Source organism: Streptomyces sp. NPDC107454, assembly GCF_055582885.1.
In genome coordinates this window covers 114,596-171,884 of the sequence record NZ_JBVJPA010000022.1, presented here as the reverse complement: position 1 = coordinate 171,884, position 57,289 = coordinate 114,596, and the positions used below count along the sequence as shown (strand labels likewise).

At 70.6% G+C, this 57,289-nt stretch carries 47 protein-coding genes and 1 tRNA gene (1 of these 48 only partly in view); 22 read left to right on the top strand and 26 right to left on the bottom strand.

Annotated elements, in window-relative coordinates:
- Window positions 1-225 precede the first annotated feature (225 nt).
- Window positions 226-951 (bottom strand): HNH endonuclease family protein, encoded by a 726-nt coding sequence (locus ACZ69M_RS42830; protein ID WP_470058682.1) that lies wholly within the window; start codon window positions 949-951, stop codon window positions 226-228.
- A 163-nt stretch (window positions 952-1,114) separates the two neighbouring features.
- Between ACZ69M_RS42830 and ACZ69M_RS42825 the strand changes: the two genes are divergently transcribed.
- Window positions 1,115-1,303 (top strand): Rv0909 family putative TA system antitoxin, encoded by a 189-nt coding sequence (locus ACZ69M_RS42825; protein WP_470058680.1) that lies wholly within the window; start codon window positions 1,115-1,117, stop codon window positions 1,301-1,303.
- 183 nt (window positions 1,304-1,486) lie between these two features.
- Here the strand turns inward: ACZ69M_RS42825 and ACZ69M_RS42820 are convergent, their stop codons facing one another.
- Window positions 1,487-2,371 (bottom strand): SCO6745 family protein, encoded by an 885-nt coding sequence (locus ACZ69M_RS42820; protein WP_470058702.1) that lies wholly within the window; start codon window positions 2,369-2,371, stop codon window positions 1,487-1,489.
- A 137-nt stretch (window positions 2,372-2,508) separates the two neighbouring features.
- On the opposite strand from ACZ69M_RS42820, the gene ACZ69M_RS42815 reads away from it, so the two are divergent.
- Window positions 2,509-3,093, top strand: a complete 585-nt coding sequence (locus ACZ69M_RS42815; RefSeq protein WP_470058678.1) for a TetR/AcrR family transcriptional regulator — start codon at window positions 2,509-2,511, stop codon at window positions 3,091-3,093.
- Window positions 3,094-3,189: 96 nt separating this feature from the next.
- Here ACZ69M_RS42815 and mfd read toward each other — a convergent pair whose 3' ends face one another.
- Entirely contained in the window at window positions 3,190-6,720 is a 3,531-nt protein-coding gene (gene mfd, locus ACZ69M_RS42810; RefSeq protein WP_470058676.1) for a transcription-repair coupling factor, read from the bottom strand.
- Between the two features lie 325 nt (window positions 6,721-7,045).
- Between mfd and ACZ69M_RS42805 the strand changes: the two genes are divergently transcribed.
- The gene (locus tag ACZ69M_RS42805; RefSeq protein WP_470058674.1) at window positions 7,046-8,509 is read left to right on the top strand and encodes a DUF2079 domain-containing protein; all 1,464 of its coding nucleotides are present in this window, start codon (window positions 7,046-7,048) and stop codon (window positions 8,507-8,509) included.
- 109 nt (window positions 8,510-8,618) lie between these two features.
- Here ACZ69M_RS42805 and ACZ69M_RS42800 read toward each other — a convergent pair whose 3' ends face one another.
- Complete coding sequence (locus tag ACZ69M_RS42800) at window positions 8,619-11,186, bottom strand: ABC transporter permease (protein ID WP_470058672.1); 2,568 nt, start codon at window positions 11,184-11,186, stop codon at window positions 8,619-8,621.
- Window positions 11,183-11,971: an ABC transporter ATP-binding protein gene (locus ACZ69M_RS42795; protein WP_470058670.1), complete on the bottom strand. Its 789-nt coding sequence runs from the start codon at window positions 11,969-11,971 to the stop codon at window positions 11,183-11,185. The genes ACZ69M_RS42800 and ACZ69M_RS42795 overlap by 4 nt, the downstream gene beginning before the upstream one ends.
- A gap of 387 nt (window positions 11,972-12,358) precedes the next feature.
- On the opposite strand from ACZ69M_RS42795, the gene ACZ69M_RS42790 reads away from it, so the two are divergent.
- The 3 genes from ACZ69M_RS42790 to ACZ69M_RS42780 all read left to right on the top strand — a co-directional run bounded on the left by ACZ69M_RS42790 (window position 12,359) and on the right by ACZ69M_RS42780 (window position 16,211).
- Entirely contained in the window at window positions 12,359-13,873 is a 1,515-nt protein-coding gene (locus tag ACZ69M_RS42790) for an MFS transporter (protein ID WP_470058668.1), read from the top strand.
- A gap of 197 nt (window positions 13,874-14,070) precedes the next feature.
- Window positions 14,071-14,568, top strand: coding sequence for a DUF485 domain-containing protein (locus ACZ69M_RS42785; protein WP_470058667.1), 498 nt, complete (start codon window positions 14,071-14,073; stop codon window positions 14,566-14,568).
- A 32-nt stretch (window positions 14,569-14,600) separates the two neighbouring features.
- Window positions 14,601-16,211 carry a sodium/solute symporter gene (locus ACZ69M_RS42780; protein WP_470058700.1) on the top strand — a complete coding sequence of 537 codons (1,611 nt, stop codon included), beginning with the start codon at window positions 14,601-14,603 and terminating at the stop codon, window positions 16,209-16,211.
- Between the two features lie 41 nt (window positions 16,212-16,252).
- Here the strand turns inward: ACZ69M_RS42780 and ACZ69M_RS42775 are convergent, their stop codons facing one another.
- The 3 genes from ACZ69M_RS42775 to ACZ69M_RS42765 all read right to left on the bottom strand — a co-directional run bounded on the left by ACZ69M_RS42775 (window position 16,253) and on the right by ACZ69M_RS42765 (window position 21,207).
- A complete protein-coding gene (locus ACZ69M_RS42775; protein WP_470058665.1) occupies window positions 16,253-17,140 on the bottom strand; it encodes a cellulose-binding protein in 888 nt (295 codons plus the stop codon).
- A 187-nt stretch (window positions 17,141-17,327) separates the two neighbouring features.
- The gene (locus ACZ69M_RS42770) at window positions 17,328-20,213 is read right to left on the bottom strand and encodes an SUKH-4 family immunity protein (protein ID WP_470058663.1); all 2,886 of its coding nucleotides are present in this window, start codon (window positions 20,211-20,213) and stop codon (window positions 17,328-17,330) included.
- 7 nt (window positions 20,214-20,220) lie between these two features.
- Window positions 20,221-21,207 carry an SMI1/KNR4 family protein gene (locus ACZ69M_RS42765; RefSeq protein ID WP_470058661.1) on the bottom strand — a complete coding sequence of 329 codons (987 nt, stop codon included), beginning with the start codon at window positions 21,205-21,207 and terminating at the stop codon, window positions 20,221-20,223.
- Between the two features lie 228 nt (window positions 21,208-21,435).
- Here ACZ69M_RS42765 and ACZ69M_RS42760 point away from each other — a divergent pair, with 228 nt between their 5' ends.
- Both ACZ69M_RS42760 and ACZ69M_RS42755 read left to right on the top strand, forming a co-directional pair.
- Entirely contained in the window at window positions 21,436-21,945 is a 510-nt protein-coding gene (locus ACZ69M_RS42760) for a YwqJ-related putative deaminase (RefSeq protein ID WP_470058659.1), read from the top strand.
- Window positions 21,946-22,025: 80 nt separating this feature from the next.
- Entirely contained in the window at window positions 22,026-22,559 is a 534-nt protein-coding gene (locus tag ACZ69M_RS42755; RefSeq protein WP_470058657.1) for an SUKH-3 domain-containing protein, read from the top strand.
- Window positions 22,560-22,773: 214 nt separating this feature from the next.
- Here the strand turns inward: ACZ69M_RS42755 and ACZ69M_RS42750 are convergent, their stop codons facing one another.
- Entirely contained in the window at window positions 22,774-24,081 is a 1,308-nt protein-coding gene (locus ACZ69M_RS42750; RefSeq protein WP_403688910.1) for a sensor histidine kinase, read from the bottom strand.
- A 167-nt stretch (window positions 24,082-24,248) separates the two neighbouring features.
- Between ACZ69M_RS42750 and ACZ69M_RS42745 the strand changes: the two genes are divergently transcribed.
- The 7 genes from ACZ69M_RS42745 to ACZ69M_RS42715 all read left to right on the top strand — a co-directional run bounded on the left by ACZ69M_RS42745 (window position 24,249) and on the right by ACZ69M_RS42715 (window position 29,952).
- Complete coding sequence (locus ACZ69M_RS42745; RefSeq protein WP_470058655.1) at window positions 24,249-25,124, top strand: hypothetical protein; 876 nt, start codon at window positions 24,249-24,251, stop codon at window positions 25,122-25,124.
- An 11-nt stretch (window positions 25,125-25,135) separates the two neighbouring features.
- Window positions 25,136-25,206, top strand: a tRNA-Gln gene (locus ACZ69M_RS42740).
- A 114-nt stretch (window positions 25,207-25,320) separates the two neighbouring features.
- A complete protein-coding gene (gene glmU / locus ACZ69M_RS42735; RefSeq protein WP_470058653.1) occupies window positions 25,321-26,769 on the top strand; it encodes a bifunctional UDP-N-acetylglucosamine diphosphorylase/glucosamine-1-phosphate N-acetyltransferase GlmU in 1,449 nt (482 codons plus the stop codon).
- Window positions 26,770-26,918: 149 nt separating this feature from the next.
- Entirely contained in the window at window positions 26,919-27,893 is a 975-nt protein-coding gene (locus ACZ69M_RS42730) for a ribose-phosphate diphosphokinase (protein WP_095854208.1), read from the top strand.
- A 172-nt stretch (window positions 27,894-28,065) separates the two neighbouring features.
- Complete coding sequence (locus ACZ69M_RS42725; RefSeq protein ID WP_470058651.1) at window positions 28,066-28,656, top strand: 50S ribosomal protein L25/general stress protein Ctc; 591 nt, start codon at window positions 28,066-28,068, stop codon at window positions 28,654-28,656.
- 96 nt (window positions 28,657-28,752) lie between these two features.
- A complete protein-coding gene (gene pth / locus ACZ69M_RS42720; protein WP_470058698.1) occupies window positions 28,753-29,349 on the top strand; it encodes an aminoacyl-tRNA hydrolase in 597 nt (198 codons plus the stop codon).
- Window positions 29,350-29,454: 105 nt separating this feature from the next.
- Window positions 29,455-29,952, top strand: a complete 498-nt coding sequence (locus tag ACZ69M_RS42715; protein WP_470058649.1) for a hypothetical protein — start codon at window positions 29,455-29,457, stop codon at window positions 29,950-29,952.
- 115 nt (window positions 29,953-30,067) lie between these two features.
- On the opposite strand, the gene ppc is transcribed toward ACZ69M_RS42715, so the two are convergent.
- The gene (gene ppc / locus ACZ69M_RS42710) at window positions 30,068-32,800 is read right to left on the bottom strand and encodes a phosphoenolpyruvate carboxylase (protein ID WP_470058647.1); all 2,733 of its coding nucleotides are present in this window, start codon (window positions 32,798-32,800) and stop codon (window positions 30,068-30,070) included.
- Between the two features lie 340 nt (window positions 32,801-33,140).
- Here ppc and ACZ69M_RS42705 point away from each other — a divergent pair, with 340 nt between their 5' ends.
- Window positions 33,141-34,151: an acyl-CoA desaturase gene (locus tag ACZ69M_RS42705; protein WP_470058645.1), complete on the top strand. Its 1,011-nt coding sequence runs from the start codon at window positions 33,141-33,143 to the stop codon at window positions 34,149-34,151.
- Window positions 34,148-34,828, top strand: coding sequence for a TetR/AcrR family transcriptional regulator (locus tag ACZ69M_RS42700; RefSeq protein WP_054233024.1), 681 nt, complete (start codon window positions 34,148-34,150; stop codon window positions 34,826-34,828). The genes ACZ69M_RS42705 and ACZ69M_RS42700 overlap by 4 nt, the downstream gene beginning before the upstream one ends.
- On the opposite strand, the gene ACZ69M_RS42695 is transcribed toward ACZ69M_RS42700, so the two are convergent.
- Both ACZ69M_RS42695 and ACZ69M_RS42690 read right to left on the bottom strand, forming a co-directional pair.
- Window positions 34,825-35,226 carry a VOC family protein gene (locus ACZ69M_RS42695; protein ID WP_470058642.1) on the bottom strand — a complete coding sequence of 134 codons (402 nt, stop codon included), beginning with the start codon at window positions 35,224-35,226 and terminating at the stop codon, window positions 34,825-34,827. The two genes, ACZ69M_RS42700 and ACZ69M_RS42695, sit on opposite strands and share 4 nt — an antisense overlap.
- 4 nt (window positions 35,227-35,230) lie before the next feature.
- Window positions 35,231-36,040 carry a trans-aconitate 2-methyltransferase gene (locus ACZ69M_RS42690; protein ID WP_470058640.1) on the bottom strand — a complete coding sequence of 270 codons (810 nt, stop codon included), beginning with the start codon at window positions 36,038-36,040 and terminating at the stop codon, window positions 35,231-35,233.
- An 89-nt stretch (window positions 36,041-36,129) separates the two neighbouring features.
- Between ACZ69M_RS42690 and tamR the strand changes: the two genes are divergently transcribed.
- Window positions 36,130-36,627, top strand: a complete 498-nt coding sequence (tamR, locus tag ACZ69M_RS42685) for a MarR family transcriptional regulator TamR (RefSeq protein ID WP_060901813.1) — start codon at window positions 36,130-36,132, stop codon at window positions 36,625-36,627.
- Here the strand turns inward: tamR and ACZ69M_RS42680 are convergent.
- Window positions 36,586-37,353, bottom strand: a complete 768-nt coding sequence (locus ACZ69M_RS42680) for a LuxR C-terminal-related transcriptional regulator (RefSeq protein WP_470058638.1) — start codon at window positions 37,351-37,353, stop codon at window positions 36,586-36,588. The two genes, tamR and ACZ69M_RS42680, sit on opposite strands and share 42 nt — an antisense overlap.
- Window positions 37,354-37,609: 256 nt before the next feature.
- On the opposite strand from ACZ69M_RS42680, the gene ACZ69M_RS42675 reads away from it, so the two are divergent.
- The gene (locus ACZ69M_RS42675) at window positions 37,610-38,065 is read left to right on the top strand and encodes a GNAT family N-acetyltransferase (RefSeq protein ID WP_470058636.1); all 456 of its coding nucleotides are present in this window, start codon (window positions 37,610-37,612) and stop codon (window positions 38,063-38,065) included.
- A gap of 19 nt (window positions 38,066-38,084) precedes the next feature.
- Here ACZ69M_RS42675 and galK read toward each other — a convergent pair whose 3' ends face one another.
- From galK to galT, 3 genes are read right to left on the bottom strand one after another with little or no spacing between them, the layout of a single operon-like run.
- Window positions 38,085-39,227, bottom strand: a complete 1,143-nt coding sequence (galK, locus tag ACZ69M_RS42670) for a galactokinase (RefSeq protein WP_470058634.1) — start codon at window positions 39,225-39,227, stop codon at window positions 38,085-38,087.
- An 8-nt stretch (window positions 39,228-39,235) separates the two neighbouring features.
- Window positions 39,236-40,198, bottom strand: a complete 963-nt coding sequence (galE, locus tag ACZ69M_RS42665; protein WP_470058632.1) for a UDP-glucose 4-epimerase GalE — start codon at window positions 40,196-40,198, stop codon at window positions 39,236-39,238.
- On the bottom strand, window positions 40,195-41,259 hold the full coding sequence (gene galT, locus ACZ69M_RS42660; RefSeq protein ID WP_470058630.1) for a galactose-1-phosphate uridylyltransferase: 1,065 nt from the start codon (window positions 41,257-41,259) through the stop codon (window positions 40,195-40,197). Before galT ends, galE begins: the two co-directional genes overlap by 4 nt.
- 153 nt (window positions 41,260-41,412) lie before the next feature.
- Here galT and ACZ69M_RS42655 point away from each other — a divergent pair, with 153 nt between their 5' ends.
- The 3 genes from ACZ69M_RS42655 (at window position 41,413) to ACZ69M_RS42645 (ending at window position 44,114) form a co-directional block, all read left to right on the top strand.
- Entirely contained in the window at window positions 41,413-43,092 is a 1,680-nt protein-coding gene (locus ACZ69M_RS42655) for a sodium:solute symporter family protein (RefSeq protein WP_470058628.1), read from the top strand.
- A gap of 20 nt (window positions 43,093-43,112) precedes the next feature.
- A complete protein-coding gene (locus ACZ69M_RS42650) occupies window positions 43,113-43,412 on the top strand; it encodes a hypothetical protein (RefSeq protein WP_470058626.1) in 300 nt (99 codons plus the stop codon).
- A gap of 222 nt (window positions 43,413-43,634) precedes the next feature.
- Window positions 43,635-44,114: a hypothetical protein gene (locus ACZ69M_RS42645; protein ID WP_470058624.1), complete on the top strand. Its 480-nt coding sequence runs from the start codon at window positions 43,635-43,637 to the stop codon at window positions 44,112-44,114.
- Between the two features lie 133 nt (window positions 44,115-44,247).
- Here the strand turns inward: ACZ69M_RS42645 and ACZ69M_RS42640 are convergent, their stop codons facing one another.
- The 10 genes from ACZ69M_RS42640 to ACZ69M_RS42595 all read right to left on the bottom strand — a co-directional run.
- On the bottom strand, window positions 44,248-44,955 hold the full coding sequence (locus ACZ69M_RS42640; protein ID WP_470058622.1) for a helix-turn-helix transcriptional regulator: 708 nt from the start codon (window positions 44,953-44,955) through the stop codon (window positions 44,248-44,250).
- A gap of 225 nt (window positions 44,956-45,180) precedes the next feature.
- Window positions 45,181-46,983 (bottom strand): outer membrane protein assembly factor BamB family protein, encoded by a 1,803-nt coding sequence (locus ACZ69M_RS42635; RefSeq protein WP_470058620.1) that lies wholly within the window; start codon window positions 46,981-46,983, stop codon window positions 45,181-45,183.
- A gap of 91 nt (window positions 46,984-47,074) precedes the next feature.
- Complete coding sequence (locus tag ACZ69M_RS42630) at window positions 47,075-49,006, bottom strand: outer membrane protein assembly factor BamB family protein (protein ID WP_470058618.1); 1,932 nt, start codon at window positions 49,004-49,006, stop codon at window positions 47,075-47,077.
- Window positions 49,007-49,244: 238 nt separating this feature from the next.
- Window positions 49,245-51,053, bottom strand: coding sequence for an ABC-F family ATP-binding cassette domain-containing protein (locus ACZ69M_RS42625; RefSeq protein WP_470058616.1), 1,809 nt, complete (start codon window positions 51,051-51,053; stop codon window positions 49,245-49,247).
- A gap of 164 nt (window positions 51,054-51,217) precedes the next feature.
- Window positions 51,218-52,573 carry an acyltransferase family protein gene (locus ACZ69M_RS42620; RefSeq protein WP_470058614.1) on the bottom strand — a complete coding sequence of 452 codons (1,356 nt, stop codon included), beginning with the start codon at window positions 52,571-52,573 and terminating at the stop codon, window positions 51,218-51,220.
- Between the two features lie 92 nt (window positions 52,574-52,665).
- On the bottom strand, window positions 52,666-53,553 hold the full coding sequence (locus ACZ69M_RS42615; protein WP_470058696.1) for a 4-(cytidine 5'-diphospho)-2-C-methyl-D-erythritol kinase: 888 nt from the start codon (window positions 53,551-53,553) through the stop codon (window positions 52,666-52,668).
- 68 nt (window positions 53,554-53,621) lie between these two features.
- Complete coding sequence (rsmA, locus tag ACZ69M_RS42610) at window positions 53,622-54,551, bottom strand: 16S rRNA (adenine(1518)-N(6)/adenine(1519)-N(6))-dimethyltransferase RsmA (protein WP_470058612.1); 930 nt, start codon at window positions 54,549-54,551, stop codon at window positions 53,622-53,624.
- 123 nt (window positions 54,552-54,674) lie between these two features.
- Entirely contained in the window at window positions 54,675-56,081 is a 1,407-nt protein-coding gene (locus ACZ69M_RS42605; protein WP_470058610.1) for a ubiquitin-like domain-containing protein, read from the bottom strand.
- Between the two features lie 140 nt (window positions 56,082-56,221).
- Window positions 56,222-57,094 carry a TatD family hydrolase gene (locus ACZ69M_RS42600; RefSeq protein WP_352044326.1) on the bottom strand — a complete coding sequence of 291 codons (873 nt, stop codon included), beginning with the start codon at window positions 57,092-57,094 and terminating at the stop codon, window positions 56,222-56,224.
- A 68-nt stretch (window positions 57,095-57,162) separates the two neighbouring features.
- Window positions 57,163-57,289, bottom strand: partial view of a hypothetical protein gene (locus tag ACZ69M_RS42595; protein ID WP_382181972.1) — the final stretch only. Its footprint extends 308 nt past the window's final position; the window shows 127 of its 435 coding nt (coding positions 309-435); the start codon falls outside the window, past its right edge — the gene reads right to left on this strand; the stop codon is at window positions 57,163-57,165.

Here is a 57,289-nt window from a genome sequence, read left to right as displayed (position 1 = left end):
GGAACGCGCAGGAGAAGCACAGAAAACCCGCTGATCTTGACTGTTGTGAACATGCCGCGGACAGGCTCGAGGAACGTTTTTGGCCTTAGCTTGACCGGATCTTGCTGAACCAAGTCGACTTGTTTCGACTCGCCCCTTTGCTGCTTGTGAACTTTTTTGCGGGCTCCTCACCTTCTTGACAGATTCTCGTCATCTCGCTCTTGCGCCGAGCAGTATGAAACAGCGTCAGTTGGCGGTGAACCGCTTCGGCGCCTGGGTCGGATTGCCGCCCGAGGGAAGCTTCTGGCCGGGGCACTCGGAGAGCACCTTCTTCATCGCGGCCTTCTCCCCGTCGGTGACCCACAACCCGTACTTCTTCTTCACGGCCACCTGCGCGGCCACATACGTGCAGCGGTACCCCTTGTTGGGCGGGAGCCAGGTCGCGGTGTCGCCGTCGCCCTTGCTGCGGTTGGTGCTCGCGTCGACGGACAGCAGGTTGAGCGGGTCGTTGGCCAGCGCTATCCGCTTGCTCGCGTCCCAGTACTTGGCGCCCTTCTGCCAGGCGTCCGAGAGTGCGACGAGGTGGTCTATGTCCACCAGGCTGCGGCCACGCTTGTATGTCACTTCCTTGCCGGAGTACGGGTCCGGGTCGAGCGCCCCGGAGACAACCTTGCAGGTGCCACCGGTGAACTTCACGTTCTTCAGGTCCCGCTTGAGGATGTCGTCGCGGGTGTCGCACTTGTTGGAGTCCGTGTCGGCCCAGGCCGTGCCGAACCTCTCCCTGCTGTAGCCCGTCTTGGGCGCGCGCCCCTTGACGGTCAGCGAGTCCACGGCGCTGAGCGCGGCGCCGCCGGCCGCCGTGCCCTGCGGGCCGGCCGAGCCCGTGGTGTCCTTCTTGCAGCCGCTGACCCCCGCGCCGACGACGAACAGCACCAGTGCGGCAGCCGCCGCCCCACCCCTCAGACGCACCACGACGCCCCTCCCCTTTGTTCCCCGGGCCCGCCCTGCACAGGGCGCGTTTCCCTGGTGCCCACGGTAGCGGCGGGCATGCCCAGCCCATACCCTCCTTCAACGGGCAATAGGTGCACGCCGGGCGTATCGTCGGTGGTGACACACCTCCGGAAGGAGCTCCCGCATGGGCATCTTCGACAGATTCAAGGATCAGGCGAAGTCCAAGGGCAAGGACATGTCCGACGCCGGGGAACGGGAGATCAACGAGAAGACGGGCAACAAGTACACGGACCAGGTCGACGACGCCCAGCAGAAGGCCGAGGGCGCGATGGGCATGGACCGCGAACCGACCGACCGGCCCGATCAGCCGTAGACCCCGATCAGCCGTAGCCGCGCAGACGCGCGAGGCACGACACACCCACCGATCGACCGTGACACCGAGGCCGTCCGCGAAGCCCCACTCCCGCGGGCGGCTTCACCTGCGTCGCCCCGGCGACACCCGCTCTCACGCCCGCACCCTCACACCCCCACACCCTCGCGCCCTCACACCCTCCCGTTACACCTTCCCGATCCCCAACGTGGACTCCGAAGGCAGCAGCCCCGAACCCAGCACAGCGACCCAGAACTCGCCGAGCAGCTCGGTCAGTCGGCCCCGGTCGGCAGGGGTGAGGGCGAGCCAGGGGGCGGCGGCCAGTTCGTCCGTGTGGCGTTCGACCTCGGCGCGGAGCTCGCGGCCCGCGGGTGTGACGGCGCCGGATTCGGTCACGAGGCCGCGCGCGGCGAGGCGTTCGCGGGCGGCGCTCCACTCCCGTGGGCTCCAGCCGCGGCTCTCGAAGCGCTCGACGGAGGCCGCACCGATCGCCGCGAAGGACACGAGCGCTTCGACGGGGTCGAGCCCGGCGACGAGCAGCGCCGCGAGGTGTCCGTCGCCCCGGTGCTCACGCAGGATCGTCGCCGCATGCCACACCTGGAGGTGCGGGGCGACCGGCCACGCCGGCTCCGCGTTGGCCGCGGCCATGGGCCGGCCCGCGGTGTTCGCGGCCTCGGCGGCGCGGCGCAACAGCCCTGCGGCCTCGATGAGTTCGGGGCTCGCCGCGCGGTCGCCGAATATCGCGCGGCACGCCCGGTCCATGCCCCGCTCCCTCGCCTTCAGCACGTCCGCGGGGCTCGCGGTGTCCCACGCCGAGTCCATGTGCGCGGCGACCATCCGCGGGCTGAAGCTGTAGAAGGCGGAGGACACGCGCTCGCTCCCGACCGCCCCCAACGGCGCGGCGCGGAAGGGGAAGTACGTCGGCCAGCGCTCCTGCGCCGACCCGGCGTACCCGAGCGCGGCCGACTCCTCGAAGATCTCCGGCGCGAAGTAGAGCACCGCGTGCAGGGGCTCCAGCAGGTGCCACAGCCGACGCACCTCACCGAGCTCGATCCCGCCCCCGGTCTCCATCCCGGCCACCTCACTACCGCGCTCCGACATGACGAACCCCCTCGTCCCGTTCCCACCCACGCGATAACTTGACACTGACAAGATTGCCCGACCCCGCCGAACTTGTCAATGCCTAGATTCCGCGTACGCTGATGACCATGGAGACCGCGAAGACCACTCCCGAACGCCCCTATCACCACGGCGATCTGCGTCGCGCGATCCTGAGCGCCGCGCTCGACGTCATCGCCGCCGAAGGCCCGTCCGCGCTGAGTCTGCGCGACCTGGCCCGCCGGGCCGGCGTCTCGCACGCGGCTCCGGCCCACCACTTCAAGGACCGCACCGGCCTGCTCACGGCGATCGCGGCCGAGGGCCACGCGCTGCTGTCGGCCACGCTCACCGAGGCCACGGACCTACGGGACGCGGGCGTCCACTACGTACGTTTCGCGCGTGAGCACCCCGCGCACTTCCAGGTGATGTTCACGCCGGAGCTGCTGCGCGAGAACGACCTGGAGCTGACCACGGCCCGCGCCCTGACCGCGGACCGCCTGCGCCAGGCCGTCTCCGACCGGGTGCAGGAACCCGGCACCGACCCCCGCCTCGCCGGAGTCGCCGCCTGGTCCCTGGCCCACGGCTTCGCCACGCTGCTCCTCGGCCACAACCTGGACGGCGCGGTCGGCGACCAGGACCCCGAGGAGGTCTTCCGCACCCTGACGGGGATGCTGTTCCAGCCACCGTCGGCGTGAGCCCGGCCTCCACCACCGGCCGCTACGACTCCCTACGGCCTCTACGCCTCCGCACGACCTCTACCACCTCTACGACCTCTACGACCTCTACGACCTCTACGACCCGAGAATCGTCGCCAGGAACTCCCCGGTCCACCCCAGCAACTCCCGCCCGACCAACGGCTTCCCGCCCACCTTCGCCGTCTTCGGGCGGGGTACGAGGAGCTGGTGGGCGGCCGGCTTGATGACCGTGCCCGGGTAGAGCCGCTTGAGGCGCAGTTCCTGGGACTCGCGCAACTCCGCCGGTGCGAAGCGGATGTTGTTGCCCTGAAGCACGACCTCGCCGACGCCGCACGCCCGCGCGAGCATCCGCAGGCCCGCGACGAGCAGCAGGTTCTCCACCGGCTCGGGCAGCTTGCCGTAGCGGTCGGTGAGTTCCTCGCGTACGGCCTTGACGTCCTCCTCCGTGTTGGCGGAGGCGATGGCGCGGTAGGCCTGCAGACGCAGCCGCTCACCCGGCGCGTAGTCGTGCGGGACGTGCGCGTCGACCGGCAGCTCGATCTTGACCTCCAGGGGCGGCTCCTCCTCGACCCCGCCTTCCAGGGAGGCCCGGTAGTCCGCGACCGCCTCGCCGACCATACGGACGTACAGGTCGAAGCCGACGCCCGCGATGTGGCCCGACTGCTCGCCGCCGAGCAGATTGCCCGCGCCACGGATCTCCAGGTCCTTCATCGCCACGTACATGCCCGCGCCCATCTCCGTGTGCTGGGCGATGGTCGCGAGCCGCTCGTGCGCGGTCTCCGTCAGGGGCTTCTCCGGCGGGTACAGGAAGTAGGCGTAGCCGCGCTCACGGCCTCGGCCCACCCGGCCGCGCAGCTGGTGCAGCTGCGAGAGGCCGAAGTTGTCGCCGCGCTCCACGATCAGCGTGTTGGCGTTGGAGATGTCGATGCCGGATTCGACGATCGTGGTCGACACGAGCACGTCGAACCGCTTCTCCCAGAAGTCGACGACCACCTGCTCCAGAGCCTGCTCGCCCATCTGGCCGTGCGCCGTCGCGATACGCGCCTCGGGGACGATCTCACGCAGCCGCGCCGCCGCCCGGTCGATCGACTCGACCCGGTTGTGGATGTAGAAGACCTGGCCCTCGCGCAGCAGTTCACGGCGGACGGCCGCGCCGATCTGCTTCTCCTCGTACGGGCCGACGAAGGTCAGCACCGGGTGCCGCTCCTCCGGCGGGGTGGTGATCGTGGACATCTCCCGGATGCCCGTCACCGCCATTTCGAGCGTACGGGGAATGGGGGTGGCGGACATCGTCAGGACGTCCACGTTGGCGCGCAGCTTCTTCAGCTGCTCCTTGTGCTCGACGCCGAAGCGCTGCTCCTCGTCGACGATGACCAGGCCCAGGTCCTTGAACTTGGTCTCGGCGGAGAACAGCCGGTGGGTGCCGATGACGACGTCCACCGCGCCGTCCCGCAGGCCCTCCAGGACGGCCTTCGCCTCCGTGTCGGTCTGGAAGCGGGACAGGGCGCGGACGTTCACCGGGAACTGCGAGTAGCGCTCGGAGAAGGTGCCGAAGTGCTGCTGCACCAGCAGCGTCGTCGGCACCAGGACCGCGACCTGCTTGCCGTCCTGCACCGCCTTGAAGGCCGCGCGGACCGCGATCTCCGTCTTGCCGTAGCCGACGTCGCCGCAGATCAGGCGGTCCATCGGGACCGTCTTCTCCATGTCCTCCTTGACCTCGGCGATGGTCGTGAGCTGGTCGGGGGTCTCCGCGTACGGGAAGGCGTCCTCCAGTTCGCGCTGCCAAGGAGTGTCGGAACCGAAGGCGTGACCGGGCGCCGCCATGCGCGCGCTGTACAGCTTGATCAGGTCCGCCGCGATCTCCTTGACCGCCTTCTTGGCGCGCGCCTTGGTCTTCGTCCAGTCGGCGCCGCCCAGGCGGTGCAGGGTGGGGGCCTCGCCGCCGACGTACTTCGTGATCTGTTCCAGCTGGTCGGTGGGGATGTAGAGGCGGTCGCCGGGCTGGCCGCGCTTGGCCGGGGCGTACTCCACGACCAGGTATTCGCGCGTCGCGCCCTGGACGGTCCGCTGCACCATCTCGATGTAGCGGCCGACACCGTGCTGCTCGTGCACGATGTAGTCGCCGGCTTCGAGCGTGAGGGGGTCGATGGTCTTGCGGCGGCGGGCCGGCATGCGCGCGCCGTCCTTGCCGGCCGCCTTCTGGCCGGAGAGGTCGGTCTCCGTGAGGACGGCGAGCTTGAGTGCCGGGTCCACGAAGCCGTAGTCGATCGAACCGCACGCGACCTGCACCACGGCGGGCGTCAGCTCGGTCAGCTCCGCGTCGAGGCGGGCCGCGATGCCCTCGCCGCCGAGGACCTCGACGGTACGGGCGGCGGGGCCGTGCGCCTCGGTGACGTACACCGTGCGCCAGCCGTCCGCGAGCCAGCCCTTGGTGTCGGCGAGCGCCCTGGCCGTGTCGCCGCGGTAGGTCTCGGGAGCGTGCATGCCGAGCTTGAGGGTGTCCGCGTCCAGCTCCTCGTCGGCCGCGAACGGCGACACCGACCACCACATCATGTCCAGCTCGCGGGCCCGGTCGCGGACGTCCGCGATGGCCCACAGGGAGGCCGCGCCGACGTCGATGGGGGCCTCGCCGCCCCCGGCCGTCGCCGCCCAGGAGGCTTGCAGGAACTCCTGCGAGGTCGCCACCAGGTCCGCGGCCCGCGTCCGCACCCGCTCCGGGTCGCAGACGACGGCCATCGAGCCCTTGGGCAGGACGTCGAGCAGCAGTTCCATGTCGTCGACGAGGACCGGAGCCAGTGACTCCATGCCTTCCACGGCGATGCCCTCGGCGATCTTGCCGAGCAGTTCGCCCAGCTCGGGGTGTTCCTCGGCGAGCCGGGCCGCCCGCTCCCGCACCTCGTCCGTCAGGAGCAGCTCGCGGCAGGGTGGCGCCCACAGTCCGTGCTCGGCGACTTCGAGGGAGCGCTGGTCGGCGACCTTGAAGTAACGGATCTCCTCGACGTCGTCACCCCAGAACTCCACCCGGAGGGGGTGCTCCTCGGTGGGCGGGAAGACGTCCAGGATGCCGCCGCGTACGGCGAACTCGCCGCGCTTCTCGACGAGCTCGACCCGGGAGTACGCGGCTGCCGCGAGCGCCTCGACGATCCTGCCCAGGTCTGCGCTCTGGCCCGTCCGCAGCGCGACAGGCTCCAGGTCTCCCAGGCCCTTGACCTGCGGTTGCAGCACCGAGCGCACCGGGGCGACGACGACCGACACGGGGCCGGTCTCGGGGTCGTCGGGGCGCGGGTGCGCCAGGCGGCGCAGCACGGCGAGACGGCGGCCGACGGTGTCCGAGCGGGGGGAGAGCCGCTCGTGCGGGAGCGTCTCCCACGACGGGTACTCCGCGACCGTGTCGGCCGGGAGGAGGGACCTGAGCGCCGCGGCCAGGTCCTCGGCCTCGCGTCCCGTCGCCGTCACGGCCAGTACGGGGCGGCCGGCGTCGCGGGCCAGGGCCGCCACCGCGAAGGGGCGGGCGGCGGGCGGGCCGACCAGGTCGATGTGCATCCGGTTGCCGTCGGTGGCGGCCTTCACCGCTTCCGCGAGGGCGGCGTCCTTGACGACGGCGTCTAGCAGACCGTGCAGGCTCATGAAGGGCTTCCATCCCGGAGAGAGGGCAACGCGAACCGCCCGACACGTCTCGACGGGCCGGGGTTGTCCAGCCTACGACGGCGCCGCGCTCCCTGTGAGACGCACGAGGTGGACGGCTCCGGGCCCGGTTCGCAGGCCCGTCTCCAGGAGCGTCTCTTCAAAGACGCACGGAACCGCGCGCCCAGCCCCCGCCGGCCCGCAGACCGGCGATCTCCCGCGCCCACCCCACGCACGGGAAGTGAGCCGCACCACACCCCGAACCGTCAACCACACCCCACGTCCCCGGCGTATACCCCGTGACATGTGATCACGTACCGGGAGCCGCATGAGCTCGAACCCGACCCCCGCCGACACCGCCACCGCCACCGCCACCGCCGGCCTCCCAAGAACCGACAGCGCCCCCATACCCCCGCCGGTCACGGCAGTCCTCGTCCGTGACCGGCGCCTGCGCGACCCCCAGCTCCTGGCGGTCCTGCTCTTCACCGCGTACGCGACCCTGTCGGTCTGCCGCTGGCGGCATCTGGCGACCCGTTCCTGGGACCTCGGCATCTTCGAGCAGGCCGTCCGCGCGTACGCCCACCTGCGCGCCCCCGTCGCCGATCTCAGGGGCCCGGGCAGCAACCTCCTCGGCGACCACTTCAGCCCGGTCACCGCCCTCCTCGCGCCCGCCTACCGTCTCTTCCCCACCCCGGTCACCCTCCTCGTCGCCCAGGCCGCGCTGCTGGCCCTGTCCGCGGTCCCGGTCACCCGCGCCGCCGCCCGGCTCCTCGGCCGCTCCCGGGGTTTCGCACTGGGTCTCGCGTACGGGCTGTCGTGGGGGATCCAGCGCGCCGTCGACTTCGACTTCCACGAGATCTGCTTCGCCGTCCCGCTGATCGCCTTCTCCCTGGAGGCGGTCCTGGAGCGACGGTGGCGCGCGGCCCTGCTGTGGGCGTTCCCGTTGGTCCTCGTCAAGGAGGACCTCGGGCTCACCCTGGCCGCGATCGCCCTGGTCGTGGCCGTGCGGGCCCGGAAGCCCGCTCCGCGTACGGCCCTGTACGCGCTCGGGGCCGCCGTCCTCGGAGTACTGGCCGCAGTGCTCACCTTCACGGTGGTGATCCCTGCCTTCAGCACCGCGGACACCTACACCTACTGGAACAAGGCCGGCGGTGATCCCCTCGACGGCCTGGCCACCAAACTCCGCACCCTCGCCTGGCTGCTGATCCCCACCACCGGTCTGCTGGCCCTGCGCTCCCCGCTCCTCCTGGTCGCCCTGCCGACCCTGGGCTGGCGTTTCCTCTCCTGCGACCCGCACTACTGGGGCACGGACTGGCACTACAGCGCCGTCCTGATGCCGGTCCTGTCCCTCGCCCTCGCCGACGCGCTCTCCCGGGCCCGCTGGAGCCCGCGTCCGTGGCTGCGCTCGTACGCGCTGCACCTGCCCACGGCCGTCGTCGCGGCCGCGCTCGCGCTGACGCCCTCGCTCCCGCTGTCCGTGCTGGGCGAGCCCGCCGCGTATCGCAAGCCCGCGCGCGTGAGTGCCGTCGAACGGCTGCTGGCGCGCATCCCGGACGGGGCGAGCGTCGAGGCGAACGTCGGCCCGAGCAGTCGGCTCGTCGCGCGCTGCCGGGTCTTCTGGACGGGCGGCACCGGTGGCCTCACCCCGGACTTCATCGCCCTCGACGACTCCGACCACTCGGTCCAGGACGTCCAGGCGTACGCCGGCCGTCTGCACCCCCACGCCGCGTACGACGTCGTGGGCGCCGCCTACGGCTACGTACTCCTGGAGCGGCGCACCGGACACACCTGACGCACCGCGTACGGCCGCGGGCCCGGCCCAGGAGGTGATGTCCTCCTGGGCCGGGCCCGTCCCCCGTAACCCCCGTATACGGTGGCTTCGCGGCGGCTGCTGCCGTCGGCTAGTCGGTGGCGATGGCGTTCAGTACGTTCATCCGGCCCGCCCGGAACGCCGGGATCAGGGCGGCGAACAGGCCCACGAACGCCGAGCCGATGAAGACCCCGATGATGGTCGGCCAGGGGATCTCCAGGACCTTCAGGCCTTCCAGGGCGAGGAGCTTCTGGGCGGTGGCGCCCCAGCCCATGCCCAGGCCGAGGCCGAGCAGCGCGCCGAAGAGGGCGATGACGACCGACTCCAGGCGGATCATGCGGCGCAGCTGGCGGCGGGACATCCCGATGGCGCGCATCAGGCCGATCTCGCGGGTCCGCTCCACCACCGACAGGGCGAGGGTGTTGATGACGCCGAGGACGGCGACGACGATCGCGAGGGCGAGCAGGCCGTAGACCATGTTCAGGAGCTGGCCGATCTGGTCCTTGAGTTCCTGCTTGTAGTCGGTCTGGTCGCGGACCTGGTACTGCGGGTAGGGCTCCATGGACTTCTTCAGGGCCGCGTACGCCTGCTTCTCCTGGCCCTTCTTGGCGCTGGCGAACATGATCTGGTCCGGCGGGATCCGGTTGGCCGGGAGGTATGTGCGCATGGTCTCGGTGCTGGTGTAGCGCGCGCCCTGGTCGATGACCCCGTCGTCGGATGTGATCGCGGCGACCTTGAGCTTCGCCGTGCTGCCGCCCTTGAAGGCGACGGTCAGCGTGTCGCCGACCTTGACGTGGTGCTGGGTGGCGAACTTCGAGCCGACGGACATGGAGTCCTTGCCGTAGGCGGCGTTCAGGTCACCGGCCGTGGTCTTGCGGCGCAGGTCCTGCGGGTAGGTGGGGTCGGCGGCCGTAACACCCTGCGTGTCCGACGCGCCGTCAGGGGTGGTCAGTTTGGCTTCCAGGTCCCGGTAGTGGGTGACGCGCGTCAGGCCGGGTGTCGTCTCGATGGCCTTGGCCGCCTGCGGGACGATCCGCTGGTTGCCCTGGATGATGAAGTCGGTGCCGACCGTCTTGTCGAGCTCGTCGGTCGCGGAGGCGACCATGGACGAGCCGACGACCGACAGGCAGGCGACCAGCGCGAGGCCGATCATCAGGGCCGCGCCGGTGGCTCCGGTGCGGCGCGGGTTGCGCAGCGCGTTGCGCTCCGCCATCCGTCCGACGGGGCCGAAGAAGCGCAGCAGCACCGCGCTGATGACCCGGACGACACCGCCCGCGAGCAGCGGGCCGATGATGACGAACCCGATCAGGGTCAGGACGACTCCCGCGCCCAGCACCAGCGAACCGTCGCTCGCCTTGTCGGCATGGGCCGCCGTGAAGAGCGCGAAGGTTCCGGCGCCGGTGAGGACCAGGCCGATGATGCCGCGGACGAGACCGGCCTTGCCGTCCGCCGGTGTACCGGCGTCGCGCAGCGCGGCCATCGGGGAGACCTTGCCGGCCCGGCGGGCGGGCAGATAGGCGGCGAGGACGGTGACCACGACACCGAGCACGAGTCCGATGACCGGGGTGGTCGCCTTGACCGTCAGATCGCGGGTGGACAGGTCCATGCCCGCCGCCGACATGAGCTTCATCAGGCCGACCGCGAGGCCGACGCCCGCGCCGACGCCGAGGATCGAGCCGAAGACGCCGAGCAGGGTCGCCTCGACCAGGACGGACCGGTTGACCTGCTTGCGGGACGAGCCGATCGCCCGCATCAGGCCGATCTCGCGGGTGCGCTGGGCGACCAGCATGGAGAAGGTGTTGATGATCAGGAAGATGCCGACCAGGAAGGCGATCCCGGCGAAGCCGAGCATGGCGTACTTGATGACGTCCATGAAGGAGCCGACGCCGGAGCGGTTCTCGTCGGCGTACTCCTTCTGCGTCTGCACCTTGTACGCGCCGGCGCCGATCGAGGAGATGACGTTCTGCTTGAGCGTGTCGTTGGTGACACCGGTGGCGGCGGAGAGGTTGATGTTGGTGAACCGGCCGGTGGCGCCGAGCAGTTCGCGCTGGGCGGTGGCGGTGTCGAAGTAGACGACGGCGGCACCGGGGTTGGTCACCTTGAAGGTGGCGATGCCGACGATCCGGGCCTTGAAGTCACCGGTGACGGCGATGGTGCGCAGTTCGTCGCCGAGCTTGAGGTGGTGCTTGTCGGCGGTGTCGGCGTCGACCATCGTCTCGGTCGGCCCGCGCGGGACGTGACCGGAGGTGATCTCCATCGAACGCAGATCGTTGCGCGTCCAGTTGCCGGCGATCGTCGGGGCCCCGGTGCTCGACCCCATGTTCTTGTTGGCGCTGTTGACGACGGTCACGTTCATCGAACTGACCGCGCCCTCGGCGTACTTGACGCCCTCCGCCTTCTTGGCCCGCTCCAGGACCGAGGCGGGCAGCGAGTCGGGCCTGCCGTTCTGCGGGGTGCTGTCGCTCTTGACCGCCTTCGGCGAGACGGTCACGTCGGAGGAGGTGGCGGCGAACAGCTTGTCGAACGTCGTGTTCATGGTGTCGGTGAACACCAGCGTGCCGCAGACGAAGGCCACGGACAGCAGCACCGCGACCGCCGACAGCGCCATCCGCCCCTTGTGCGCGAAGAAGTTGCGCATCGACGTCTTCAGGACGGTCATGACGTACGCCCCCGCGCGTCGAAGTCCTTCATGCGGTCGAGGACCTGATCGGCCGTCGGCTGGTACATCTCGTCGACGATCCGGCCGTCGGCGAGGTACAGCACGCGGTCCGAGTACGAGGCCGCCACCGGGTCGTGCGTCACGATCACGATGGTCTGGCCGAGCTCGTCCACCGAGCGGCGCAGGAAGCCCAGCACCTCGGCGCCCGCCCGGGAGTCGAGGTTTCCGGTCGGCTCGTCCCCGAAGATGATCTCGGGCCGCGCGGCGAGTGCCCGCGCCACCGCGACGCGCTGCTGCTGGCCGCCGGAGAGCTGACTGGGCCGGTGCTTGAGGCGGTCGGCGAGCCCGACGGTCTCCACGACCTGGTTGAGCCAGCCCTTGTCCGGCTTGCGGCCCGCGATGTCCATCGGCAGCGTGATGTTCTCTATCGCGTTCAGCGTCGGCAGCAGGTTGAACGCCTGGAAGATGAACCCGATCCGGTCCCGGCGCAGCTGCGTGAGCTTCTTGTCCTTGAGCCTGGTGATCTCGGTCTCGTCGAGGTGGATCTGGCCGGAGGTGACGGTGTCGAGTCCGGCGAGGCAGTGCATCAGCGTGGACTTGCCGGACCCCGAGGGGCCCATGATCGCGGTGAACTGCCCCCGCGCGATGTCCACGTCGACCTGGTCCAGGGCGACGACCCGCGTCTCCCCGGACCCGTACGCCTTGACGACCTGCCGCGCCCGCGCGGCAACGGCCGTACGCCCTCCAGTGCCCCCGTGCCTGGGAATGGTCACAGCCGATGTCACGGTGTATCTCCTATGTCGGTCAGCGGATGAAGTGCTCTTCGCTACGTCGGTAAGTCTGGTGGCGAGGGGTGGTCCGGCGCGCTGGTGCCCAGCGCAGTCTTCTACGGGGGAAAACCCCACCCCCGTGGGTCCGGTCCACCGCCCTCAGCGGCATAAAGCCAGGTTAAGGACGGCCCCGGCCCGTCTCGTCCTCCGCCGGTACGACCACCCCCCGAGCCCTAGTGGGGAGAGACCCCTAGGGGCAGTCCACCCTTCGGTGGAGTCCCTCTCGGGGTTGCCTCCACCCTCGGACCCGGTCAGCGTCCACCCTCCCGCTACGTGAAGGTCAAGTGAGATGGTGGGGGACGGCGGATGGTTGCAGGGGGAACCGATCAGGGGGGCGCTCCAGTGGGCCAGGGGGACACCGGAATACGGGCCGCGGCGACGCAGCACCCGGCGGCCTCGCGCAGCCGCAGGGGTGCCGTCGTCGCCGCCCTGATGCTCTCCATGGCGCTGGCCGCGCTCGACTCCACCATCGTCTCCACGGCGGTACCGCAGATCGTCGGCGACCTCGGCGGCTTCTCCGTCTTCTCCTGGCTGTTCTCGGGCTATCTGCTCGCGGTGACGGTCACCCTGCCGGTGTACGGGAAGCTCTCCGACACCTTCGGCCGCAAGCCGGTCCTCGTCGCGGGCGCCGCCGTCTTCCTCCTCGGCTCACTGCTGTGCGCCACCGCCTGGAACATGGCCGCGCTCATCGCCTTCCGGATCGTGCAGGGCCTGGGCGGCGGCGCGCTGCAGGGCACGGTGCAGACGCTCGCCGCGGACCTGTACCCGCTCAAGGAGCGCCCCAAGATCCAGGCCAAGCTGTCCACGGTGTGGGCGACCTCGGCGATCGCGGGCCCCTCCCTCGGCGGGGTTCTCGCCGCGTACGCCGACTGGCGCTGGATCTTCCTCATCAACCTGCCGATCGGCGCGCTGGCGCTGTGGCTGATCGTCCGCCATCTGCACGAGCCGGTACGGGAGTCCTCCGGCCGCCGCCCCCGGATCGACTGGGCGGGCGCGCTGGCCGTCTTCGCCTGCGGCGGTGTGCTGCTCACCGCGCTGGTGCAGGGCGGGGTCGCCTGGGACTGGCTGTCGGCCCCTTCGCTCGCCCTGTTCGGTACGGGACTCGCGCTGATCGGTGCCGTGGTCGTGATCGAGCGCCGGGCGGCCGAGCCGATCATCCCCGGGTGGGTGTGGCGGCGCCGCACGATCGCGGCCGTCAACCTGGCGCTCGGCGCACTGGGACTGCTCATGGTCGCCCCCACGGTGTTCCTGCCCACGTACGCGCAGGCGGTCCTCGGCCTGGCGCCCGTCGCCGCCGGATTCGTGCTCTCCGTGTGGACGTTGAGCTGGCCGGTGTCGGCGGCGTTCAGCCAGCACGTCTACGGGCGGATCGGCTTCCGCAACACCGCGATGCTCGGCATCGGCACCGCGACCCTGATCCTGCTGGCCTTCCCCTTCCTGCCCTACCCCGGTGAGCCCTGGCAGCCGGCCCTGCTGATGCTCCTGCTGGGCGGCGCCCTGGGCCTCTTCCAACTCCCGCTGATCATCGGCGTGCAGTCGACGGTCGGCTGGGAGGAACGCGGCACGACGACGGCGTCGGTCCTCTTCTGCCGCCAGACCGGCCAGACCATCGGCGCGACCCTGTTCGGCGCGATCGCCAACGGGGTGCTGGCCGCGCGGCTCGGCGGCGCCGGGGACCTGGACGCGGTGACGCGGGCGCTGGACTCGGGCGCGCCGGCCGAACATGTGCGCCACGCGGTCGCCGACGCGGTCCACGCCGTCTACCTGGGCGCGGCGGGCGCCGCCGCACTCGCCTTCCTGGTCCTGCTGTTCGTGGCACCGCGGCGCTTCCCGGTCATCAAGAATCCCGGGGACTGAAGACAGGGCGAACTGTCGATGAACCCCCGGTGTAAACGCGGGTAACACCCCGGGTCGCCGAAGTAAGCGCATACCGACCGCTCAGTTTGGTGAAAGCCTCACGTAGACCGGCTACTTGCGAGTAGCGTGCGTGCCTCGCCCACCCCCCAACTCCCTGCGGTCCGCACCGGGCCCGAGCCACGCAAGGAGATCACGGGATGCAAGACGCGTTCTCGTCCCCCGAGCACCAGAGGCGGCACCAGCCGTCGTACGACCCGCATGACCCGCCGCAGCACCCGTCCCCGTACCCGTCCCCCCACCACACGCCCCCCTCGCACCTCACCTATCCCTGGCAACCGCAGCCCCAGCCACCCGAACCCGAGAGACGGCGACAACCGCGTCACCAGGCACTCGGCAGGCACAGCGACCTCCGCGTCCTGCGCGGCGCCTACCGCCGGCAACGGCGGGTCGCGACGCTCACCGCGCTCGGCTACTTCACCCTCTTCCTCCTCCTGTCGGCGTTCGCGCCGGGGCTGATGACGAGCGAAGTGTCCGGCGGGCTGCCGATCGGACTGCTGCTCGGACTGCTCCAGGTGCCGGTGACCTGCCTGGCGATCGGGCTGTACGAGTACACCGCGCGCCGGCGCGTCGACCCCATCGCGGACCGGATCCGCCGGCAGACCCAGCTGGACGCGAAGCGGGAGGCGACCCGATGAGCCGGATGTCCGAGGTGACCGCCCTGACGAGCATGGTCGGGTTCAGCAGTTCCGCACGGGCCATGTCACTGGTGGCGTTCACGGCCGTCGCCACGATCACGCTGCTGCTGTGCGTGATGACCGGACCCGACCGCGACGACCTCGACGAGTTCTACACGGGCTACGGCTCCCTGTCGCCGATGCGCAACGGCCTCGCCATCGCCGGGGACTACATCTCCGCCGCGACCGTCCTCGGCACCGGCGGCGTCATCGCCCTCGCCGGGTACGACGGTGTCGTCCTCGCCCTCAGCACCGCCCTGTCGCTGATGCTGCTGATGTTCCTGCTGGCCGAACCGCTGCGCAACGCGGGCCGGTTCACCATGGGCGACGCGCTCGCACGACGGATGCCGGGGCGCGCGGTACGCATCACGGCGTGCGCCGCGACCCTCGTCGCCCTGCTGCCGCTGATGCTGGTCCAACTCGCCGGCGCGGGCGATCTGCTGGCGTTCATCCTCGGTTTCTCCAGCGACTCCCTCAAGACCGGCTGCATCATCGGCCTCGGCACACTGATGATCAGCTACGCGGCGATCGGCGGCATGAAGGGCACCGCCCTCATCCAGATCCTGAAGATCGTGATGCTGCTCGGCTCCGGCACCGTGGTCTCCGCCCTCATCCTGCAGCGCTTCGGCTGGGACCCCGGGGCCCTGTTCGACACCGCCGCCCGCAACAGCGGCGTCGGGACCGCCTTCCTGCACTCCGGCCTGCAGTTCGCGGGCGGGCCCAGCCCCCGTATCGACATGATCAGTTCGGAGCTGACCGTGGTCCTCGGCGGCGCCTGCCTGCCGCACATCACCATGCGCATGTACACCGCGGGCAGCGCCCGTCAGGTCCGCCGCTCGATGTCCTGGGCGGTACCCTGCGTGGCCGTCTTCGTGCTGGTCATCACGGTCGTCGGATTCGGGGCCACGGCACTGATCGGACGGTCCGTGATCGCGAGCGCCGACCCGCAGGGCAACACGGCCTACCTGCTGGGATCCAGGGCCGCGTTCGGACCGGACGTGTCGACGGCCGAGACCCTCCTCTTCACGACCGTGACGACGGCGATCTTCCTCACGCTCCTCGCCTCGGTCGCCGGGATGATCCTCGCCTGCGCCAACTCCCTCGCCCACGACGTGTTCGCCGGGCGGATCCGGGAGCTGTCCCCGCGCCGCGAGATGACCCTCGCCCGGGTCTCCGCGCTCGCGGTCGGCGCACCGGCGATCCTGCTCGCCACCCTCGTCCAGCACCGCAGCCTGCAACCCCTGGTCACGCTGTCGTTCTGCCTGGGCGCCTCGGCCATAGCGCCCGCGCTGGTCTACGGCCTCTTCTGGCGCCGCTACACCCGCACGGGCCTCCTGTGCACCCTCATCGGCGGAACGCTGACCGTCCTCATCCTCATGACCGGCACCAACCTGGTCTCCGGCTCCCCCACTTCGGCCTTCCCCGAGGCCGACTTCAACTGGTTCCCGTTCACCACCACCGGCCTCGTGTCCATTCCCCTGGGCTTCGCCTACGGGTGGCTGGGGACGGCGATCTCCGGGCGCCGCAAGGCGGAGGAACAGCGCAGGCAGTACGAGGCGGTGGAGGGGTGGATCCTGGCGGGGGCGGTACGGAGAACGCCGTAAGGGCCGGCCCGCGGCGCAGGAACGGCCCCCACCCCGCCCCCCTACTCCACCGGTGTTCGCCCGGTCAGCGTCATGAGGCTCATCCGCACCTGCTCCATCTGCGCCCGTACGCCGTCCCACCGCTCCCCGTGCTCGCGCAGCACCCGCTCCGTCTCACGGGCGATCCGCTCCTCATGAACACGAGCCTCGGCCAGCACCTCGGCGGCCTGCGCCCCCGCATCCTCCTGCCCGTGCCGGGCGAATTCCTCCGCCTCGGCCAGGGCACGCTCGGCCTCGGCCAACGCGGCCTCGGCGCGCACCCCCCGCTCCACCTGGTGCGCGTCGAGCGCGGCCGCCCGCTCCACCGCCGCCCGCTCCGCCTCTTCCCGGCGCTCGGCGTGCTCCTTCTCCTGCTCTTCGAGGAGGCCTTCGGTGCGCTGCCGCACCTCGCGCAGCACCGCCAGCGCCTCCCCCCGGCCCTCCTTGACCGCGCGACGGGCGGCGATCCGCATCTCGTCGGCCTCGGCGCGGGCGGCGAGCAGACGGTGCCGGGCGCGCTCCTCGGCCTCGCCGCGCAGCTCGTCGGCGTACGCCTGCGCCGCCTCACGCAGCCGCCGCCCCTCCGCCTCGGCCTCCTCGACGGCCAGCCGGGCCGCGCTCCGCGCGTTCTCGCGCACCGCCGTGGCCTCCTCCTCACCGAGCTCGCGAATCCGGCAGGCGCGCTCGCCGAGCGTTTCGTACGTCTGCGGGGCCAGCCGCGCCACGACCTCCCGCAGCCGCCCGGCCTCCGCGTCCATCTCCTTGGCCAGAACGGTCAGCCGGGCGGCCCGCTCCCAGGCGGTGTCGCGGACCTGCGAGAGCGCGGCGAAGTACGCGTCGACCTGCTCGGGACGGTAACCGCGCCCCCATACGGCCACGAAGCCGTGCGGCGACACCGATGCGCTGCTCATCCCTGAGCCCCTCTCCACTGTGCGACGTACAACACGATGTGGCGCACATCCTGGTGGATCAGGCGTAAGTGTTCATAACGCGACACTCCGCGCATTCGTAGCGGTCAGCCACGTAAAAAAAGGGTTGAACCCGGCCATACGACCGGGTCCAACCCTTTCGGCTCCCTGACGGACGCTCAGCGGCGCATCACAGCAAGCCGTCCCACATCTGCTCCAGCAGCACCGACCACCAGCTCTCCGGCGAGCCGAGCGCCGCCGGGTCGAGCGAGGCGAGCTGCGCCTGGAAGTCGACGGTCCAGCGGCCCGCCTGCTCCTGGTTGAGCCCGAACCGCAGCCGCCACATCCGGCCGAGCAGAGCCAGACAGCGCGCGAACTCGGGCAGCCCCGTGTTCACGAACTGCGGCGGCACCGAGGCACCGCCCGGGCCCGCCTCCACCGGCACGGCCACGATGTTCGCCGTGCCGTACTGGACACAGATCGCCTTGCCGAAGTCACTGCCCATGACCAGGTACGAGCCCGCGTCCGTGGCCGGCTGCACCCCACGCTCCTGCGCCAGCTCGGCGAGCGTCGGCACCGGACGGCCGGGCTGCGCCTGCGCCCAGAAGAACGGGCCCATGTCGACGGGCAGTCCGGCCACCACCAGCGTGTGCGCCACGATGTTCGGCACACCCTGCCGCGACACCGCGGCCTGGTCGAACCGGAACAGACCAGGCCCGAACGCCGCCGCCAGCTCCTGCCCGATCGCCTCCGGCGGAACCGGCGGTGCGGGCTGCACCGGCGGAATCGGCGCCCGCACCGGCGCCGGGCGCGCGGGACCGTCCGCCACCTGGTGCAACTCGCCCTGATGCGCGAGGAGCTGGTGCATCCCCTGCTGACGGCTCGCGTGGTCCGTGCCGTACGGCGCGATGCTGGTGATCCGCGCCTGCGGCCAGCTCTCCCGGATCATCCGCGCGCAGTACGCGCCCGGCAGCTCGCACGACTCCAACTCCGTGTGCAGCTCCAGGACTTGCTGCGGCGGCACGTTCATCGCGCGCAACTCGTGCAGGATCTGCCACTCCGGGTGCGGGGTCCCCGGCGCCGAGCGCCGGATCAACTGCTGCTCGGAACCGTCCTGCGCACGGTAGCGCAGCACGGCCTGATACCCCGGCCCGACGGTCGGCTGACCGGCCTGCGGGTAGCCGTACGCCGGAGGCTGCTGCCCCGGGGGCGTCGGCTGACCGGGCATGGGCTGACCGGGCATCTGCTGTCCCGGCATCGGCTGACCGGGCACGGGCTGACCGGGCATGGGTTGTCCCGGCATCGGATGCGGCGCGCCCGGAGGCATGCCGGGGGCCTGCGGGGGCGGCGGTACGCCGGGACCGGCGACCGGAGGACCCGCCGGAGGGCCCGCCGGAGGGCCCGCCGGAGGGCCCGCCGGAGGGCCCGCCGGAGGACCGGCCAGCATGGTGGCGGCGTGGTGGACACCGCCGGGCGGAGTGCCCGGAGTCTGCGGAGCACCAGGCGCACCAGGTGCACCCGGCGCACCCGGAGGCTGGGGTGCGCCCGCGGGCGGACCCGCCAGCATGGTCGCGGCGTGATGGACACCCCCGGGAGGCGTACCACCCGGAGGCTGCGGAGCACCGGGGGCGGCAGGTGCACCAGGAACCCCGGGCCCGTTCGGGCCGAGCTGCGAGACGAGCTGCGTCGGTACGTACCCGCCCGCCGGGGTGCCCGGAGCACCGGGCCCGGACGACGGCGGCGGGGGCGGAGGCGGCGGGGCGCTCCCCGGCCGCGCACCCGGTACGCCCGGAGCGCTCGGCGGAGGCGGCGCGCTCACGCCACCACCCCGCGCGCCCCTCGGCGGCGCCTGCGCCTTGCTGGTCGCGGCGTCGGCGATGTCACCGGCGTTCGGCGGCAGCGGCCGCGGCGGCGCCACGGGGGGCTGCCCCTGCGGGTACCCGTACCCGGGCGCACCGGGCGGGGGCGTGCCCTGCGGGCCGCCGGTAGGCGGAGGAGGAGGCGTCCCGGGAGCACCACCGGGCCCCTGCGGGTAGCCGTACGTGGCCGGCGGTCCGGACGGAGGCACGCCCTGCGGAACACCAGGAGCCGGAACACCGGGAACCGGACCACCAGGAACCGGAACACCCGGAGGCGGCGTGCCCGGCATGCCCGGCGCACCCGGGCCCGCCTGTGGATAGCCGTACGCCGGCGGGGCCGTGCGGTCGTCGACCGCGGGCGCCTGCGCCGTACGCGGGAGTTGACTGCCGCCGGACATCAGAGCCGTCTTGGCGTCCGGGGTCACACCGGGCGACGCACCCGGACCCGCCTTGTCGTCGGCGTCGGTCAGCTGCGGCGCGAACACGGTCGCCGGCAGCGGCACGGAACGGTCCTCGCCCCCGTCCCCGGCGGTGTCCGTCCCCGCCCACGGAGTCGCCGAAGCGGGCACGCCCGGCACCCCCACGGCATCCCGCGGACCCGCGTCCCGCTCGTCACCGGCCGCGGCGGCGGGCCACGGCGGCGGCGCGTCCGAAGGGGAAGTGGGCGAAGGAGAAGAGGGAGAAGGGTGAGAAGAAGGAGAAGGCGGCGCCGAACCACCGGCCGCGGAAGCCCCGTTGGCATGGGAACCCGCGTGAGAACCCGCACCGGAACCCGCACCGAGGCCGGCCCCGCCACCCGCGCCATGGGCACCGCCGGCCGTCGCACCCGACCGCCGATCCGGAATGCCCAGCTTGTCCGCCGCCTCCTGCAACCACTCCGGAGGGCTCAGCAAGAACGACGTCTGGTTCAGATCGACCCGGGCCGGAGGCGCCGGAGCCGCTTCCGGGGACACCTGCGGCACCCCGTACTCCTCCTCGTACCGGCGGATCACCTCACCGACCGGCAGCCCGGGCCAGAGCGTCGCCTCCCCGCTGTCCCGCGCGATGACGAGCCGCTGCGCGCCCCCGTCGGAACGCGGACCGTCGACACGGTCCTCGGCCCACACCACGAATCCGAGTTCGAACTCCCGCACCCGCACCTCACGATGCTGGTACCCGGGCATCTCGCCGTTGATCCACTCTTCCGCGCGCTCCTGCGCCTGCGCGAAGGTCACCATCGGACGTTCACTCCCCCAGGGAAGAGACGGGAACGGCACGCGCGAAGCCACCGTCCACCATCAGGTTCGCCACCGTCTCCAACTCCGGCGGATTGCCCGCGAGTCGGGACAGGAACTGGTCGAAGTCGGCGCCACAGGGCAGCAACAGCCGCTGCACACGCTCGGCCGGCGGCCAGGCGTCCTGGTCGCGGGCATCGTCGTACGCGCAGAACCAGACCGACCCGATCGCGTCACCCTTCACCTTGACGGCGAGCAGGCCACCCTGCACGAATCCGACGCACAGATAGTCCTTGGTCAGATGGTCGCGCAGGCACTTGTTGATGTAGACGAGGTCGTTCACGGCGGCTTCCTCGCGCACCGTGAAGAACGGCTGGTCCACCAGCAGACCCAGCTCCGCGTCGAGCGCGGCACCGACCGGCGCGCACCCGCCCGCGGCCTTCAGGAAGGACCGGTAGGCACCCGGCAGCCGATAGCCGAGGTCCTCCTCGACCCCGAGCACCTGCTGCTCGCTCACCGCGACCGCCGACTTAGGCAGCCCGAAGTGCGCGGGCCGCGTGTCCTGCAACGGACGCGTCCCCCGCTTGCCGTGATCCACGGCCGCCGTCGCGATACCGCCGTGATGCCGCAACAGCGCCTTGACCTCCACGGGGACGAGCTCCAGGCGCCGCGTGCCCCGCACGTGATGCCAGGTCCAGCCGTGCGGAGTGGCCACGGGCGGAATCGTGTCCCACAGATCGTGCCCCGCGGTGGCGAGCGCCGCGTTCGCCGACACGTAGTCCGTCAACCGCAGTTCGTCCACGCCGAAACCCTCCGGAGGTTCGGCGATCTCCGCGGCGCCGCGCGCGTACGGCGAGAAGTCGGGGTAGCCGTGCGCATCGACCCGCACACCCCTGGGGTGGCGAGCGGCCCGGACCGGATCCGGGAAATGCACGACCTGCCCGGCATAGGCCGCGTTCGGCGGCGCGGCTTGCTGCCCGAGCCGACCTGTCGTCATGGCGGTTGCCCCCTGCGGCGTTCTCAATAGCTGTTCGGATCGCGGATATCGACAGCCTATGCGGTTGGAAGACACCGGTCACCGGGCCTCCGGTTCCGTGACCTGCCGTCACCCCGCCGTGACGGTATGACGAAGCCCGGGCGTGTCGCGCGCCCCAGCTACCGCACCCGCCACGCCATTTGGCAGTCTGTAGCCGCATCGGGGGATGCAAGGGAGGGAAGAACGATCATGAACGCGACACATACGGGCACGTCCGGGGACCCACGCGTCGGCTGGAGCAGCACCGAAGCAGCCCACGCACCCACCCTCCTGCACCGCCGCGACGGCATACTCCCCACCGTCGCCGCCGCCCTCTCCGTACGCGGCGCCACCCTCACGGGCACCGCCGCCCGCGGCGACCAGCCGCCCGCCCTTCACCCCCTCGTCCAGGACTTCCTCGACACCCTCACCAGCGCACAACGCGACCGCTTCACCGGCCGCTGCGCCGAAGCGATCCTCATCTCCCGCCACATCGCCACCGTCGACGCCACCCGCAGCAAACGCGCCGCCCGCAAGCCGATGACCAACGGCGAGGCACGCAAAGCCCTCAAACAGGCCAAACTCACCGCACGACGGATCCGCGAGGACGGCGACCCACTGCACGGCAGCTTCGCCGCGCCCTGCCGCGCCTGCACGGCGCTCAGCGACCACTTCGGCGTCCACGTCGTCGACCCGACGGCAACGACCGGCGGCTCCTGAACTCCCCCCCCCGCACACACACGTACGACGGCGCCCCCGCCAGCGCGCCGATGTCCCGACCCTCGACGAACGAAGGGCAGATGCACCCCGACCGCTCCCCCTCCCCCAAGCTCTCGGCCCCACTCGAGCAGGGCGGACCCTCAACACGCTTCTCCGCACCCGTGGACGCCGCGCTGCGCTCCGCGGGATGGCAACCCGGGCGCTGGGACATAAAGCAGGCCGAGTACTGGGCCGACACGCTGCGCGGCCACGAGTCCCCCGCGGGACACCGGCACGCCGTGTTCCCCGCGGCGGTGGAGGCCTGGGCGGAATTCGGCGGACTGCACGTGAAACCCACCGGGCCCGGCCGCCAGCTGGCGCCGACCGCGCTCCACTTCGACCCCCTGCACGGCCTCCACATGGCCCGCACCCTCGGCGACCTCGGCCGCGCCCTGGACGCCGAGGTCTGCCCCCTCGGCGAAGAGTCCGACTCCCGCGCCCTGCTCGCCATCGACTCCGAGGGCCGCGTCTACGCACTCGACCACACCGGCGACTGGTACCTCGGCCCCGAGATCGACACCGCCCTCACCACCCTCCTGTCCGGCATCGCCCCCGTCCGCCTGACAGCGGGCTGACGGCCCCCGGGAGGTTTCTTCCGCTGCGGACCGGTGGGGGCTGGTCGCGCAGTTCCCCGCGCCCCTGAAAGCCCTCCAGCCCGTCCGGCGTTCGAGGGCGCGGCCGTTCAGCCCGACGCAGGGGGCCGGGGCGCAGCCCCGCCCCCAGGGGTGCGGGGAACTGCGCGCTCAGCCCCCACCGGCCCGCAGACAATGACCGCGCACCCCGAAGGGCCTACGCCGGGATCACCGCCGACACCCGGAACCCACCCGAATCCGTCGGCCCGGACACGAAAACTCCCCCCAGCGCGGCAACCCGCTCCTTCATACCCACCAGGCCATTACCACCACTGGGCAGATGCATGGCCGACGCCGACCCCGGCTCCGGCGGACACTCGTTCTCCACCTGCATCGCGATCTCCGCGTCCCGATGAGCGAGCCGCACATGCGTCTTCGCCCCCGCCGCATGCTTGTGCACGTTGGTCAGAGCCTCCTGAACCACCCGGTACGCCGTCTGCTCGATCTCCGCCGCGTACCCCCGGGTGTCACCCTCCACCGAGAGATCCACCACCATCCCCGCAGCCGCCGACTGCCCGACCAACTCGTCCAGCTCGGCAAGACTCGGCCCCTCGGCCCCGTCATCGACCGCCCGCGAAGCCGCCGCCGCGGCCGCCACCCCCACAGCCGCCAACGGCACCGCCCGCACCCGCACCGACGACAACCCGTCCCCCGTACGCAGCACACCCAACATCTCGCGCAACTCCGTCAACGCCTGCCGCCCCATGTCCCCCACCAGCGCGGCGTTCTTCACGGCCTTCTCGGGATCCTTCCGCGCCACGGCCTGCAGCGCCGCCGCGTGCACCACCATCAACGACACCCGGTGCGCCACCACGTCGTGCATCTCCCGCGCGATCCGCGTCCGCTCCTCGTTACGCGCCCACTCCGCCCGCTCCTCCGCCCGCTCGGCGAGCAGCTGCAACTCCCGCTCCAACGAGTCCGCCCGCTCCCGCAAGCTCTCCATCAGCCGCCGCCGCGCCCCCACGTATAGCCCGAGCAGGACGGGCGGCGCGGTCATCCCTATCGCGGTCGTGATGGAGACGAACGGAACGAACCAGTCCCCCATCGTCACGTCCCCACGCACCATGCCCTGGTGCGCCCGCACGAACGTGACGATCAGCATCCCCGCGAAGGACATCCCCGCGAGCGCCCCGATGATCCGGCGCGGCAGCTCGGACGCGGCGAGCGTGTACAGCCCGACGAGTCCCATCAGGAACCCCATCTGGGCCGGCGTGATGGCGATCGACACCAGCACGACCGCGATCGGCCAGCGCCGGCGCAACAGCAGCACGGAGCCGGCGACCAGCCCGAAGCCCACGCCCACCGCGACCGGCAGGCCCGCGTCACGCGCGAACGGAATCCCCTCGATCGCGCACTCCACCGCCGACGCCGACGCGAGGCTCGCGTCCAACACGGCACTACGCCATCTGACCCACCACCACGGCCCGGTACCGGCCGCGGTGTGCTCTTCCCCCGTCGTGGTCATGGCTCCAGCCTACGTTCGCACCCCGCCCCATTTCCGGTGACTTTCGCCTCCTGGCCTACACCACTCTCCGCAATCGAACAGAAGCGAAACCCACCGGTATCCCTCGAACTGCTGATTCGCTCACCGTTCGCCCCCGGAAGATCCCATTCCGCCCGGACGGTATGCCCATGGCACATCCACAGAACAAGTACGCGGATTTCGAGAGTCTGCGCGAACGAGCGATCGCGCTGCGCAGGGCAGGGCTGAGCCGTCGCCAGATCCGCGACCGCCTCCACGTCGACAACAACGACATCCTCAACCGCCTCCTGGAGGGCGAGCCGCCCCCGGAGTGGACCAAGCGCCCGAACGCGAAGGACGACCTCCGCGACAAGGCCCGCGAGCTACGACTCCAGGGCTGGACGTACGACCAGATCCAGGTCGAGCTGGGCTGCTCGAAGAGCTCGATCTCGCTATGGGTACGGGATCTGCCGAAGCCGGAGAGGAAGAAGCGGACACGGGAGGAGGCGTCAGCCATCGCCAAGCGCGGCTGGGAAGCCACGATGCGATTGCGTGAAGAGGAACGTCAGCAAACAAAGCAAGCAGCCACGACCAGCATCGGCGCGATGTCCGACCGCGAGCTCTTCCTGCTCGGCGTCGGCCTGTACTGGGCGGAGGGCTCCAAGAGCAAACCGCACCTTCCTCAAGAGCGGGTCACCTTCATCAACAGCGATCCCCACATGATCGAGGTCTACCTGGCCTGGCTGCGATTGATGGGCGTGAGCGCCGATCGCCTGCGGTTCCACGTCCACATCCACGAGTCGGGAGACGTAGAAGGCGCCGAGCGCTTCTGGACGGAGCTTGTTGGCGGCAACACCGCAGCATTCGGCAAGACCAGCCTCAAGAAGCACAGCCCGAAAACCAACCGGCGGAACGTTGGCCAGGACTACCGCGGTTGCCTCGTAGTTCGCGTCCTCCAAAGCGCCGACCTATACCGTCGCATCGAGGGCTGGTGGTACGGCATAGTGTTGTCCGCACGCGAAGCCGATGAACCGAATCGGACATAGCGCGCGAACCATCCCGGGTCGTCTAATGGCAGGACAAAGAGTTTTGGTCTCTTGAATGAGGGTTCGATTCCTTCCCCGGGAGCCCCTATCGAGCGGGCCCTGACAGCTCTGTCAGGGCCCGCTCTCATGTCCCCCCTGAAACACCCCGGTATCCTGCGGATGTCCACCCCACCCCATGAAGCCGAAGGGCATCCCCGTGAGCGCCAATCGCCCGGCAGCCGTCGTCGTTCTCGCAGCGGGTGAGGGCACCCGTATGAAGTCGGCCACACCCAAGGTCCTGCACGAACTGTGCGGCCGCTCCCTGGTGGGCCATGTGCTCGCGGCCGCGCGCGCGTTGGATCCCGAGAACCTGGTCGTCGTGGTGGGTCACGCCCGCGAGAAGGTCACCGCGCACCTCGCCGAGATCGACCCCGGCGTGCGGACGGCCGTGCAGGCCGAGCAGAACGGCACCGGTCACGCCGTACGGATGGGCCTGGAGGAGCTGGGCGGCGTCGTGGACGGCACGGTCGTCGTGGTCTGCGGCGACACCCCGCTGCTCAGCGGCGAGACCCTGCGGCAGCTCGCCGCCACCCACACCTCCGACGGCAACGCCGTCACCGTGCTCACCGCCGAGGTCCCCGACGCCACCGGCTACGGCCGCATCGTGCGGGACGGCGCCAGCGGCGCGGTCACCGCGATCGTCGAGCACAAGGACGCGAACGAGTCGCAGCGCGCGATCCGTGAGATCAACTCCGGGGTCTTCGCCTTCGACGGGCAGCTCCTTGCGGACGCGCTCGGGAAGGTGCGGACGGACAACAGCCAGGGCGAGGAGTACCTGACCGACGTCCTCGGGATCCTGCGCGAGGCCGGGCACCGGGTCGGGGCGGCCGTCGCCGGCGACCACCGCGAGATCGCCGGTATCAACAACCGCGTCCAGCTCGCCGAGGCCCGCCGCATCCTCAACGACCGGCTGCTCACCGGGGCCATGCTCGCCGGAGTGACCGTCGTCGACCCCGCCTCGACCTGGATCGACGTGACCGTCACCTTCGGGCAGGACGCGATCGTCCACCCGGGCACCCAGCTCCAGGGCGCCACGCACCTCGCCGAGGGCGCCGAGGTCGGCCCCAACACCCGCCTGAAGGACACCACGGTGGGTGCGGGGGCCCGCGTCGACAACACCGTCGCCGACAGCGCCGAGGTCGGGCCGCAGGCGAGCGTGGGCCCGTTCGCGTACCTCCGTCCTGGCACGCGCCTCGGTCTGAAGGCCAAGATCGGCACGTATGTGGAGACGAAGAACGCCACGGTCGGCGAGGGCACCAAGATCCCGCACCTGTCCTACGTGGGCGACGCGACGATCGGCGAGTACTCGAACATCGGTGCGGCGAGCGTCTTCGTGAACTACGACGGGCAGGAGAAGCACCACACCACCGTGGGCTCCCACTGCCGTACCGGTTCGGACAACATGTTTGTGGCTCCTGTCACGGTCGGGGACGGCGCGTACACCGCGGCGGGCTCCGTGATCACCAAGGACGTACCGCCCGGTTCGCTGGCCGTGGCCCGTGGCCAGCAGCGGAATATCGAGGGTTGGGTGGCCCGCAAGCGTCCCGGAAGCGCGGCCGCGAAGGCGGCGGAGGTGGCCTCCCGGGAGCCGGAGGGCGAAGCCTGACCGGAAACAGGTGCGTCTGACACGGCGTACCGTGATAAGTGCGCACCCGCATAAATGCGCACCCGTACCCCCAGCTGAGAAGACTTCTCGCGCTCCGGATGAGAAGACTCCTCACGCCCCAGCTGAGACACCTCTGAGGAGACAGTGCTGTGACCGGGTTCAAGACGACCGGCGAGAAGAAGATGATGTTCTTCTCCGGCCGCGCCCACCCCGAGCTTGCCGAGGAGGTCGCCCATAAGCTGGGTGTCGGGGTTGTCCCGACGAAGGCCTTCGACTTCGCCAACGGTGAGATCTACGTCCGCTACCAGGAGTCCGCGCGCGGCGCCGACTGCTTCCTGATGCAGAGCCACACGGCTCCCATCAACAAGTGGATCATGGAGCAGTTGATCATGATCGACGCTCTGAAGCGGGCCTCCGCGCGGAGCATCACGGTGATCGTGCCCTTCTACGGTTACGCGCGGCAGGACAAGAAGCACCGTGGACGTGAACCGATCTCGGCGCGTCTGATCGCCGATCTGATGAAGACGGCGGGCGCCGACCGGATCCTCACGGTCGACCTGCACACCGACCAGATCCAGGGCTTCTTCGACGGCCCGGTCGACCACCTCTTCGCGCTGCCGATCCTGGCGGACTACGTGGGGGCGAAGGTCGACAAGTCGAAGCTCACCGTCGTCTCCCCGGACGCCGGCCGCGTGCGCGTCGCCGACCGCTGGTGCGACCGCCTGGACGCCCCGCTGGCGATCGTGCACAAGCGCCGCGACAAGGACGTCGCCAACCAGGTCACCGTCCACGAGGTCGTCGGTGACGTGAAGGGCCGCGTCTGTGTCCTCGTCGACGACATGATCGACACTGGTGGCACGATCTGCGCCGCCGCCGACGCCCTCTTCGCGCACGGCGCGGAGGACGTCATCGTCACGGCCACGCACGGCGTGCTCTCCGGCCCGGCGGCCGACCGTCTGAAGAACTCCAAGGTCAGCGAGTTCGTCTTCACGGACACCCTGCCGACCCCTGGCGAGCTGGAGCTCGACAAGATCACGGTCCTGTCGATCGCGCCGACGATCGCCAACGCGGTCCGTGAGGTCTTCGAGGACGGCTCGGTGACGAGCCTGTTCGAGGAGCAGTAAAGATCCTTTTGGGTGTGGCCTCCCTGCCGAGTAGACTGCTCAAGTTGCTCGGCGAGGGAGGCCGCACTTTTTTGTGCGGCGGTCCGTTATCGACGCGCTCTTCGTAGCAGGCCGATTGTTTGGCCGGGTGACCGCCTTCCCTGGTTTCCCCAGATTTCTACGAGGAGTGAACATGTCCGAGGTCAAGCTCGCCGCCGAGACCCGTACCGAGTTCGGCAAGGGCGCCGCCCGCCGCATCCGCCGTGACAGCAAGGTTCCCGCGGTCGTCTACGGCCACGGCACCGAGCCGGTCCACATCACGCTCCCGGGCCACGAGCTGCTTCTCGCCCTGCGTACCCCGAACGTCCTGCTCACCCTGGACATCGAGGGCAAGACCGAGCTGGCGATCCCGAAGGCCGTCCAGCGCGACGCCATCAAGGGCTACCTCGAGCACGTCGACCTGCTCCTCGTGAAGCGTGGCGAGAAGGTCACCGTCGAGGTTCCCGTGCAGACCGAGGGCGAGCTGGCCCCGGGCAGCTTCATCCTCGAGCACGTGCTGAACACCCTCACGGTCGAGGCCGAGGCCACCCACATCCCGGAGTCGGTCACCGTCTCCATCGCGGGCCTGGAGGCCGGTGCCTCCATCCACGCCAAGGACATCCCGCTGCCCAAGGGCACCACGCTGGCGATCGACGAGGACGCGGTCGTCCTTCAGGTCCTGTCCGCCCAGGCCGAGGAGCCGACCGAGGGCGAGGCCGCGGGCACCGAGGCCGCCGAAGCCTGATCGGCCCGATTCCCCCGGAATCTTCATCTGTGTCAGCCGCCGCTCCCCTCAGGAGCGGCGGCTGCCGCGTATCAAGGACACATGGGAGACACCGACATGACGACCGATGCGGGCGCCCCCTGGCTGATCGTGGGCCTCGGCAACCCGGGCCCCGAGTACGCCATGAACCGGCACAACGTGGGCTTCATGGTCGCCGACCTGCTGGCGGAGCGGATCGGCGGCAGGTTCAAGCGGGCCGGCAAGGCACAGGCGCAGGTGATCGAGGGGCGCATCGGCCCGCCGGGCCCGGCGAACCGCCGGGTGATCCTGGCCAAGCCGATGTCGTACATGAACCTGTCCGGTGGCCCGGTGACCGCGTTGCGGGACTTCTACAAGGTGCCGACGGCGAACATCGTCGCGATCCATGACGAGCTGGACATCGACTACGGCGTCCTGCGCCTGAAGCTCGGCGGTGGCGACAACGGCCACAACGGGCTGAAGTCGATGACGAAGGCGATGGGCTCCGACTACCACCGGGTGCGGTTCGGCATCGGGCGTCCTCCGGGGCGGATGCAGGTCGCCGACTTCGTCCTGAAGGACTTCTCCTCGGCGGAGCGCAAGGAACTCGACTACTTCGTGGACCGGGCCTCGGACGCCGTGGAGTGTCTCGTCATCGAGGGGCTGGAGCGGGCGCAGGGCACGTACAACTCCTGATCGTTTCTCCGGGGCGGTCGATGTACGCGTACAACTGCCGACTTGTCGCCCACCCGAACGGGCCGGAGTTGACCGGGCGCGCAGCCATGGCCAAGGATCGCCGCCATGCCTGCCGTCGCCGCACATCGAGGCTCCCGTCGGAGCACACATCCGGCGCTGCGGTTCGGGCGGCTCGCGGCGATGGGTACGGTCGCGGCGCTGATCCTGATCGCGGGCGTCTGGGGTTCCTGGGGCACGGCTCAGCACGTGATGCTGAGCAAGGGCCGGGAGCAGGGGACGATGACCGTGACCGGGTGCTCCGGCGATGTCTGTACGGGGACGTACGCGCCGACCTCGACGGGGTCGCGGGCGCGGGCGCACGTCACCATCGACGAGGCGGTCGCGGTGCGCAAGGGCCGGACGTACACGGTGACCGTGAAACCCGGCAGCAGTGATGTCGTCCGTAGTGGTCCGGCGGGCGTTCTGTACGCCTGGGTCCCGTTGGGCGGCGCTCTGTTGCTCGCCTCGGTGGTGGTGGCGGGTGGTCTGCGACTGCGGCGGGCGGCGTGGGTGCTGGCGGGGGCGGGGGTCGCGCAGCTGACGGCGACGTTCCTGGTTCTGTGACCTGGTCTTGAAGTGGCGGGTGCTCGAAATGAGGGGTGCCCCGCGTTCGTACGAACGCGGGGCACCCCTTTTGCGTGAGTCCGTCAGGCCTCAGCTTGCATGAGTCCGTCAGGCCTCAGCCGGTGTTGCGCAGTCCGGCCGCCACTCCGTTCACCGTCAGGAGCAGCGCGCGGGAGAGCAGCGGGTCCGGCTCGGCGCCGGCCGCGGCCTCGTCGCGCTGGCGCTTGAGGAGCGCGACCTGGAGGTAGGAGATCGGGTCCAGGTAGGCGTCGCGGATGGAGAAGGTCTGCTGGAGGACCGGGTTGGTGTCCAGGAGCTCCTTGCCGCCGGTGACGCGCAGTACCTCGCGGACGGTCAGTTCGTGTTCGGCCTCGATGGTGGCGAAGACGTGCTTGAGGTCGTCGGGGACGAGGGTGTCGACGTAGTGGCGGGCGATCCGCAGGTCGGTCTTCGCGAGGGTCATCTCGACGTTGGAGAGGAAGTTCTGGAAGAAGTGCCACTGCTCGTGCATCTCGTCGAGCACGGTGTCCAGACCTGCCTCGCGCAGGGCCTTGAGGCCTGAGCCGACGCCGAACCAGCCGGGCACGATCTGCCGTGACTGGGTCCAGCCGAAGACCCAGGGGATGGCCCTCAGTCCGTCGAGACCGGCGCCGCTGTCGGGGCGGCGGGAGGGCCGCGAGCCGAGGTGCAGGTCGGCGAGCTGGTCGACGGGGGTGGCGGCGAAGAAGTACGCCGGGAGGTCCGGGTCCTCGACGAGTCGTCGGTAGGCGTTGTGGGCGGCGTCGGAGACGACGTCCATGGCCGCGTCCCAGCGGGCCAGCGCCTCGTCGGACTGGCGGGGGGCGGTGTGCAGGGCGGAGGCCTGGAGGGTGGCGGCGACGGTGAGTTCCAGGTTCTCGCGGGCGAGCGAGGGCACGAGGTACTTGTCGGAGATGACCTCGCCCTGCTCGGTCACCTTGATCTCGCCCTCCAGCGTGCCCCAGGGCTGCGCGAGGATCGCGTCGTGGGAGGGGCCGCCGCCGCGGCCGACGGTGCCGCCGCGGCCGTGGAAGAGACGCAGGCGTACGCCGTAGCGGTGGGCGACGTCGCGCAGGCGGCGCTGGGCGCGGTGGATCTCCCACTGGCTGGTCGTGATACCGCCGAACTTCGAGGAGTCGGAGTAGCCGAGCATGACCTCCTGGACGTCTCCGCGCAGCGCCACGAGGCGGCGGTAGGAGGGGTCGGAGAGCATGTCCTCGAGGATCGTGTCGGCGGCCTTCAGTTCGTCCGTCGTCTCCAGGAGCGGGACGATGCCGATCCTGGCCCAGCCGGCGTGCAGGTCGAGGAGGCCGGCCTCCCGCGCGAGTACGGCCGCGGCGAAGACGTCGTCGGCGCCCTGGCACATCGAGATGATGTACGACTCGATGACCTCGGGTCCGAAGATCTCGAGGGCCTTCTTGACCGTCCCGAAGACTCCGAGGGTCTTCTCGCCGGCGGCGTCGAGGGGCGCGGGGGTCGGGGCGAGCGGGCGACGGGAGCGGAGTTCCTTGGCGAGGAGCTTGGCGCGGTAGTCGCGGGGCATGTCGACGTAGCGCCAGGATTCCTCGCCGAGGCGGTCGAACAGCTGGCCGAGGGCGTGGTGGTGGGCGTCGGCGTGCTCGCGTACGTCCATGGTGGCGAGCTGGAGGCCGAAGGCGGCCAGGGTGCGGATGGTGCGGTTCATCCGGCCGTCGGCGAACAGGGCGCCGCGGTGCTCGCGCAGCGAGGTCTGGATGAGGGTGAGGTCGCGCAGGAGCTGGCCGGTGCCGAGGTAGTCGCGGCCCTCTTCGTGCGGGGTGCCGGTGGCGAGGCGCTGCTTGGTGTTCTCCAGCTTCTGCCGGATGCAGGTGGCCTTGAGCCGGTAGGGCTCCTCGGCGTTGAGTCGCTTGTAGCGGGGGCTGATCTCGGGGAGGCGCTCCAGGTCGCTCTGGAGGGATTCGAGGAGTTCCTCGGTGGCGCCGGTGTAGCGGATGGAGTTGGAGAGGAAGCCGCGGAGTTCGTCGATGACGTCCAGGGCGTCGTTGATGCCGTGTTCGTGCTGGAGGATCAGGACGTCCCAGGTGACGGCCGGGGTGACGTTCGGGTTGCCGTCGCGGTCGCCGCCGATCCAGGTGCCGAAGGTGAGCGGCCGGGTGTCGTCCGGGAGGCGCACGCCGACGCGCTCCAGTTCCGCGGTGAGGTCCTCCAGGACGTCGCCCACGGCGCCGGCGTGCAGCTCGTCCAGGTAGTAGATGGCGTTGCGGGCCTCGTCCGCGGGCTCCGGGCGGACCACGCGCAGCTCGTCCGTCTGCCACACCAGGTCGATGTTCTCGGCCAGCCGGGTGTCGTAGCGGCGGCGGTCGGCCTCGATGACGGGGGTTTCGAGGAGCGCGGCGATACGGCGCAGCTTGTTGAGGACCGAACGGCGGGCGGCTTCCGTCGGGTGGGCGGTGAAGACCGGGCGGACGTTCAGGTTCTTGACGGTCTGCTTCAGGTGTTCGGGGTCGGCGTCCTTGAGCCGGTCCGCCGTTCGGGCGAGGAGTCCGCCCTCGGCGGCCCGCTTGGCGCGCAGTTCGCGGCCGCGGTGCACCTGTTCGGTGACATTCGCCAGATGGAAGTACGTGGAGAAGGCGCGGACCAGCTTGGCCGCGGTCTCCAGCTCGGTGCCGCGCAGCAGCTCGGCGGCTGCCTCGCCGTCCTCGCGGGTCAGGCGGCGGACCTTCTCGACCAGTTCCAGGAGCTCGGGGCCCTCCTGACGGACGAGGGTCTCACCGAGCAGGTCGCCCAGGCGGCGGATGTCGGCGCGCAGTTCGCTGCTGGTCGTCGTGGTCTGGTCGTCGGCACTGCTCACAGGTGCGGCTCCTTGCAGTGTGGAAGCTCGGCTGAAGAGTGTGGAAGCTCGTCTGAAGCTCGTCAGGGAGGGAACCCGGATGGTGGTCGCGCGGCGGGGTGCCGCTTAGGGACGTGGCATCCGGGAAGAAAACAGAACGGACCGCGCTGTCCGACCGAGTCCAAGGATAGGTGTCCATGCGGACGCGCAGGCTGTTGGGCTCTTGCCGCCAGGCTGCGCGCTGCCATACTTACGACGCCGTAAGTTACGGATGCGTAGGGCCTCCCGTCAGCTGGCAGGAGGACTCTGAGGTCGCGTAACCGGCCACCTCCCCCGCCCTCGAACCCCACAGGGGATGCTCATGCCCACGAGTTCCGACGTGATCGACGACGTCCCGCGGTCGCCCGACGACGCCTCGCTCCCCGCCGCCACGCTGGGTGGCGAGCGCAAGGGGTCACTCGAACAGATCACGCTGCTTCTCTTCATCGCTGTTCCGTTCGTAGCCCTCGTGGCAGCGGTGCCGCTGGCCTGGGGCCGGGGGGTGAGCTGGCTGGACATCGGCCTGCTGGTCTTCTTCTACTACCTGGGGTGTCACGGCGTCACGATCGGCTACCACCGCTATTTCACGCACGGCTCCTTCAAGGCGAAGCGCCCGCTGCGGATCGGGCTGGCGATCGCCGGTTCGATGGCGGTCGAGGGCCCTGTGGTCCGCTGGGTCGCCGACCATCGCAAGCACCACAAGTTCTCCGACGCCGAGGGTGACCCCCACTCGCCGTGGCGCTACGGGGAGTCGGTGCCGGCCCTGATGAAGGGCCTGTGGTGGGCGCACATCGGCTGGATGTTCGACGAGGAGCGGACCTCGCAGGAGAAGTACGCGCCGGACCTGATCAAGGACCCGGCGATCCGGGCGATCTCGCGCCAGTTCATCTACTGGACGATGCTGTCCCTCGCTCTTCCCCCGCTGATCGGTGGTCTGGCGACGATGTCCTGGTGGGGCGCGTTCACCGGTTTCTTCTGGGGTTCGCTCGTCCGGGTGGCGCTGCTGCATCACGTCACCTGGTCGATCAACTCGATCTGTCACGCGGTGGGCAAGCGGCCCTTCAAGTCGCGGGACCGCTCGGGCAACGTGTGGTGGCTGGCCGTGCTCTCGTGCGGTGAGTCCTGGCACAACCTGCACCACGCGGACCCGACCTCGGCGCGGCACGGCGTGCAGCGTGGCCAGGTCGACTCCTCGGCGCGGATCATCCGCTGGTGCGAGCAGCTCGGCTGGGCGTCCGACGTGCGCTGGCCGTCACGCTCGCGTATCGATTCGAAGCGCGACACGGGCGGGTCGGCCTCCCGGGGCAAGACGGAAACCGCTGAAGCGGCATGATTGACGGCGTGGCGACCGACTCCAGCAGCACCCCGAGCAGCAGTGAAAAGCCGCGGCGTGCGCGCCGCACCCGCATGACCGGTGCGGAGCGCCGTCAGCAGCTGCTGGAGATCGGTCGCACCCTGTTCGCGGCGAAGGGCTTCGAGGGGACGTCGGTGGAGGAGATCGCGGCGAAGGCCGGAGTCTCCAAGCCGGTGGTCTACGAGCACTTCGGCGGCAAGGAGGGGCTGTACGCGGTGGTGGTGGACCGCGAGATGCGCCGTCTGCTGGACATGGTGACCGGCTCCCTCACCGCCGGTCACCCGCGTGAGCTGTGCGAGCAGGCGGCGTTCGCCCTTCTGGACTACATCGAGGAGTACACGGACGGCTTCCGGATCCTGGTCCGCGACTCGCCCATTCCCCAGTCGACGGGTTCCTTCGCGTCGCTGATCTCGGACATCGCCACCCAGGTGGAGGACATCCTGGGCCGGGAGTTCAAGCTGCGCGGCTTCGACCCGAAACTGGCTCCTCTCTACGCGCAGGCCCTGGTGGGCATGGTCGCCCTGACGGGCCAGTGGTGGCTGGACGTCCGCAAGCCCCGCAAGGCGGAGGTGGCGGCTCATCTGGTGAACCTGGCCTGGCACGGCCTGGACGGTCTGGAGCCGAAGCCGCGTTTGATCGGGCATCGCAAGTCCTAGGACCCGGGCCGCTCCGCGGACCCGAACGGCTCCGTGGATCCGAGTGGCTCCAGGAACTCCAGTCGGTTGCCGACGGGGTCTTCGGAGTAGAAGCGGCGGTGGCCGGGGAGGTTGTCGTCCCAGGTGACCTCGGCCTGGTGGGCCCGCAGGTGGGCGGCGAACGCCTCGATGCCGGTGACGCGCAGCCCGGGGTGGGCCTTCTTCGCGGGCCGGAAGTCCTTCTCGACCCCCAGGTGCAGCTGGACGGCCCCCGCGCGGAACCAGCAGCCGCCGCGGGCGGCGAGGACGGGCGGTTTGGGGATCTCGGTCATGCCGAGTACCTCGATGTAGTACTCGCGCAGGAGGTTCTCCGAGCCGGGCGGGGCCGCGAGCTGGACGTGGTCGACGGCGGCGAGCATCCGCTCACGCTCCCTTGTGCGCCACGGCGAACAGGCGGCGGAAGGGCAGCACCGTGCCGTACGGGGCCGTCGGATAGGCGTCGCGGAGCAGGTCGCGGTATTCGGTGACGAAGGCGTCGCGGGCTTCCGGGTCGTCGGCGAGGGCCGTGAGCACGGGGCGCAGCCCTGTGCCCTTCACCCAGTCCAGTACCGGATCCTCACCGGTCAGGATCTGCTCGTACGTCGTCTGCCAGACGTCCGTGTCGCAGCCGAGGCGGGCCAGCCGGTCCAGGTAGACCAGTGGTTCGTGGACGGAGTCCTCGTGTCGCAGGACGTCTTCGAGGCGGTCCTTCCAGCGGGCGGAGGCGGCGAGCTCGCGCATCAGGGCGTGCAGGGGTGCGTCGATGTTGTCGGGGACCTGGAAGGCGAAGGTGCCGCCGGGCGCCAGTGCGGCGACCCAGTCGCGGAAGCGCTCCAGATGCCCGGGCACCCAGTGCAGCGCCGCGTTCGACACGATCAGGTCGTACGTCTCCGTGGGCGCCCAGGTCGCGGCGTCCGCGTGGGCGAAGTCGAGGCGTCCGCCGCCGGCCGTGGGGCCCGCGTACGCCTGTGTCCTGTCGAGCATCTCGGGGGAGTTGTCGTACCCGGTGATGCGCGCGGTGGGCCAGCGGTCGGCGAGGAGGGCGGTCACGTTGCCGGGGCCGCAGCCGAGGTCGGCGATGCGGGGCGGGGTGCCGGGGAGGTCGGGGACCCGGGCGAGGAGGTCGGTGAACGGGCGGGCGCGGTGGCCGGCGTGGCGCAGGTACTGGGCGGGGTCCCAGGTGGGAGTGGTCATGTCTGCTACTTTCCCGCCCCATGTATCTCGATGTCAAGAAGCTTGATATCAAGAGACTTCATGTCGACACAACCACTACACTGATCGTCATGGAGGACGAGGTCGATCGGCTGGTCGCAGCATGGCGCCGGGAGCGCCCTGACCTCGACGTGGAACCGCTCGAGGTACTCAGCCGGGTGAGCAGGCTCGCCCGGCACCTGGACCGCGCCCGACGGCTGGCGTTCTCCGAGCACAGCCTGGAGCCCTGGGAGTTCGACGTGCTGACCGCACTGCGGCGCGCGGGCTCCCCGTACCAGCTCTCCCCCGGCCAGCTGCTCACACAGACGCTCGTCACCTCCGGCACGATGACCAACCGCATCGACCGGCTGACGAAGAAGGGCCTGGTGGAGCGCCTCCCGGACCCGAGCGACCGCAGGGGCGTTCTCGTGCGCCTCACGGACGAGGGGCGCGATCGCGCCGACCAGGCGCTGGCCGGACTTCTCGACCAGGAGCGCGCGATCCTGGCCGAACTCAGCAGGGCGCAGCGCGGTGAACTCGCGTCCCTGCTACGCCAGCTGACCGCCCCGTTCGACAACATCCCCGGCTAGGTCGACGGGTCCGACCCCGGCCCGGCGGGCGAGGGCGACCGCGGCGAGCGTCGAGTGGACGCCCAGCTTCCCCAGCACGTTCTGCATATGGGTCCGGACGGTGTGCGGGGAGAGGAACAACCGCTCCGCGACGGCCTTCCGTCCCAGCCCCGCGACCATGCACCGCAGCACTTCCCGCTCCCGCGGCGTGAGCGACTCGACCAGCCGCTCGCTCTCGGTGCGGTGCTTGCGTGCGGCGGTCAACTCCCGCAGGACGCCGGTGAGCAGGGCGGGCGGCAGATGCGTCTCGTCGCGCAGCACACCCCGTATGACGGTCAGCAGCCGCGACAGGGAACAGTCCTTGGCGACCCACCCCGAGGCGCCGGCCTGCAGTGCGAGGGCGGCGCGGCGCGGATCGTCCTTCTCGGCGAGGACGACGATGCGCACGCTCGCCTGCCCCGAACGGACGCCCGCGACCAGCGAGATGCCGTCGACGAGCCCGTCCTCGTTGCCCTCCTGGACCGGCACGGCAGGACGGGCGCCGGGCAGATTGCCGCCCAGGTCGGCGTCGACGAGCAGTACGTCGAATCTGCGGCCCTCCGCGGACGCCCGCTCCAGGCAGCGCAGCGCGGCCGGGCCGCTGCCTGCGGCGGACACGTCGACGTCGGGCTCGGCGGCCAGTGCGGCGGCGAGCGACTCGGCGAAGATGCGGTGGTCGTCGACGACCAGGACACGGATGCGAACCACTGATACCCCCACTGGTCGGGGGACGGACCGGCGCAGGTACGACACCCGAAGTGATCCCGAGCCCGCTCGAACTCGGAAAACGGAGTGCCGCAGCCGCACGGCCGCCGCCGTGCTGGAACTGCTACCCCCACTTCGGGCGTCGTACCCGACTGTCTCGCCCCCTGATCAGCACCGGCCCCCACCGGCGCTGTTCACAGGGTACGACCGGGGGCTCGCAGCGGAAGGCAATTTGCAGAACTGATTGGCCAGCGCGTTTATGGTGAGCCGTATGTTTCGTATGGAGACAGGAGACGACAAAGACCGGCGTGATCTGCTCCGTCGGCGGCTGCGCGACACGAACACACAGGCGTCCCCGGTCCTGCGCGCTCTGCGCGGCACCCCTGCCGAACGGGAACTTCCGCTCCACGTCTGGGCCTTGGACGCCGACGGGGCGCTCGCGGGCGGGCTCGTCGGCCACACCTGGACGACATGGCTGCACGTGACATACCTCTGGGTGGACGCGCCCCACCGCGGCGCGGGCCTCGGCGGCCGGCTCCTCGCCGAGGCCGAGCGCCTCGCCCGCGAGGAGCGCGGCTGCCGCAACTCCCGCCTGGAAACCTGGGACTTCCAGGCCCCCGAGTTCTACAAGAAACACGGCTACGAGGTGGTGTGCGTGATCCCCGACTATCCCCCGGGAATCACGGAATACACCTTGACCAAGCCGTTGCCGTGACCAGAACGCGCAACAGGCGTCAGCTCAGGCGGCGGGCGCCTGCCGACGGCACCGCCGGGAAGACCCGAGGAGCCGTGTAACCGGCGGAGCCGAACGCCTCGGTCACCGCCTTCGTCACCGTGTCCACATCCGCCGACTCCACCAGCACGATGGCCGAGCCGCCGAAGCCGCCCCCGGTCATCCGCGCCCCCAGCGCCCCCGCGGCGTTGGCCGTGGCGACCACCAGGTCCAGTTCCTCGCAGGAGATCCGCAGGTCGTCCCGGAGCGAGGCGTGCCCGTCCGTGAGGACCGGACCGATGGCCCGGACGTCCCCGGCGTCCAGCAGCGCGATGACCCGCTCCACCCGGTGGTCGTCGGAGACGACATGGCGGACGTAACGGCGTACACGCTCGTCCGACAGGCGCGCGAGCGCCGCGTCGAGCTCCTCGTACGCGACATCCCGCAGATGCGAGACCCCGAGCTGCCGCGCGCCCTCCTCGCACCCTTCGCGCCGCTCGGCGTACGCACCGTCGCCCAGCGCGTGCTTCACCCGCGAGTCGACGACCAGCAACTCCAGCCCCTGGGAGGCCAGATCGAAGGGGACCTGCCGGATGGACAGATCGCGGCAGTCGAGGTGCAGGGCGTGCCCCTCGGTGCAGCACGCGGACGCCGTCTGGTCCATGATCCCGCAGGGCACGCCGACGAAGTCGTTCTCGGCGTGCTGGGAGAGCCGGGCCAGTTCGGGCCCGGTGAGGCCGAGTTCGTACAGGTCATTGAGGGCGAGCGCCGTCACGACCTCCAGAGCGGCGGAGGAGGACAGGCCCGCCCCCGTCGGCACGGTCGAGGCGAGGTGCACGTCCGCGCCCGTCACCGCGTGCCCCGCCTCGCGCAGCGCCCACACCACGCCCGCCGGGTACGCGGCCCAGCTGGTGTTGGTCAGCGGCGCCAGCTCGTCGACATGCAGTTCGACGACCGGGCCCTCGATGTCGGCGGAGTGCAGCCGCAGCACCCCGTCCGTGCGCCGCGACACCGCCGCCACCGCCGTGTGCGGCAGGGCGAGCGGCATCACGAACCCCTCGTTGAAGTCCGTGTACTCGCCGATCAGGTTGACCCGCCCCGGCGCCGCCCAGACGCCTTCCGGTGCGGTCCCGTACAGCTCCTCGAACCCCTCGCGAACGCCCACCGAATTACCTACCGCTCCTTGTTCTGAGCGAACGCCCACGCGTCCGCGACGATCCCCGCGAGATCCGCGCGGGACGGGTTCCAGCCGAGCCGCTCGCGCGCGGTCGCCGCCGAGGCGACGAGCACGGCCGGGTCCCCGGCCCGGCGCGGGGCCATGACCTCGGGGATGGGGTGCCCCGTGACCTGGCGGACGGTCTCGATGACCTCGCGGACGGAGAAGCCGTTGCCGTTGCCGAGATTGCAGATGAGGTGCTCACCGGCGGTGGCCGCCTCGACGGCCAGCAGGTGCGCCTCCGCCAGGTCCGCCACGTGGATGTAGTCACGGACGCAGGTGCCGTCCGGCGTCGGATAGTCGTCGCCGAAGACGGAGATCGCCTCCCGCCGCCCCTGCGCGACCTGGAGGACGAGCGGGATGAGGTGCGACTCGGGGGCGTGGCGCTCGCCCTGCGCCCCGTAGGCGCCGGCCACGTTGAAGTAGCGCAGCGACACCGCGCCCAGCCCGTGGGCCGCCGCCTCGCCGGTGATCATGTGGTCGACGGCGAGCTTGGAGGCGCCGTAGGGGTTGGTGGGCCTCGTCGGCGCGGACTCGACGATCGGGGTCTGCTCCGGCTCGCCGTACGTGGCGGCCGTGGAGGAGAAGACCAGCTTGCGCACGCCCGCCTCGCGCATCGCCGTGAGCAGCGCCATGGTGCCGCCGACGTTGTTGTCCCAGTACTTCTCGGGCTTCACGACGGACTCGCCGACCTGCGAGAACGCGGCGAAGTGCAGCACGGCGTCGTACGAGGAGTCCAGCCACTTGCCGGCGTCGCGGATGTCGCCCTCGATGAAGGAAGCGCCCGCAGGGACGCCCTCGCGGAAGCCCGTGGACAGGTTGTCGAGGACCGTCACCTCATGACCGGCCTCGATCAGATGCTGCGCGACCACGCTGCCGACATAGCCCGCGCCACCCGTGACCAGGTACTTCCCACTCATGAACTCGCTACCTCTCGCAGTCGCTGGGCCGCGGCTTCCGGCGGCACGTCGTTGATGAACACGCTCATGCCGGACTCGGAACCCGCGAGGAACTTCAGCTTGCCGGAAGTGCGGCGAATGGTGAAAAGCTCGAGGTGAAGCGCGAAGTCGTCCCTGTTCACGCCCTCGAACTCGGCCAGCGCGCCGAACGGCGCCTGGTGCCAGGCGGCGATGTACGGCGTCGGAGGCTCCCCTTCACCGAAGATCCGGTCGAAGCGCCTCAAGAGTTCCAGATAGACCTGGGGGAACTCTGTGCGGGCCTCCTCGTCGAGCCCGAGCAGGTCGGGCACCCGCCGCTTGGGGTAGAGGTGGACCTCGTAGGGCCAGTGCGCGGCGTACGGCACGAAGGCGACCCACTGCTCGGTCTCCAGGACGATCCGGTCGCCCTCGGCGAGTTCGCGTGCGACGACGTCGTCGAAGAGGTTCTGGCCGCCGGTGGCCTCCTTGTGCGCGGCCAGCGAGCGCAGCATCAGGGCCGTACGCGGGGTGGTGAACGGGTAGCCGTAGATCTGCCCGTGCGGATGGCCGAGGGTGACGCCGATCTCCTCGCCACGGTTCTCGAAACAGAAGACCTGTTCGACGGAGGAGAGATGGGACAGCTCCGCCGTGCGGTCCGTCCACGCCTCCAGGACGAGCCCCGCCTGCTCCTCGGTGAGGTCGGCGAAGGACGAGTCGTGATCGGAGGTGAAGCAGACGACCTCGCAGCGCCCGGAGTCGCCGGCGAGCGAGGGGAAACGATTCTCGAAGACGACGACGTCGTACGAGGAGTCCGGGATCTCGCTCAACCGGTCGCCCTGCGAGGGGCACAGCGGGCACTCGTTCGCCGGGGGGTGGTAGGTGCGCCCCTGGCGGTGCGAGGCGATCGCGACCGAGTCGCCGAGGAGCGGGTCCCGGCGGACCTGGGAGCTGGTGACGGTGGGCTCCAGCGGGCGGCGGTCCACCGCGTCGCGCACCTTGTCGTCGCGTGAGTCGTAGTAGATCAGCTCACGACCGTCGGCGAGCCGGGTCGAGGTCTTCTTCACCGCTGGACTCCTCATCCACACCACACCCAACCATCAAACATAACCGAACACAACAAACCACAAAGCAACAGGGACGTCAATGCCTGCGGGGGTTTGGGGGGTGTCGGTGAAGCTTGGGCAGCATCGTGGGACTCGTGGGGCATGGATACGGGCATGCATGCCCCCACATACCTCGCCGCAGGGCTCCGGCTCCCCACGAACGGGCTCGACTACACGATCCTCGGCATCTATTTCGTCGTCGTGCTCGGCATCGGTTTCGCCGCCAAGGCCTCGGTCAGGACCAGCCTCGACTTCTTCCTCTCCGGGCGGTCGCTGCCCGCCTGGATCACCGGCCTCGCGTTCATCTCCGCCAACCTCGGCGCGACCGAGATCCTGGGGATGGCCGCGAACAGCGCGCAGTACGGCGTCTACACCGTGCACTGGTACTGGATCGGCGCGATCCCCGCCATGGTGTTCCTGGGCCTGGTGATGATGCCGTTCTACTACGGCTCGAAGGTCCGCTCGGTCCCCGAGTTCCTGCTCCTGCGCTTCGACAAGGCGGCGCACCTGCTGAGTTCGATCCTGTTCGCCTTCGCGGCGATCCTGATCGCGGGCGTCAACCTGTACTCACTGGCGATCGTGGTCGAGGCACTGCTCGGCTGGCCGCAGTGGGTGGCGATCGTGATCGCCGGGTTCTTCGTCCTGGCGTACATCACGCTCGGCGGCCTGTCCTCGGCGATCTACAACGAGGTGCTGCAGTTCTTCGTGATCCTCGCGGCCCTGATCCCGATCGCCGCGCTCGGTCTGAAGCGGGTCGGCGGCTGGGACGGCCTGACCCACTCGCTCGACAAGACGCACGGCAGTGACTTCACCACCGCCTGGGGCGGTACGGGCATCGGCCATGTGAACCCGCTGGGCGCGAACTGGCTGACCATCGTCCTCGGCCTCGGCTTCGTCCTCTCCTTCGGCTACTGGACGACGAACTTCGCGGAGGTGCAGCGCGCGCTCTCGGCGAAGAACCTGTCGGCGGCCCAGCGCACCCCGCTCATCGCGGCGTTCCCCAAGATCTTCATCGTCTTCCTGGTGATGATCCCGGGCCTGGTGGCGGCGGTCCTGGTGCCCAGGATCGGCACGAGCGGCTCGAACCTCCAGTACAACGACGCGGTCCCGTACCTGATGCAGGAACTGCTGCCGAACGGCGTGCTGGGCATCGCGGTGACGGGGCTCCTGGCGGCCTTCATGGCGGGCATGGCGGCCAACGTCTCGTCGTTCAACACGGTGTTCACGTCGGACATCTGGCGGCGGTACATCGTGACCGACCGGGAGGACTTCTACTACGTCCGCTTCGGCCGGCTGATCACGGTGATCGGCGTGCTGGCGTCGATCGGCACGGCGTTCCTGGCGTCGTCCTTCTCCAACATCATGGCCTACCTGCAGACCCTCTTCTCCTTCTTCAACGTGCCGATGTTCGTGGCCTTCATCGTCGGCATGTTCTGGAAGCGCGCGTCGGCGAAGTCGGGATTCTGGGGCCTGTTGGCAGGCACGACGGCGGCGATGGTCAATTACTTCGTGATCTACAAGCAGGGGATCATCGCCATCCCCTCCGACCAGGGAGCCAACTTCGTCTCGGCGATCGCGGGCTTCGTGGCCGGCGCGGTGGTGATGGTCGCGGTCTCCCTCTTCACGGCACCCAAACCGGCGGAGGACCTCCAGGGCCTGGTCTACGGCACCGTCTCCCCCGGCATGGCCGAGCCGCCGGCCGTGGGCGACGACGCGTGGTACCGCAGGCCGGCACTGCTGGGCTGGGGCGCGCTGATCCTGGCGGCGGCCTGCTACATCCCGTTCTCGTTCTGACGCAGGAGGCCTGAGCAACCATGTCCGACCACTATTCGGACCGTGATGTCCAGCGCGAGGTCACGGAGCTGGAGCATCAGTCCGCGACCGCGACCCGCCTCTTCGACATCCGCACCATCATCGGCGGCCTGTTCGTCGTCTACGGCGTCATCGTCACCCTCGCGGGCCTGACCGCCTCCGACGCCGAACTCGCCAAGGCCCAGGGCGTCAACATCAACCTCTGGACCGGCCTCGGCATGCTCGCCCTGGGCATCTTCTTCCTGCTGTGGCTGTGGCTGCGGCCGCTGGCTCCGCCCGCGCCGCTGCCCGACGAGGAATGATCACTCCAGGTGGTCGCCCGTTCACAGTAGCGGGCGCCCCCGTTCGGGCCACCTCCGGCACATGCCTCTGACCTTTGCCTTTCCGCCCGGCGAGGCCTTGGCGGGCAGCACGGCCTGACACGAGCCGGACACGTGGAGTTGCCGGAGGCCGCGCCGCGAGGCCTCCTGAACTCGGGGATACCTCCCCAACTTCTTCACACAACACACGAAGAAAGGCGCGGAATGTTCTCTTTCAAGCGCTTCGGGTCCGTTGTCGCCTCGGCCGCGGCCCTGGCCTCGCTGTCCATGGCCATAGCCCCGGCGGCCATCGCCGCCTCGGACCCGCAGCCCGTCGTCCAGGAGTCCAAGGGCCCGAAGCCGCCGACGACCCCGACGGTCTGCGCCACGCTGAGCGGTCAGCTCTCCACGCAGCTGCAGGCCGCCGCGACGGCTCTGGCCGCCACGCCGACGCCCAACGTCGCCGCGGCCCAGACGGCGGTCGCCGCCGCCCAGGCCACGGTCGCACAGCTCCGTGCCGCCGGATGCCTCCCGGCAGCGCCTCCGACGCCGCCGACCTGTGCGGCCCTCGCTCTGCAGCTGCAGACGGAGCTGCAGGTCCTCGCCGCCGCGCTGGCGGCCGTCCCGCCCGTCCCGGCCAACATCACCGCGGCACTGAACGCGGTGCTCGCCACCGCGGCGCAGCTCTCCACCGTTTGCGTCTGACCGGTCGTTCACCGCGCACCGTGCCGGCGACTCACGAACACGCCCGACATCGCGGTCTGAACGTATGACGTCTGTGGCGTTGGGTTCGGCGGTACTTCACCGTCGGACCCAACGCCCTTTGCGTACGCGGTGCCTACTCGGGCCCAGGGTCTTCCGCACTCCCCAGCCCCGCCGTCACCGGTCCCGCCCGGTCCAGCAAGCCGGTCCGCGCGGCCAGGGCGGCCGCCTCCAGCCGCGACCCCACCCCCAGCTTCATCAGCACCCGCTGGACATGGGTCCTGGCGGTCGACGGGGCTATCCCCATACCGGCCGCGATGAGCCTCGTGTCCTCCCCGTCCGCGACCCTCACGAGGACCTCCACCTCGCGTGGAGTGAGCATCTGCAGGAGCCGCTGGCCCTCGTCGTCCGGTTGGGCGGCGGGGTTCAGCAGCTCGCTGAAGGCGCCCTGGAGCAGGGCGGGGGCGACCGCCGCCTCACCCGCCCTCGCCTTCATGATGGCGCGCTCGACTCCCTCTATGCGCTCGTCGTGGCGTACGTAGCCCGACGCGCCCGCGGCGAACGCGGCGGCGATACCGCGCGGGTTCGGGACCGGACCCAGAACCAGGACCGCCACCTGCGGACGCTCCCGTTTGATCCTGATCACCGGGTCGAAGATTCCCGGCTCGGCGGGTGTCGCCGTGCCGATCAGGCACACCTCCGGTGCCCTGGTGATCACCAGCTCCGCCGCTCCCGCGGCGGGCGCCGCCGCGGCGAGCACCCGGTGCCCCCGCAGTTTCAACGCCGAGGCCAACGCCTCGGCGAGCAGTCGGTGGTCGTCGACCACCATGAGCCGCACTCCCATCGAGCAACCCCCCAGTCCCCCCAAGCATCCCCACTGGTTCCCCGTGGATTAGGAGCCCCCCGGCTCTCCATCCCCCGGAAGCTACACGCTTGTTCGACGTTGCGCTTCCCCTACTGGTGAGAAGTGCCCCGGAATATCGAAATTCCTCGCATTCGGGAGTGATGAGGGGTAAGCGAACGGCCCCGTCCCTGAGCTGGGACGGGGCCACGGTCAAAAGAAGTTGACCTACTGCGTGCCGAACGCGATCGCCAGGTACTCCTTCTCGGAGTCGCTGTACGGCTTGTGGGCGTAGACCGCGGACATGTACAGGTGGCCCTTGCTGTAAAGGATCTCGGCGTAATCCGGGAGCATGCTCGTCTCCGCGTCGCGGACCGCCTCGGTCGCCGGGTTCTCCAGGAGCGTGGTCTCCTTGAAGGAGGTGCCGTCGATGCTCACGATCTGACCGCCCTTGTCGTAGGGCGGACGCTTGTACGCGAGAAGATTGCCGCCGTCCATGCGCAGCGGGGAGATGTCGTAGCCGTCGCCCGCGTCCGCGCGCTGGCCGGTCTGCTTGCCGGTGCCCAGGTCGAAGGCGACGATCTCGTTGATCTGGCCGGACTGGCCGCCGTCGTGCTGCTCGGTCGGGATGTAGAGCCTGTCGTTGCCGACCACCAGTTTCGTGCAGCTCTCGATCCTGCTGATGCCGTCGCACTTGGCGGCGTAGGTCTTGCCCGGCGCGGAGATCCTGGTGCGCAACTGGCCGGTCTTGTTGTCGATGGAGAAGAAGTCCGAGATGCCGCTGCCGTCACCGGCGGAGTCGCCGACGTCGGCGGCCACCACCAGCGGGTTGGTCGACACGACGCTCGCGTACTCGATGCCGGGCGACATCTTGTACTCCGAGATCACCTTCCCGGACGTCGGGTCGATGGTCTGGATGTGCAACTGCCGCGTACTGCCGTACTCGCCGCACTTGCGGACCGCGACCAGCTTGTCGCCGCCGCCGTACCCGGCGTCGTAGCAGGTGTCCGTGGGCTTGGGTGCCCACAGCGCCTTGCCGGTGGAGATGTCGAACGCGGCGCCACCGTTGGTGCTGCCCACGGCGACGGTGTTCGCGCTGGTGGTGACGTTTTCGAGGCCGATCTTCTGGTCACCGGACTTGACCGACTTCGTCCACAGCAGCTTGCCCGCGGCAAGGTCGAGGGCGGAGAGCTCGCTGCAGCCGTGGGACGGCTTCGCCTTGGTCGGCATGGCGGGCTCGTAGACGATCGCGGTCCGGCCGGAATCGGTGGTGTGGCGGCTGGCCGTGCACACCGGGCCGGGGAGCTTGATCGTCCAGAGCTTGGCGCCGGAGTCGGGGTCGTAGCCGTTGATCTCGGCGTCGCCGCTCTTGGCGTACACCTTGTCGGTGAGCCAGGAGCCGACGGTGGACACGCTGCTCTCAGCGGGCACGGCGGGGGCGGGGACCTGGAAGAGGACCTTGGAGCTGGTGTCGGCGGGGACCTTCTCCTTGCCGGTGGAACCGGTGGTCTTGTCGCCGCCCGAACCGCCCTTGCCTCCGGTGCCGCCGCTCGCGCCGGAGGAGGTGTTCTTGCTGTCGTCCTTGCCGGAGCTCGCGTACCAGACCCCGCCGCCGATGATCAGCGCGACGGCCACCACGGCCGCCACGATGATGACCACCTGGCTGTTCGGCTTCCGCCCGCCGCCCCCGCCCTGGGGAACCTGGGGCTGCATCGGATAGGTCGGCGGCTGCTGCGGATAGCCGTAGCCGTACGGGGGTCCCGGGGGCTGGGCGGGCTGCTGGCCGGGGTAGCCGTAGCCCGGCTGGGCCGGCGGCCCCGGCGGGGGTGCCTGTTGCGGGTAGCCGTAACCGGGACCCTGCGGAGGCTGCGGGGCGCCGAACCCACCGGGCGGAGGAGCCTGGGGCGCACCGAACCCGCCCGGCGGAGGATCCTGAGGCGCACCGAAGCCACCGGGCGGAGGGTCCTGAGGCGCGCCGAAGCCACCCTGTGGGGGCTGGTTCGGCGGTGGTGGGGGCGGCGGCTGGCTCATGACGTGTCTACCTCGGATGCGGATGCGTTGGGGACGGAGATGCGGGAGACGAAGAAGGCGGCGAACGGGGCGAAGGTGGCGTGAGCGTGCGTCACTTGCCGTAGGCCAGCATCAACTTCTCCTTCGACTGGTCGTTGCCCGTCAGCCGGGTGGTGGAGAGATAGAAGCGCCCGTCCACGTAGTCGACCGCCTTCGAGAAGAAGCCGTTCTCGACCGACGCCGTGCCCTGCGGGTTCTGCAGCAGCTTGGTGGGCTGGTGGCTGCTTCCGGTCGTGGGGATCGACACGATCTGCCCACCGGCGTTGTACGACGGTTCGACGTACGCGATCAACCGCGTGCCGTCCATCTTCAGCGGCAGCATCGACTCGGCGGCCGGGGACTTGACGCGCCACTTCTCCTTGCCGGTCGACAGGTCGAAGGCGACGATCTCGTTGGCGCCGCTCTTCGCCTCGGTCGGCAGATAGAGCGTGTTCGCGTCGGCGGCGGTGCCGAAGCAGCCCGTCAGGTCACGGTCGAGAATGGCGAAACCGCACTCGGGCCTGAAGGCGTCACTGCTCTTGAGCTGCGAGCGGACGGCACCGTTGTCCTTGAACGTGGTGACGTTGACCTTCTTCTGGTCCTTGTTGGTCATGTAGATGACGACGGGGTCGACGGAGTACGTGCGCTCGACCGACCAGCCCTTGGGGATCTTCGTGGTCCACTTGGCCTTGCCGGTGGCCGGGTCCAGCTGCTGCACCTCGTCGTGCTCGGTGTCGGTGGCGGCACCGCAGGAGGCGACGGACAGCAGCTTGGCGCCGCCCGCGAACGCGGCCGGGAAGCAGGCCTGGCCGTAGTTCTTCTTGTCCCAGAGCTTCTTGCCGCTGGTGATGTCGTACGCCGTGCCGGACTGCGAGCGACCGACCATCAGCGTCTTGCCGGTGACCGACAGTTCGATGGTGAGCGTGCTGTCGAAGAGCGCTCCGTCGGCGACCTTGCCGCTCCAGCCCTTGGCGCCGGTGTCGAGGTCTATCTGCTGGAGCTGGTTGCACTTGGCGCTGTCGCCGGCACCGCTCTTGTACGCCACGACCACCTTGTCGTCGGACGTCTTCTGCGGGGTGACCGCGCAGATCGGCTGCGGGAACGTGATCGGGGCCCAAGTGGGCTTGCCGTCACCGACGTTGTACGCGAACACCTGCGTGTACGCGGCCTTCACCGCCGTCTTGTCGGTGATCCACAGGCCGGGGGCGTCGGCGCCGGAACCGGGCGCGTCGGGCGCCTGCTTGTACCAGAGCACCTTCGCCTCACCGGCCTGGCGGCCCGCGTTGAGGTTCTCTGAGTCCCCGCCGCCGTTGCCGCTGCCGTCACCGGGATTGACCGGATCGGCGGAGGAGGAGGCCTTCGCACCCTTGCTGTCCTGGGCGACCGGCTTCTTGCCGTCGTCGCCGCCCCCGCCGCTGACGGCCCAGACCGTCCCGCCGACGACGAGCAGCGCGGCCACGGCGGCGCCGATGACCATGGCCGGGCGGCCCTTGAAGGGGTTCTTGGAACCACCGGGAGGAGGCGGAGGGGTGCCCGGGCCGCCGGGATACTGCGCCTGGCCCGGATAGCCGTTCCCGGACCCGTATCCGGGCTGCTGACCGTATGCGGGCTGCTGACCGTACGGGCCGGGCTGGGCGTACGGACCGGGCTGGGCGTACGGCCCCGGCTGCTGCGGCGACTGCGCGTACGGGCCCGGCTGCTGCTGCGGCTGTGCGTACGGGCCCGCCTGCTGCTGCGGCGGCTGTGCGTACGGGGCTGCCGGCTGCTGGGGCGGTGGTGCGTACGGGCCGGGCTGGGCGTAAGGCCCGGGCTGCTGCGGATATCCGTAACCGGGCGCCGGCGGACCGGCGGGCGGAGGGGGCGTGCCCTGGGGCGAGTTGGGGGGCGCGCCGAACCCTCCCTGCGCCGGTGCCGTCGGTGGAACCGGCGGCGTCGACGGCGTCGGTGGCTGGTCCTGCGGTGCTCCGAAGTCACCCTGCGGCGGCTCACTCGGCGGCTGACTCATCAGCGCGTTCCCCCTCGTTCACTGATGTGGCGCCCCACCGGCGGCGCGGTCGGCGGCGCCGATTTCGCGCCACACCGGTGGTTCTCAGACTGTTCTCAGACGGACCTTTCTATCACTCTGGGGACCTCGAACAAGGGGCCGGTACTCCCCCTGTTCCCAAGGGAGGACCGGCCCGTGATGCCCTCGTTATGCGCCTTCACGCCCCCTTCACGGGACGCGCGCGCCACCCGCCAGGGGCCTACGCGTCCTCCGCGAGCTCCAGCCAGCGCAGCTCCAGTTCCTCACGCTCACCGGTCAACTGACGCAGTTCGGCGTCGAGTTTGGCGACCTTCTCGAAGTCCGTCGCGTTGTCGGCGATTTGGGTGTGGAGCTTGCTCTCCTTCTCGGAGATCTTGTCGAGCTGACGCTCGATCTTCTGCAGCTCCTTCTTCGCGGCGCGGGCGTCGGCGGCGGAGGCGGCCCTGGCGGACGGGGCGGGCGCGGCGGCGAGCACGGCGGCCGCGGCGACCTCCTCCATGCGCTTGCGCCGCTCCAGGTACTCGTCGATCCCGCGCGGCAGCATCCGCAGGGTGCTGTCGCCGAGGAGCGCGAACACGTTGTCCGTCGTGCGCTCGATGAAGAACCGGTCGTGGGAGATCACGATCATCGAGCCGGGCCAGCCGTCGAGCAGGTCCTCCAGCTGGGTCAGCGTCTCGATGTCGAGGTCGTTGGTGGGCTCGTCGAGGAAGAGGACGTTGGGCTCGTCCATGAGCAGCCGCAGCAGCTGAAGCCGCCGCCGCTCACCACCGCTGAGGTCCCCGACGGGCGTCCACTGCTTGTCCTTGTTGAAGCCGAACGTCTCGCACAGCTGTCCCGCGGTCAGCTCGCGCCCCTTGCCCAGGTCGACCCGGTCACGGACGGCCTGCACGGCCTGCAGCACCCGCCAGGTCGGGTCGAGCTCGGCGACCTCCTGCGACAGATAGGCGAGCTTGACGGTCTTGCCGGTGCTGATCCGTCCGGCGACGGGCTGCGTCTCCCCGTCGCTGCGGGCGGCCTCGGCCATGGCGCGCAGAAGGGAGGTCTTGCCGGCTCCGTTCACCCCCACGAGCCCGACCCGGTCGCCGGGTCCGAGCTGCCAGGTGAGGTGCTTGAGCAGGACCTTCGGGCCCGCCTGCACCGTCACGTCCTCAAGATCGAAGACCGTCTTGCCCAGGCGCGAGCTGGCGAACTTCATCAGTTCACTCTTGTCGCGGGGCGGCGGCACGTCCGCGATCAGCTCGTTGGCGGCCTCGATGCGGAAGCGCGGCTTGGAGGTGCGGGCGGGGGCGCCGCGGCGCAGCCAGGCCAGCTCCTTGCGCACCAGGTTCTGCCGCTTGACCTCCTCGGTGGCGGCGATGCGCTCACGCTCCGCGCGCGCGAAGACGTAGTCGGAGTACCCGCCCTCGTACTCGTACACCGCGCCCTTCTGCACGTCCCACATCCGGGTGCAGACCTGGTCGAGGAACCACCGGTCGTGGGTCACGCACACCAGCGCCGACCGCCGCTCCCGCAGGTGCTGGGCGAGCCAGGCGATGCCCTCCACGTCCAGGTGGTTGGTGGGCTCGTCGAGGATGATCAGGTCCTGCTCCTCGATGAGCAGCTTGGCGAGCGCGATACGGCGGCGCTCACCGCCGGAGAGCGGGCCGATCACCGTGTCGAGCCCCTGCGGGAACCCCGGCAGGTCAAGGCCGCCGAACAGTCCCGTCAGGACGTCCCTGATCTTGGCGTTGCCCGCCCACTCGTGGTCGGCGAGGTCCCGGATGACCTCGTGCCGGACGGTGGCGGCGGGATCGAGGGAATCGTGCTGGGTCAGCACTCCCAGATGCAGCCCGCCGGAGTGCGTGACACGGCCGGTGTCGGCCTCCTCCAGCTTGGCGAGCATGCGGATGAGGGTGGTCTTGCCGTCGCCGTTCCGCCCGACCACACCGATCCGGTCGCCCTCGCTGACGCCGAGGGAGACTCCGTCGAGCAGGGCACGGGTGCCGTACACCTTGCTGACGGACTCGACATTGACCAGGTTGACGGCCATTTCTCTCCTGAACAAGGGGGACGATCGACCCTCAAGGGTAGTCCGGCTCCCTCACCTCCCGAGCCACACGGGTGGGGCCCGGGGCGCAGCCCCGGCCCCCAGGGGCGCGGGGAACTGCGTGACCAGCCCCCACCGGCCCGCAGACAACGCACCGCCCCGCACACTTACGCGGCCGCAGGCCGCCCCCGTCCCGCCCGCTCCACCAGCAGCCAGCCCACGAGCGTCATCGCCACGGCGACCGGAGCCGTCACCCGGACCGCGACCAGTACCGCCGTACGCCCTTCGAGCAACCCGCCGAACCCGACCATGGAGAGCCCCAGCACCCCGAAGAGGCACAGCGTCACGCCGAGCGCGGCGGCCGGCCGCGCACCCGCGGGCGACGCCCCCGGCTCACCCAGGACCACGGCAAAGGGCTGTTCGAACCTCCGGAACACGGTGACGAGCAGGGCCGTCACCACACCGGCCACCACCACCCGCACCGGCACCTGGGCCCACCACACCCCCGTCGCGGGCTCCGGCAGCCGTACGCCGAGGGCCAGCAGCGCCCCGTACACACCGAGCATCGCGGTGAGGTGCCACAGGAAGGCGGTCATGGACACGCCGTTGGCCGCGACGACCGCACGCCACACCCGTGGCCGGCGCAGCCACCGCTGCGCGGGGCCCCGCAGCGACTCCACCCCGCCGACCAGCCACAGCCCGTGGCACAGCAGCGCGAAGGTGGGCGGCGCCATGTTGGAGATCTTCTCGCCCGGCATCCCGACCATGGACAGCGGATACGGCCCGTACGCCACCAGCAGGACCGCCCCGGCGACCCCGGCGCCCGCGAGGAGGTAGGGGCGTCGCAGCTTCCCGTCCGCGCGCAGGAATCCGAGCTGGTGGACGGCGAGCCAGACGAAGGCGAAGTTCAGGAACTCGACGTACGGCACCCCGAACCCGAACCGCAGCACGTCCACGAGCCCGGCCGCGGCGACGAGCCCGCCGAACGCGCCCCACCCGTATCGCTCGTGCAGCCGCAGCAGCGGCGGGGTGAAGGCCACCATCGCCAGATAGATCCCTATGAACCACAGCGGCTGGGCGACGAGTCGCAGCGACACGTCCAGCAACCCGCCCTGCCTGCCCGCGAGTTGCAGAGCGAGCGCGAGTGCTCCCCACACGCCGATGAACACCACGGTCGGCCGCAGCAGCCGCTGCAACCTGGCACGCAGGAACACGGAGTAGAGAGGCCCTCCCCCGTTCTCTGCGGCCTTGCGCCGCAGCGAGCGGTAGGACAGGGCGTGCGAGAAGCCGCCGACGAAGAAGAAGACGGGCATGACCTGGAGGGCCCAGGTGAGCAGTTGGAGGCGGGGCTCCACGGCGAGCAGGTTCCCGACCTCGGCCCGTCCGTCGCCGCGCACCGACACGGCGGCCATCAGCCAGTGCCCGAGCACCACCGTGCCGAGCGAGGCGACCCGCAGCAGGTCGACGTACTTGTCGCGCGAGGCGGGTGTGGCCTCGGCGAGGGCGTGAGCGCTTGATCCCATACGAGTACGGTCGCGCCGTCCGCCGCAATGGCGTCAGCGCGCCCGTACTCAATTCGCCTCTGAGTACCGGGCCCGTGACGTGCCCGTGGGGGTCAGACGACCGTCGCGCCGGGGGCGGGGCCGTCGGTGACCCGTACCGTCCGGCAGGTGCCGGAGGCGCGCAGCGCGTCGGCGACCGTGCGCGCGGACTCGGCGTCCGCCGCGAGGAAGGCCGTGGTCGGCCCCGAACCGGAGACCAGGGCCGCGAGCGCACCGGCGGTCCGCCCGGCGGCGAGCGTCTCGGCGAGGGCCGGGAAGAGGGAGAGGGCGGCGGGCTGGAGGTCGTTGGAGACGGCGCGGGCGAGGGCCCCGGCGTCCCCCTTGGCCAGCGCGTCGAGCAGCTCCTGCGAGGCGACCGGCTCCGGGATCCGCACGCCCTCGTTCATCCGGTCGAACTCCCGGAAGACCGCCGGGGTCGACAGCCCGCGCTCGGCGATCGCGAAGACCCAGTGGAAGGTCCCGCCGACGTCCAGCGTCCGCAGCTGCTCACCCCGTCCGACACCCAGCGCCGCCCCGCCCACCAGGCTGAACGGCACGTCACTGCCCAACTCGGCGCAGATGTCGAGGAGTTCCTCGCGGGAGGCGTTCGTCCCCCACAGGGCGTCGCAGGCGAGCAGCGCGCCGGCGCCGTCGGCGCTGCCGCCCGCCATGCCGCCCGCGACGGGGATGTCCTTGGCGATGTGGAGGTGGACGGCCGGTTCGATGCCGTACCGGCGGGCGAGTTCGAGGGCCGCGCGGGCCGCCAGGTTCGTGGTGTCGAGGGGGACCTGGTCGGCGTCCGGGCCCTCGCAGGTGATCCGCAGCTCGTCCGCCGGCGTCACGGTGACCTCGTCGTACAGCCCTACGGCGAGGAAGACGTTGGCCAGGTCGTGGAAGCCGTCGGGGCGGGCGGCGCCGACGGCGAGCTGGACGTTGACCTTGGCGGGGACACGTACGGTCACGACGTCCGTGCCCGTGCCCGTCCCCCTGCCCTTGCCCGTGTGCGTCGTGGGCTCGGTCTTCGACTCCGTCACGGCTGAGCGCTCTCCTTGTTCTCGGCCTTGCTCTCGGCGTTCTCAGCCTTGCCCTCGGCCTTGTTCTCGGCCTTGTTCTCGGCGATACGGGCGAACTCCTCCACCGTCAGCGACTCCCCGCGGGCCTGCGGTGAGACCCCGGCGGCGACGAGCGCGACCTCGGCGGCGGCCGCGGAACCGGCCCACCCGGCGAGAGCGGCGCGCAGCGTCTTGCGCCGCTGGGCGAAGGCGGCGTCGACGACCGCGAAGACCTCGCGCTTGGAGGCCGTGGTCCTGATGGGCTCGGCGCGCCTGACGAGCGACACGAGGCCGCTGTCGACGTTCGGCGCGGGCCAGAAGACGTTGCGTCCGATGGAGCCGGCCCGCTTCACGTCGGCGTACCAGTTGGCCTTGACGCTCGGCACGCCGTACACCTTCGAGCCTGGGTCGGCGGCGAGCCGGTCGGCGACCTCGGCCTGCACCATCACCAGCGTGCGCTCGATGGTCGGGAAGGTGGCGAGCATGTGCAGCAGCACGGGGACGGCGACGTTGTACGGGAGGTTCGCGACGAGGGCCGTGGGGGCGGGGCCGGGGAGCTCGTTCACGTGCATGGCGTCGGAGTGCACGAGGGCAAAGCGGTCGGCCCGGGCCGGCATACGGGCGGCGATGGTCGCCGGGAGCGCCCCCGCGAGTACGTCGTCGATCTCCACGGCGACGACCCGGTCGGCCGCCTCCAGCAGCGCGAGGGTCAGCGAGCCGAGGCCCGGGCCGACCTCGACGACCACGTCGTCGGCCCGCACGCCGGCGGTGCGCACGATGCGGCGCACGGTGTTGGCGTCGATCACGAAGTTCTGGCCGCGCTGCTTGGTGGGCCGCACACCGAGGGCACCCGCGAGCTCGCGGACGTCGGCGGGGCCCAGGAGGGCGTCGGGGGTGGGGCTGTTCACGCCCCAAGACTACGGGGACGCGGGGCGCAGCCCCCGCCTCAGGGGGCGCGGGGCGCTGCTGGAGATGCGGCTGCGCCGCGTGGGCGCGAGCAAGCCCCACCGCACCCGCAGCCGGAGAACCCGTCAGCCGTGGAGGTGGGCTCCGCAGTGGGGCCACGGGCTCGCGCCCCGGCGGACGTACAGCTTCTTCGCCCGGCGGGTCTGCTCCGCGGCCGGCGCGTCCTGGGGCCGCCCGGACCCCCCGAGCGTGTGCCAGGTGTGGGTGTCGAACTGGTACAGGCCGCCGTAGGTGCCGGAGGGGTCCACGGCGCCGGGGCGGCCGCCGGACTCGCACGCCGCGAGTCCGGACCAGTTCAGATGGTCGGCACCCTGCGTGGAATCGGGCCGCGGCTTCGTACCGACCCGCACCACCTGTCCACGCGGCTCCCGGACCACCTCGTCCCCGACCCTCCGCGGCTTCTGCCTGACCCCGTTGACGGTCCGCAGCAGGTAGGTGACCCGCCGGGCCCCGGGCTCCCCGGCCCGGTCGACGACCTCGGTGCCGCGGAACAGCGAGGGGTCGTTCGTCCGTGTCGTCCGGAAGGGGATCGCCTCCTCGCGGACCTCCTGGGTGCCGGTGATCCGCATCACGCTGACCGTCTGTCCGTCCCGGGGGAAGCTCCCGGGCGGGACGGACGTCGTGTCCTCGCCGTGGAGGGTGATCCCGGCTCTCTCGACGGCCTCGCCGACGGTCGCCGCGTTCGTCCGGATCGTCCGTGCCCGTCCGTCCGCCATGATCGTCACCGTCCGCTCGGTGCGGACGTCGAGCGCGAGGCCCTCACGGCCGATGCGCCGGGAGCGCGAGGTCGACAGGTACGCCCCCTCGGCGCGCACCCCGAGCTGCTGGAGCGCCCCGTCCACCGTGTGCGCCGTCGTCCACACCTCGTGCGGCTGTCCGTCGAGGGTGAGCCGTACGGGCCGCCCGTAGTGGACCGCGACCTCGTCACCGCTGGTCAGCTCGGTGCCGGGGGCGGGCGCGACGACGTCGTGCGCGCCGACCCGCACGCCCTCCTCGGCGAGCAGTTCGGTGACGTCGTCGGCGAAGGTGTGCAGCGTGCGCGCTCTGCCGTCGACGCTGAGCTCGATGGCCTTGTCGTTGGCGACGAAGGCGGAGGTGCCGCCGGCGAGGAAGGCGACGACCAGCGCCTGGGGCAGCAGTCGCCGCAGCGGGTCGGGACGCTCTGCGGTGCGCCGGCGCCGGGCAGCGCGCCGGGCAGCGGCCCGCCCGCCGGACCGGGGATCCTCCGCCGCGTCACCGAGCGCCTGCGTCTGCGTGCGTGTCTGTGTCTGCACCAACGTCTGCGTCTGCCGGGGCAGTATCGGCTCGGTCGGCGCCTGGGACGCCGCCAGTGCCTCGTACGCGGGCCGGTAGGTGTCCACGTAGCCGCCGCGGTCCGGGCTTCCGGCACCGTACGGCGGCTGCTCACCAGTTTCTCGGTCCTCGAACGACGTTCCAGTCAGGCCAAACGTCTCGTTCTGCGAGTTGCTCACGACGACACGCTCCAGGGGGGTCCGGATCGGGCGACCAGAACCTAGCGGAGCGGTCGTCACTCTCCCAAGCAACGCGGCTACGCTGTGTCGCGATACTGCCCTGAGGTGTGACCCCGAAAAATGGCCGGAAGCGTGATCCCTCAGTAACCGAAGGCCCGTGCGGTGTTCGCCGAGAGCGCCGTCGCCAGCGTGTCCTCGTCGATGCCCCGCACGGCCGCCATGGCGCGCACCGTGACCGGAATGAGATAGGGCGCGTTAGGCCGTCCGCGGTAGGGGGCGGGGGTCAGGAAGGGCGCGTCGGTCTCGACGAGGACGAGCTCCAGGGGGGCCACAGCCAGCGCGTCGCGCAGTGGCTGGGCGTTCTTGAAGGTCATGTTTCCGGCGAAGGACATGTAGTACCCGGCCTGGGCGCAGATTTCGGCCATCACCGCGTCGCCGGAGTAGCAGTGGAAGACGGTCCGCTCGGGCGCGCCTTCCTCCTTCAGGACGCGCAGCACGTCGGCGTGCGCGTCCCGGTCGTGAATGACCAGGGCTTTTCCGTGCCGCTTGGCGATCTCTATGTGGGCGCGGAAGGAGCGCTCCTGGGCGGCCTTGCCTTCGGGACCCGTACGGAAGTAGTCGAGCCCGGTCTCGCCGACGCCCTTGACCTGGGGCAGAGCGGCGAGGCGGTCGATCTCGGCGAGGGCCTCGTCCAGGGCGCCGTCGCCGCCGGGCTGCCGTGCGCCCTGGCGGGACCAGCCGTCGGGGTCGCCGTGCACGATACGGGGCGCCTCGTTGGGGTGCAGGGCGACGGTGGCGTGGACGGCCTCGTACGCGGCGGCGGTCTCGGCCGCCCAGCGGGAGCCCTTCAGGTCGCAGCCGACCTGGACGACCGTGCTCACGCCGACCGAGGCGGCCTTGGCGAGGCCTTCCTCGACGGTGCCGGACTGCATGTCCAGGTGGGTGTGCGAGTCGGCGACGGGGACGCGCAGCGGCTCGGGGAGCGGTGGCGCTTCGGTCTTGTCGGAGGGCATGCCCCGATCCTACGAAAGGGGCACGCCGGACCGGACCTCACCCGGGCGAGGTCACCGCGCTTCCGCGATCAGCCCGCCTTGCGGTGGTGGAAGGGGTGCAGCAGGTCGGAGAGGTGCCAGTGGTGGGGTTCCCCGGGCACGGCCGGCTGGTCGACGGCCTCGTCGTGGGCCTGCTCGCCGTGGGCCTGCTCGGGG

Coding starts and splice junctions, on each gene's coding strand:
- ACZ69M_RS42705 (WP_470058645.1), top strand. CDS start 33,141: ATGCCCACGAGTTCCGACGTGATCGACGACGTCCCGCGGTCGCCCGAC.
- ACZ69M_RS42770 (WP_470058663.1), bottom strand. CDS start 20,213: ATGGTGACCTTCGCGCAGGCGCAGGAGCGCGCGGAAGAGTGGATCAAC.
- pth (WP_470058698.1), top strand. CDS start 28,753: ATGACGACCGATGCGGGCGCCCCCTGGCTGATCGTGGGCCTCGGCAAC.
- ACZ69M_RS42745 (WP_470058655.1), top strand. CDS start 24,249: ATGGCACATCCACAGAACAAGTACGCGGATTTCGAGAGTCTGCGCGAA.
- tamR (WP_060901813.1), top strand. CDS start 36,130: ATGGAGGACGAGGTCGATCGGCTGGTCGCAGCATGGCGCCGGGAGCGC.
- ACZ69M_RS42690 (WP_470058640.1), bottom strand. CDS start 36,040: ATGACCACTCCCACCTGGGACCCCGCCCAGTACCTGCGCCACGCCGGC.
- ACZ69M_RS42635 (WP_470058620.1), bottom strand. CDS start 46,983: ATGAGCCAGCCGCCGCCCCCACCACCGCCGAACCAGCCCCCACAGGGT.
- mfd (WP_470058676.1), bottom strand. CDS start 6,720: ATGAGCCTGCACGGTCTGCTAGACGCCGTCGTCAAGGACGCCGCCCTC.
- ACZ69M_RS42805 (WP_470058674.1), top strand. CDS start 7,046: ATGAGCTCGAACCCGACCCCCGCCGACACCGCCACCGCCACCGCCACC.
- ACZ69M_RS42815 (WP_470058678.1), top strand. CDS start 2,509: ATGGAGACCGCGAAGACCACTCCCGAACGCCCCTATCACCACGGCGAT.
- ACZ69M_RS42785 (WP_470058667.1), top strand. CDS start 14,071: ATGCAAGACGCGTTCTCGTCCCCCGAGCACCAGAGGCGGCACCAGCCG.
- ACZ69M_RS42630 (WP_470058618.1), bottom strand. CDS start 49,006: ATGAGTCAGCCGCCGAGTGAGCCGCCGCAGGGTGACTTCGGAGCACCG.
- ACZ69M_RS42640 (WP_470058622.1), bottom strand. CDS start 44,955: ATGGGAGTGCGGCTCATGGTGGTCGACGACCACCGACTGCTCGCCGAG.
- galE (WP_470058632.1), bottom strand. CDS start 40,198: ATGAGTGGGAAGTACCTGGTCACGGGTGGCGCGGGCTATGTCGGCAGC.
- ACZ69M_RS42800 (WP_470058672.1), bottom strand. CDS start 11,186: ATGACCGTCCTGAAGACGTCGATGCGCAACTTCTTCGCGCACAAGGGG.
- ACZ69M_RS42700 (WP_054233024.1), top strand. CDS start 34,148: ATGATTGACGGCGTGGCGACCGACTCCAGCAGCACCCCGAGCAGCAGT.
- ACZ69M_RS42725 (WP_470058651.1), top strand. CDS start 28,066: ATGTCCGAGGTCAAGCTCGCCGCCGAGACCCGTACCGAGTTCGGCAAG.
- ACZ69M_RS42820 (WP_470058702.1), bottom strand. CDS start 2,371: ATGGAGACCGGGGGCGGGATCGAGCTCGGTGAGGTGCGTCGGCTGTGG.
- ACZ69M_RS42695 (WP_470058642.1), bottom strand. CDS start 35,226: ATGCTCGCCGCCGTCGACCACGTCCAGCTCGCGGCCCCGCCCGGCTCG.
- ACZ69M_RS42620 (WP_470058614.1), bottom strand. CDS start 52,573: ATGGGATCAAGCGCTCACGCCCTCGCCGAGGCCACACCCGCCTCGCGC.
- ACZ69M_RS42825 (WP_470058680.1), top strand. CDS start 1,115: ATGGGCATCTTCGACAGATTCAAGGATCAGGCGAAGTCCAAGGGCAAG.
- ACZ69M_RS42750 (WP_403688910.1), bottom strand. CDS start 24,081: ATGACCACGACGGGGGAAGAGCACACCGCGGCCGGTACCGGGCCGTGG.
- ACZ69M_RS42760 (WP_470058659.1), top strand. CDS start 21,436: ATGAACGCGACACATACGGGCACGTCCGGGGACCCACGCGTCGGCTGG.
- ACZ69M_RS42715 (WP_470058649.1), top strand. CDS start 29,455: ATGCCTGCCGTCGCCGCACATCGAGGCTCCCGTCGGAGCACACATCCG.
- ACZ69M_RS42600 (WP_352044326.1), bottom strand. CDS start 57,094: ATGCCCTCCGACAAGACCGAAGCGCCACCGCTCCCCGAGCCGCTGCGC.
- ACZ69M_RS42775 (WP_470058665.1), bottom strand. CDS start 17,140: ATGAGCAGCGCATCGGTGTCGCCGCACGGCTTCGTGGCCGTATGGGGG.
- ACZ69M_RS42765 (WP_470058661.1), bottom strand. CDS start 21,207: ATGACGACAGGTCGGCTCGGGCAGCAAGCCGCGCCGCCGAACGCGGCC.
- ACZ69M_RS42780 (WP_470058700.1), top strand. CDS start 14,601: ATGGTCGGGTTCAGCAGTTCCGCACGGGCCATGTCACTGGTGGCGTTC.
- ACZ69M_RS42675 (WP_470058636.1), top strand. CDS start 37,610: ATGGTGAGCCGTATGTTTCGTATGGAGACAGGAGACGACAAAGACCGG.
- ACZ69M_RS42625 (WP_470058616.1), bottom strand. CDS start 51,053: ATGGCCGTCAACCTGGTCAATGTCGAGTCCGTCAGCAAGGTGTACGGC.
- ACZ69M_RS42755 (WP_470058657.1), top strand. CDS start 22,026: ATGCACCCCGACCGCTCCCCCTCCCCCAAGCTCTCGGCCCCACTCGAG.
- ACZ69M_RS42655 (WP_470058628.1), top strand. CDS start 41,413: ATGCATGCCCCCACATACCTCGCCGCAGGGCTCCGGCTCCCCACGAAC.
- ACZ69M_RS42650 (WP_470058626.1), top strand. CDS start 43,113: ATGTCCGACCACTATTCGGACCGTGATGTCCAGCGCGAGGTCACGGAG.
- ACZ69M_RS42645 (WP_470058624.1), top strand. CDS start 43,635: ATGTTCTCTTTCAAGCGCTTCGGGTCCGTTGTCGCCTCGGCCGCGGCC.